Annotated in this window: 53 protein-coding genes (2 of these 53 only partly in view); 23 read left to right on the top strand and 30 right to left on the bottom strand. The window is 70.7% G+C overall.

The window, feature by feature from the left end; all coding sequences use genetic code 11:
• The 8 genes from ACSHXC_RS12235 to ACSHXC_RS12270 all read right to left on the bottom strand — a co-directional run.
• On the bottom strand, positions 1 to 322 hold the 5' portion of the coding sequence (locus ACSHXC_RS12235; RefSeq protein ID WP_438291614.1) for a hypothetical protein. The gene continues 1145 nt to the left of window position 1, outside the view; the window shows 322 of its 1467 coding nt (coding positions 1-322); the start codon lies at positions 320 to 322; its stop codon lies beyond the left edge, outside the window.
• Positions 323 to 556: 234 nt separating this feature from the next.
• Positions 557 to 1366, bottom strand: coding sequence for a colicin immunity domain-containing protein (locus ACSHXC_RS12240; protein ID WP_438291615.1), 810 nt, complete (start codon positions 1364 to 1366; stop codon positions 557 to 559).
• Between the two features lies 1 nt (position 1367).
• Positions 1368 to 5654, bottom strand: coding sequence for a DUF6531 domain-containing protein (locus tag ACSHXC_RS12245; protein WP_438291616.1), 4287 nt, complete (start codon positions 5652 to 5654; stop codon positions 1368 to 1370).
• Entirely contained in the window at positions 5651 to 6010 is a 360-nt protein-coding gene (locus ACSHXC_RS12250) for a hypothetical protein (protein WP_438291617.1), read from the bottom strand. Before ACSHXC_RS12250 ends, ACSHXC_RS12245 begins: the two co-directional genes overlap by 4 nt.
• A 195-nt stretch (positions 6011 to 6205) precedes the next feature.
• The gene (locus ACSHXC_RS12255; protein ID WP_438291618.1) at positions 6206 to 7516 is read right to left on the bottom strand and encodes a hypothetical protein; all 1311 of its coding nucleotides are present in this window, start codon (positions 7514 to 7516) and stop codon (positions 6206 to 6208) included.
• Positions 7506 to 8072, bottom strand: a complete 567-nt coding sequence (locus ACSHXC_RS12260; RefSeq protein WP_438291619.1) for a DUF6114 domain-containing protein — start codon at positions 8070 to 8072, stop codon at positions 7506 to 7508. The genes ACSHXC_RS12255 and ACSHXC_RS12260 overlap by 11 nt, the downstream gene beginning before the upstream one ends.
• Positions 8073 to 8185: 113 nt before the next feature.
• Positions 8186 to 8854 carry a DUF6230 family protein gene (locus tag ACSHXC_RS12265; protein WP_438291620.1) on the bottom strand — a complete coding sequence of 223 codons (669 nt, stop codon included), beginning with the start codon at positions 8852 to 8854 and terminating at the stop codon, positions 8186 to 8188.
• A 644-nt stretch (positions 8855 to 9498) separates the two neighbouring features.
• The gene (locus ACSHXC_RS12270) at positions 9499 to 10470 is read right to left on the bottom strand and encodes a tetratricopeptide repeat protein (RefSeq protein WP_438291621.1); all 972 of its coding nucleotides are present in this window, start codon (positions 10468 to 10470) and stop codon (positions 9499 to 9501) included.
• Positions 10471 to 10759: 289 nt separating this feature from the next.
• On the opposite strand from ACSHXC_RS12270, the gene ACSHXC_RS12275 reads away from it, so the two are divergent.
• Together ACSHXC_RS12275 and ACSHXC_RS12280 are read left to right on the top strand one after the other, a co-directional pair.
• Positions 10760 to 11395 carry a TetR/AcrR family transcriptional regulator gene (locus tag ACSHXC_RS12275; RefSeq protein WP_438291622.1) on the top strand — a complete coding sequence of 212 codons (636 nt, stop codon included), beginning with the start codon at positions 10760 to 10762 and terminating at the stop codon, positions 11393 to 11395.
• 121 nt (positions 11396 to 11516) lie between these two features.
• Entirely contained in the window at positions 11517 to 11678 is a 162-nt protein-coding gene (locus ACSHXC_RS12280) for a hypothetical protein (protein WP_438291623.1), read from the top strand.
• A 4-nt stretch (positions 11679 to 11682) separates the two neighbouring features.
• Here ACSHXC_RS12280 and ACSHXC_RS12285 read toward each other — a convergent pair whose 3' ends face one another.
• Positions 11683 to 12696 carry a GDP-mannose 4,6-dehydratase gene (locus ACSHXC_RS12285; protein WP_438291624.1) on the bottom strand — a complete coding sequence of 338 codons (1014 nt, stop codon included), beginning with the start codon at positions 12694 to 12696 and terminating at the stop codon, positions 11683 to 11685.
• Positions 12693 to 13838: a UDP-N-acetylglucosamine--N-acetylmuramyl-(pentapeptide) pyrophosphoryl-undecaprenol N-acetylglucosamine transferase gene (locus ACSHXC_RS12290; RefSeq protein ID WP_438291625.1), complete on the bottom strand. Its 1146-nt coding sequence runs from the start codon at positions 13836 to 13838 to the stop codon at positions 12693 to 12695. Before ACSHXC_RS12290 ends, ACSHXC_RS12285 begins: the two co-directional genes overlap by 4 nt.
• Positions 13839 to 13901: 63 nt before the next feature.
• Here ACSHXC_RS12290 and ACSHXC_RS12295 point away from each other — a divergent pair, with 63 nt between their 5' ends.
• Both ACSHXC_RS12295 and ACSHXC_RS12300 read left to right on the top strand, forming a co-directional pair.
• Positions 13902 to 14597, top strand: coding sequence for a response regulator transcription factor (locus tag ACSHXC_RS12295; protein ID WP_438291627.1), 696 nt, complete (start codon positions 13902 to 13904; stop codon positions 14595 to 14597).
• Positions 14594 to 15991, top strand: a complete 1398-nt coding sequence (locus ACSHXC_RS12300) for a sensor histidine kinase (protein ID WP_438291629.1) — start codon at positions 14594 to 14596, stop codon at positions 15989 to 15991. Before ACSHXC_RS12295 ends, ACSHXC_RS12300 begins: the two co-directional genes overlap by 4 nt.
• 438 nt (positions 15992 to 16429) lie before the next feature.
• Here the strand turns inward: ACSHXC_RS12300 and ACSHXC_RS12305 are convergent, their stop codons facing one another.
• The 3 genes from ACSHXC_RS12305 to ACSHXC_RS12315 form a co-directional block, all read right to left on the bottom strand.
• Positions 16430 to 18130: an acyl-CoA mutase large subunit family protein gene (locus ACSHXC_RS12305; RefSeq protein WP_438291630.1), complete on the bottom strand. Its 1701-nt coding sequence runs from the start codon at positions 18128 to 18130 to the stop codon at positions 16430 to 16432.
• A gap of 86 nt (positions 18131 to 18216) precedes the next feature.
• On the bottom strand, positions 18217 to 18555 hold the full coding sequence (locus ACSHXC_RS12310; RefSeq protein WP_399487974.1) for a DUF3817 domain-containing protein: 339 nt from the start codon (positions 18553 to 18555) through the stop codon (positions 18217 to 18219).
• A gap of 189 nt (positions 18556 to 18744) precedes the next feature.
• Positions 18745 to 19251, bottom strand: coding sequence for a MarR family winged helix-turn-helix transcriptional regulator (locus ACSHXC_RS12315; RefSeq protein ID WP_438291631.1), 507 nt, complete (start codon positions 19249 to 19251; stop codon positions 18745 to 18747).
• A gap of 179 nt (positions 19252 to 19430) precedes the next feature.
• Here ACSHXC_RS12315 and ACSHXC_RS12320 point away from each other — a divergent pair, with 179 nt between their 5' ends.
• Positions 19431 to 20456: a glycoside hydrolase family 6 protein gene (locus ACSHXC_RS12320; RefSeq protein WP_438291632.1), complete on the top strand. Its 1026-nt coding sequence runs from the start codon at positions 19431 to 19433 to the stop codon at positions 20454 to 20456.
• Between the two features lie 22 nt (positions 20457 to 20478).
• Here the strand turns inward: ACSHXC_RS12320 and ACSHXC_RS12325 are convergent, their stop codons facing one another.
• The 4 genes from ACSHXC_RS12325 to ACSHXC_RS12340 all read right to left on the bottom strand — a co-directional run bounded on the left by ACSHXC_RS12325 (position 20479) and on the right by ACSHXC_RS12340 (position 25037).
• Positions 20479 to 22434, bottom strand: a complete 1956-nt coding sequence (locus tag ACSHXC_RS12325) for a galactose oxidase-like domain-containing protein (RefSeq protein ID WP_438291633.1) — start codon at positions 22432 to 22434, stop codon at positions 20479 to 20481.
• A 3-nt stretch (positions 22435 to 22437) separates the two neighbouring features.
• The gene (locus ACSHXC_RS12330) at positions 22438 to 24204 is read right to left on the bottom strand and encodes a glycosyltransferase family 2 protein (protein WP_438296545.1); all 1767 of its coding nucleotides are present in this window, start codon (positions 24202 to 24204) and stop codon (positions 22438 to 22440) included.
• A gap of 198 nt (positions 24205 to 24402) precedes the next feature.
• On the bottom strand, positions 24403 to 24696 hold the full coding sequence (locus tag ACSHXC_RS12335) for an MTH1187 family thiamine-binding protein (protein ID WP_365440018.1): 294 nt from the start codon (positions 24694 to 24696) through the stop codon (positions 24403 to 24405).
• A complete protein-coding gene (locus tag ACSHXC_RS12340; RefSeq protein ID WP_344376689.1) occupies positions 24693 to 25037 on the bottom strand; it encodes a DUF3817 domain-containing protein in 345 nt (114 codons plus the stop codon). The genes ACSHXC_RS12335 and ACSHXC_RS12340 overlap by 4 nt, the downstream gene beginning before the upstream one ends.
• 144 nt (positions 25038 to 25181) lie before the next feature.
• Between ACSHXC_RS12340 and ACSHXC_RS12345 the strand changes: the two genes are divergently transcribed.
• The 4 genes from ACSHXC_RS12345 to ACSHXC_RS12360 all read left to right on the top strand — a co-directional run bounded on the left by ACSHXC_RS12345 (position 25182) and on the right by ACSHXC_RS12360 (position 27863).
• Positions 25182 to 25820, top strand: a complete 639-nt coding sequence (locus tag ACSHXC_RS12345; protein ID WP_438291634.1) for an AIM24 family protein — start codon at positions 25182 to 25184, stop codon at positions 25818 to 25820.
• Complete coding sequence (locus tag ACSHXC_RS12350) at positions 25820 to 26470, top strand: AIM24 family protein (protein WP_386004278.1); 651 nt, start codon at positions 25820 to 25822, stop codon at positions 26468 to 26470. Before ACSHXC_RS12345 ends, ACSHXC_RS12350 begins: the two co-directional genes overlap by 1 nt.
• Positions 26467 to 27243 carry an AIM24 family protein gene (locus tag ACSHXC_RS12355; RefSeq protein WP_438291635.1) on the top strand — a complete coding sequence of 259 codons (777 nt, stop codon included), beginning with the start codon at positions 26467 to 26469 and terminating at the stop codon, positions 27241 to 27243. The genes ACSHXC_RS12350 and ACSHXC_RS12355 overlap by 4 nt, the downstream gene beginning before the upstream one ends.
• Positions 27244 to 27386: 143 nt before the next feature.
• Positions 27387 to 27863, top strand: a complete 477-nt coding sequence (locus ACSHXC_RS12360; protein ID WP_438291636.1) for a MarR family winged helix-turn-helix transcriptional regulator — start codon at positions 27387 to 27389, stop codon at positions 27861 to 27863.
• Positions 27864 to 27893: 30 nt separating this feature from the next.
• Here the strand turns inward: ACSHXC_RS12360 and meaB are convergent, their stop codons facing one another.
• Both meaB and ACSHXC_RS12370 read right to left on the bottom strand, forming a co-directional pair.
• Positions 27894 to 28850, bottom strand: a complete 957-nt coding sequence (meaB, locus tag ACSHXC_RS12365) for a methylmalonyl Co-A mutase-associated GTPase MeaB (protein ID WP_114038203.1) — start codon at positions 28848 to 28850, stop codon at positions 27894 to 27896.
• 75 nt (positions 28851 to 28925) lie between these two features.
• Positions 28926 to 30125: an acetyl-CoA C-acetyltransferase gene (locus tag ACSHXC_RS12370; RefSeq protein WP_438291637.1), complete on the bottom strand. Its 1200-nt coding sequence runs from the start codon at positions 30123 to 30125 to the stop codon at positions 28926 to 28928.
• Positions 30126 to 30264: 139 nt separating this feature from the next.
• On the opposite strand from ACSHXC_RS12370, the gene mce reads away from it, so the two are divergent.
• The 7 genes from mce to ACSHXC_RS12405 all read left to right on the top strand — a co-directional run bounded on the left by mce (position 30265) and on the right by ACSHXC_RS12405 (position 40166).
• Positions 30265 to 30705, top strand: a complete 441-nt coding sequence (mce, locus tag ACSHXC_RS12375) for a methylmalonyl-CoA epimerase (RefSeq protein ID WP_189963726.1) — start codon at positions 30265 to 30267, stop codon at positions 30703 to 30705.
• 200 nt (positions 30706 to 30905) lie between these two features.
• Entirely contained in the window at positions 30906 to 35096 is a 4191-nt protein-coding gene (scy, locus tag ACSHXC_RS12380) for a polarized growth protein Scy (protein WP_438291638.1), read from the top strand.
• A 114-nt stretch (positions 35097 to 35210) separates the two neighbouring features.
• Complete coding sequence (locus ACSHXC_RS12385; RefSeq protein WP_114038199.1) at positions 35211 to 36149, top strand: cellulose-binding protein; 939 nt, start codon at positions 35211 to 35213, stop codon at positions 36147 to 36149.
• A 96-nt stretch (positions 36150 to 36245) separates the two neighbouring features.
• Entirely contained in the window at positions 36246 to 37217 is a 972-nt protein-coding gene (locus ACSHXC_RS12390; protein WP_438291639.1) for an ABC transporter ATP-binding protein, read from the top strand.
• 3 nt (positions 37218 to 37220) lie between these two features.
• Entirely contained in the window at positions 37221 to 38000 is a 780-nt protein-coding gene (locus tag ACSHXC_RS12395; RefSeq protein ID WP_438291640.1) for an ABC transporter permease, read from the top strand.
• 130 nt (positions 38001 to 38130) lie between these two features.
• Positions 38131 to 39312, top strand: a complete 1182-nt coding sequence (locus tag ACSHXC_RS12400) for an ABC transporter ATP-binding protein (RefSeq protein WP_438291641.1) — start codon at positions 38131 to 38133, stop codon at positions 39310 to 39312.
• Entirely contained in the window at positions 39309 to 40166 is an 858-nt protein-coding gene (locus tag ACSHXC_RS12405; RefSeq protein WP_438291642.1) for an ABC transporter permease, read from the top strand. The genes ACSHXC_RS12400 and ACSHXC_RS12405 overlap by 4 nt, the downstream gene beginning before the upstream one ends.
• 49 nt (positions 40167 to 40215) lie before the next feature.
• Here the strand turns inward: ACSHXC_RS12405 and ACSHXC_RS12410 are convergent, their stop codons facing one another.
• Positions 40216 to 40548, bottom strand: a complete 333-nt coding sequence (locus tag ACSHXC_RS12410) for an ATP/GTP-binding protein (RefSeq protein ID WP_189963712.1) — start codon at positions 40546 to 40548, stop codon at positions 40216 to 40218.
• A gap of 216 nt (positions 40549 to 40764) precedes the next feature.
• Between ACSHXC_RS12410 and ACSHXC_RS12415 the strand changes: the two genes are divergently transcribed.
• A complete protein-coding gene (locus ACSHXC_RS12415) occupies positions 40765 to 41802 on the top strand; it encodes an LLM class flavin-dependent oxidoreductase (RefSeq protein WP_438291643.1) in 1038 nt (345 codons plus the stop codon).
• 79 nt (positions 41803 to 41881) lie between these two features.
• Here the strand turns inward: ACSHXC_RS12415 and ACSHXC_RS12420 are convergent, their stop codons facing one another.
• Positions 41882 to 42274 carry an SCO5389 family protein gene (locus tag ACSHXC_RS12420; protein ID WP_053727014.1) on the bottom strand — a complete coding sequence of 131 codons (393 nt, stop codon included), beginning with the start codon at positions 42272 to 42274 and terminating at the stop codon, positions 41882 to 41884.
• Between the two features lie 227 nt (positions 42275 to 42501).
• Between ACSHXC_RS12420 and nucS the strand changes: the two genes are divergently transcribed.
• A complete protein-coding gene (gene nucS / locus ACSHXC_RS12425) occupies positions 42502 to 43173 on the top strand; it encodes an endonuclease NucS (protein WP_189963708.1) in 672 nt (223 codons plus the stop codon).
• A gap of 110 nt (positions 43174 to 43283) precedes the next feature.
• On the opposite strand, the gene ACSHXC_RS12430 is transcribed toward nucS, so the two are convergent.
• The 4 genes from ACSHXC_RS12430 to ACSHXC_RS12445 form a co-directional block, all read right to left on the bottom strand.
• Entirely contained in the window at positions 43284 to 45830 is a 2547-nt protein-coding gene (locus ACSHXC_RS12430) for an ATP-binding protein (protein ID WP_438291645.1), read from the bottom strand.
• A 250-nt stretch (positions 45831 to 46080) separates the two neighbouring features.
• Positions 46081 to 46404: an STAS domain-containing protein gene (locus tag ACSHXC_RS12435; RefSeq protein WP_114038189.1), complete on the bottom strand. Its 324-nt coding sequence runs from the start codon at positions 46402 to 46404 to the stop codon at positions 46081 to 46083.
• Positions 46405 to 46538: 134 nt separating this feature from the next.
• Positions 46539 to 47387: a 3-hydroxyacyl-CoA dehydrogenase family protein gene (locus ACSHXC_RS12440; protein ID WP_438291646.1), complete on the bottom strand. Its 849-nt coding sequence runs from the start codon at positions 47385 to 47387 to the stop codon at positions 46539 to 46541.
• A 135-nt stretch (positions 47388 to 47522) separates the two neighbouring features.
• Positions 47523 to 48164 (bottom strand): TetR/AcrR family transcriptional regulator, encoded by a 642-nt coding sequence (locus ACSHXC_RS12445; RefSeq protein ID WP_438291647.1) that lies wholly within the window; start codon positions 48162 to 48164, stop codon positions 47523 to 47525.
• An 82-nt stretch (positions 48165 to 48246) separates the two neighbouring features.
• On the opposite strand from ACSHXC_RS12445, the gene ACSHXC_RS12450 reads away from it, so the two are divergent.
• Genes ACSHXC_RS12450 through ACSHXC_RS12460 form a run of 3 tightly spaced genes read left to right on the top strand, consistent with a single transcriptional unit; the run spans position 48247 to position 50386 of the window.
• Positions 48247 to 49029 carry an ABC transporter ATP-binding protein gene (locus ACSHXC_RS12450; protein ID WP_438291648.1) on the top strand — a complete coding sequence of 261 codons (783 nt, stop codon included), beginning with the start codon at positions 48247 to 48249 and terminating at the stop codon, positions 49027 to 49029.
• Positions 49030 to 49038: 9 nt separating this feature from the next.
• Entirely contained in the window at positions 49039 to 49800 is a 762-nt protein-coding gene (locus tag ACSHXC_RS12455) for an ABC transporter permease (protein ID WP_438291649.1), read from the top strand.
• A 13-nt stretch (positions 49801 to 49813) separates the two neighbouring features.
• Positions 49814 to 50386 carry a cob(I)yrinic acid a,c-diamide adenosyltransferase gene (locus ACSHXC_RS12460; RefSeq protein WP_438291650.1) on the top strand — a complete coding sequence of 191 codons (573 nt, stop codon included), beginning with the start codon at positions 49814 to 49816 and terminating at the stop codon, positions 50384 to 50386.
• Between the two features lie 150 nt (positions 50387 to 50536).
• On the opposite strand, the gene ACSHXC_RS12465 is transcribed toward ACSHXC_RS12460, so the two are convergent.
• From ACSHXC_RS12465 to ACSHXC_RS12485, 5 genes are read right to left on the bottom strand one after another with little or no spacing between them, the layout of a single operon-like run.
• A complete protein-coding gene (locus ACSHXC_RS12465) occupies positions 50537 to 50710 on the bottom strand; it encodes a hypothetical protein (protein ID WP_438291651.1) in 174 nt (57 codons plus the stop codon).
• A 14-nt stretch (positions 50711 to 50724) separates the two neighbouring features.
• Complete coding sequence (locus tag ACSHXC_RS12470) at positions 50725 to 51141, bottom strand: hypothetical protein (protein ID WP_438291652.1); 417 nt, start codon at positions 51139 to 51141, stop codon at positions 50725 to 50727.
• A 58-nt stretch (positions 51142 to 51199) separates the two neighbouring features.
• Positions 51200 to 52663: a sensor histidine kinase gene (locus ACSHXC_RS12475; RefSeq protein WP_438291653.1), complete on the bottom strand. Its 1464-nt coding sequence runs from the start codon at positions 52661 to 52663 to the stop codon at positions 51200 to 51202.
• A complete protein-coding gene (locus tag ACSHXC_RS12480) occupies positions 52660 to 53355 on the bottom strand; it encodes a response regulator transcription factor (RefSeq protein ID WP_438291654.1) in 696 nt (231 codons plus the stop codon). Before ACSHXC_RS12480 ends, ACSHXC_RS12475 begins: the two co-directional genes overlap by 4 nt.
• 23 nt (positions 53356 to 53378) lie before the next feature.
• The gene (locus ACSHXC_RS12485) at positions 53379 to 54011 is read right to left on the bottom strand and encodes a hypothetical protein (protein ID WP_438291656.1); all 633 of its coding nucleotides are present in this window, start codon (positions 54009 to 54011) and stop codon (positions 53379 to 53381) included.
• A gap of 150 nt (positions 54012 to 54161) precedes the next feature.
• Between ACSHXC_RS12485 and ACSHXC_RS12490 the strand changes: the two genes are divergently transcribed.
• A complete protein-coding gene (locus ACSHXC_RS12490) occupies positions 54162 to 55355 on the top strand; it encodes a sensor histidine kinase (RefSeq protein ID WP_438291658.1) in 1194 nt (397 codons plus the stop codon).
• Positions 55352 to 55889, top strand: the 5' portion of a protein-coding gene (locus ACSHXC_RS12495; protein ID WP_438291660.1) for a response regulator. Its footprint extends 107 nt past the window's final position; the window shows 538 of its 645 coding nt (coding positions 1-538); it begins with the start codon at positions 55352 to 55354; its stop codon lies off the right edge, out of view. Before ACSHXC_RS12490 ends, ACSHXC_RS12495 begins: the two co-directional genes overlap by 4 nt.

The following is a 55889-nucleotide window of genomic DNA, read 5'->3' on the forward strand; positions in this document are numbered from 1 at the left end:
GTTCGGCGGCCTCGCCCCGGTCGACCCGCAGCCGGGCCATGGCCCGCATCCGCTCGCCGGGATCGACCCCACCCTCGACGAAGTACCGCTCAAGGACGTACGCGGCGGCCTCCGGCACGGGGAAGGCGGCGAGCGCCCGCCGCATGTGCCCGCCGGGGTCGCCGAGCTGGAGCCTGCGCGCGAGCACGGCATCGAGCGCGGTCCCGGACACCACCCCGAGCTGCCCACCCCGCGCCACGGCCCGCGCAAGCCGCCACCCCGACACGGCTACCCCCATGCCGCCCTGGATGATCTGGGGGCGGGGGCGGTTGGGAGTCGGCATGGGGGTCCGTTCTTCGGGGTGGCGCATCAGGGGTGCGCTGGACACGAGGCGTACGCAACCTACGGATCCGTAGGTTCTTCTCCGAGTGTCGACCACCTCCGCGCACTGTCACTCCGCCAAAGGTCCCTGCTTGAGGTGCCGTGAGGCCTTGAAGCGGCTCGCTACAGGGCGCCGAGCGTCTCGCTCCATTCCCTCCCGGGTGCCCCGCGCACCACACCGCTTCCGCAAGACCTCCTACGCCCCGTCCGCACGGCGAAGCGCCTCCATCACTACCGCTCTCAATTGCTCGACCGTGAGGTCGCTCTCGTCCCGCAGAGACGGGTCGATCGGAAAGTCCTCCAGCGCATAGAAAACCTCTTCCAACGCGCTGGAAAGGTCTTGGCCAATGCGCTCCTTGGCGTTGAGGCTCCGACGACGCGCCTCCAGCCACTCTCGGGCGAAGGCTTCTGCGGAAATGCCATCCGCAGAGAACGAGTTCATCAGAACCAGCTGATGGTCGACCCCGGAACCGGCCACTACGTGGGCCGCCCTGTTCCACGTCCGCTGGAACCCGGTGAAATCGGCTGCCACCTCGGCCACCGCAGGGTGCCTGACAGCTACGCGCCGCCCGTATCTGGAGAAAGCCGCCCGCGCCTGGTCGGCCCCCTCCGGCACCGCGCCTTCGATGAAGGCCCTCCGTCCGGCGGCCAGCGCATAACCGTCCCCAGTGAGGAGTATGGCGCCGGTGAGGTCGGGCAGGGAAAGGAGGACCGGCTCACCTGGCCAGCGGATGCCCCCCACCATGGCTTCAGCATCCGCCGGAAGGTGTTGTGGCTCAGCGCTCTCAGCCTCCGGCCCGGTCGGCGCGCTCAGCACGTATGCAAAGCCGGCCGTCCGCGCTCCCGCAGCCGTCCGCTGCGCGAGCGCCAGGTCCAGGTACCCCTCCCCCGGCAGCGGCACCTCACTCTTGCCGCCCTCGGCGAGCCAGGCACCACTGAACCGATGCGGCGTGGACAGCAGGGCGCCTGTCAGCTCGCCGCACGTGATTGGATTATTGGAAGTCACGCTATTTCAGCTTCCCGTTTTCGACGATGTTCGTGAACTGGTTGTCGTAAAGCTTCCATGCCGACCAGAACTCTCCGTTGGGCCGGAGCATCACCATCTTCTGAGTGGCCGGATCGATGAACCCGACAGCCGGTCCTTGATTGCGATACTGAAAGCGGTAGATCTTCGTTCCGGGTGCCTTCATATGTTCCCGCATGGCATCCTCGAAGGCACTCATGTTCGCCTTGTTCCGGGGACCGGGAGACTGCAGGAAGTCTCCGGCGTGCGCGTCGTACTTCTTACTCATGGACTTCTGGCTGGTGAAGTCTGCCTGCTCCTCCCACTTCGCCTTGGCCGCCGTACAGGGGGCGAGGCCGAGCAAATCGACCCAGGTACTCGGGTTCGCGACATAGGCCATGGGATTGGGAGCCGGCGACAGGCCGAGGGGGTCCGCTGAGATGTACCGGCCCGACTCAGGATCGTAGTACCGGAAAAAGTTGTAGTTCAGACCCGTTTCGTCGTCGGCATACTGGCCTGGGAATCGGATCGGGCAGTCCACGGATTCCACATCCGTGGGGGCGGGGAATGACGTGCCCCACAAAGTCGTGCGCCGGTGCCATCCGAGCCGACCGTCCAAGGAGACCAGTTCGGTCGGGCTACCCGCCACGTCAGCCACGACAGCGTGAAAACGCGTCGAGTAGTCCTCGTCAAGCGTGGAGAGGAAGGACGCTCCTGCCCCGCGGACTACCGGCTTGTGGTCGGTCTGGGTGAGAGGGCGGTGGGTGCCCGGCTCATAGTCCCAGGTGGTGTACCTGCCGTCCGGCGCCTTCTGCTCGGCGAGCCGGGTGTTGTCCCAGGTGAACTCTGTTCGCTCCGCGGTCGAGCCGTCCTCGGCGACCCGGTGTTTCGAAATGCGGCGGCCGAGCGGATCGTACGCGTACCGCCAGCGCGCTCCGTCGGGCGTGATGGCCTCCGTCAGCCGGTCCTCGGCGCTCCAGACATACGCCCAGGTCCGCTGCTGCCCGTTGAGGAGCCTGCGGGTCCTTCGGATGAGGCGGGCCTGGGAGTCGTGCTCGTACGTCGTGCGGCCGGCTCGGCGTATGAGGGCTCCGTCGAACTCACGGTCACCGGCGGATTCGTGGGCGGGCGCGGTTGCATGTGACAGGTTGCCCATCGCGTCGTAGGCATACGTCTCGATCCAGCCGTGGGCCCGGACGCCGGTGACCCGACCCATCGCGTCCAGGTCGAACTTCCTGGTGCCCGAGGCGAGTTCACGGATTTCGGCCAGATGACCATCCGCACGATATGCGTACGTACAGTACTGGAGGAGGCGACTGGCATCGGCGCCTCCCGACTTCAGGGTCTGAGCCGTGAGCCGGTCGGTTGCGTCCCAGGTCTGGCTGAGCACCACGTCGCTGCCGATACGGCGTTCGGTCTCGCGGCCCGATGCGTCGTACGTGAATGTCAACTCTCCATGTTCCGTGCACAGTTGCACATGGCGCCCGGCCGCATCGTAGGCCCACTCGGACACCAGGCCCGAGGGGGTGACCCGGCGGACGCGCCGCCCCAGCGGGTCGTATGCGAAGGTCGTCGTTCGGCCGTTGACCGTTTCGTCGAGTTCACGGCCCAGCGCATCGCGCCGAGTGACTACCTCGGTGTCTGCGTTGACCGCGCGGACGAGCTCGCCCGTCGCGTCGTACTCATACGTGGTCACCTCGCCTGTGTCCGACTGCTGCTCCGTGACGCGACCCATCGCGTCCCGGGTGAACCGCAGCGTCTCTCCCGCCCCGTTCGTGCGCGCAGCCAGACCGCCTGCCGCGTCGTGGGCGTAAGTCAGGGTCCGGCCGTTGAAGTCTGTTTCCGCGACCAGCCTGCCCGCGTCGTCGTAGGTGTACGACCATGTGAGACCTTGCGGATTGGTGACTTCGGTCAGCCGGAGCTCGGTGTCGTAGGCGAAGGCGTAGGCCGCGCCGTCGGGGTCGGTGCGGGTGGCCGGTACGTCGAAGGGGCCCACGGTGTGACGGGTCAGGTTGCCTGCCGTGTCAGCGTGGGTGAGGAGGTTGCCTTCGCCGTCCCACGTCCACGACTCCCGGCTGCCGTCGGCGTGCTCGTGCCACTCCGGTTTGCCCTCGACTGTCCAGCCCATGCGGACCACGTGGCCCATCGGGTCGGTCACCTGCACGACCCGGCCCCAGGCGTCACGGCGCACGGCCGTGGTGTGGCCCAGCCCGTCGGTTACCGCCAGTGGGAGTCCGGCCGCGTTCACTACGACCGTCCGGGTGTGGCCGAGGGCATCCGTCACAGCGACCAGATGCCCGGACTCGTCGTAGGTGCAACGCGTTTCGGCGCCGAGCGGGTCCGTCGTCGTGAGCAGGTTTCCCGCGGCGTCGTACGTGTGGCGCCAGGTAGCGCCGCTGGGGTCGGTGACCTCGACCGGCTGTCCGAGGGCGTTGTACGCCGCCCGTGCGACGGACCGGTCTGGCAGGGTGAGTTCCACGAGGGCGCCGGCTTCGTCATACGTGTACCGCGTGGTCCGTCCCAGTGGGTCCGTGATCGTCAGCGGCTTGTCGCCGCGATCGTCCCATTCGGTGCGGGTGGTGTGACCGAGCGGGTCGGTCTCCTCGACGACCATTCCCTCGGCGTTGTAGCGGTGGGTCGAGCGGCGGCCCAGGGAATCCGTGTAAGTCGTGGTGCGGGCGGTCTCGTCGTATGTCAGCGAACCCGAGAGGATGCCGTCGATGCCGTCGGTGCGCACGACTCGGCCGCGCTGGTCGTAGACGTACGAGAACCAAGTCCCGTTGCGGTCGGCCCACTTGGTGATCCTGCCCTGACCGTCGTACGCGTACTTCAGCGGCTCGCCCGAAGAGTTGATCACCTCGGTGAGGTTGCCCTCCTCGTCGTAGCCGTAGCTCATCACCACCGCTCCGGCATCTGACGGTGCGACGTGTGGCTCATAGCGGGACGGGGCTTCGTCCAGGAGTCGCAGGGCCGTGATGCGCCGGCCGCGGGTGTCCACGGCGAGGTAGTAGCCGCCGCTGTGCCTCAGACCGACGGGTATCCCCTGGTCGGAGCGCTCGACGTCGATGCGCGCGCCATTACGGTCTTGCCAGCTGTCCACCGGTAGCCGGAAGACCCCGAAGGTGTCGGAGGGCAGCGGCGTGCCGAAGCTGCGGACCACCCCGGTGTCGGGGTCGGTCACGGTCATGACGCCGTCGGGCTTGCCGTCCCACTCCAGGGGCCAGCGGGCGCCCTTGGCGGGCAGCACCGGCTCGCCCGCCTTCGGCACCGGGTACACGAGCCGCATGCCGTCGGCTGCGGCGAACACCACTCCCTCGGCGTCGATCTGAAGGCATTCGTCGAGGCTGGATATCCACGTCGGGCCGAAACATGTACCCGCTCGGTACGACGACAGGTGGGTGCGGGCGAAGACGAGGGGGAGTGCGCCGGGCAGGCTCAGGTCGGTCTGGGTCATCAGCATCGCGCCGGTGGCGACGTCGATGGGCTCGCCGACGCACGGGGTGCGGTCGGCCTGCCGGGCGGCGGGCCCCAGTTCGACCAGGTCCGGGCGGAGCGAAGGAGGCCGGAGCATGAAGGGGCTCGGGTTGGTGAAGGCGCCCTCGGCACCGGCCTTCAGGACGCCGCTGCCCGCGCCGAACGCACCACCGTAGATCATGCCGTCCTTGGCCGCCTGGTTGATCTCGTCCAGGCTCAGCCCCTTCTGCTGGCCCGTCGCGATCTTCAGGGGCTGAGCGACCGCGAGGTCGACCGTGACCGATTCGATTCCACCGAAGGCGGCTGCGACCAGGGTCCCCGCAGCGATCTCGGCGACGGTAGCAGAGACCGCGACACCGAGAGTGCCACCGAGCTCGATGATGGCATCGGCGGCCGCGACCGCAGCACCGGAGGCGAGCCCCGCGGTGAGAAACGCCAGCCCGATGCCGCCCGCGATGACGGCCGCATCGATCCCGATCTGAATCCAGAGCTTGTGGATGGCGTGATCGACGGCGTCGGCGAACTTGTCGAGGGCCTCCGCCATCTTCCGGGCCGACTTGGAGAGGTCGCTCAGCCAGCCCGCGTTGCCGTCCTTCGCATACCGGCCCCAGAAGATCTCGAACGCGTCTATCGCCTCACCCTTGTTGTTGTGGATGAGGGCGGACGCCGCGTTGTTCACCGGCGTCCGTACGTCGTCGACCGCGTCGGCGAAGGTACGCCAGGCATCGGCGGCGTGCCGCAAGGTGCCGGAATTGGCGTCCGGCCACCACATACCCAACTTGAGCAGGACCTTCTTTGCCTCGTCCTCGATGCTCATTCGGAATCGTCGCCGTCCGTGGCATCCACCGGCTTCTTGATCTTCGTGAACATCCCGGCGATCAACTGCTCGTTGTCCACATGCCCGTCGGACATGTCGACCATCGCCTCATGAATGCTGACCAGGCCCAGTACCAGTGTGCCCGCCGCCCGCTCGATGACCTTCTGCTGGGGCGCGTACGCGTCGTGGAACGCCTTGCCCTGGTCGTCGTCGCCCCACGGCGCGCCGAATCCGTCGAGGGCGTGAACGAGGTTGGTCAGCGCCGTGCTCAGGTTCGTGGCCTGCTCATGGAAGACCGGCGCGGTGAGTTTCACATCCGCGACCTTGATGTCCAGAACCTTGCCGTCGTCGCCCACCCAGCACTCCCCGCGTTTCCCGTTGCCCGCCCGAACTTTCCCGACCCTAGGAGCGACAGGTAAAGGAAACTCCAAACAGCATCCAAGCGGAAGTAATGGATCCGTCGCGTGCGCGGTGAAGCGCAGCCGTGGCCCGCACCCCCGAGGGGAATGCGAGCCACGGCTCAACTGCGGCTCCCGGATGGGTACTTGGGGTTACGTCGTGGGGTTGCCGTTCGTGACGTAGTTGTGGAGGCCGGGGACGGTCAGGGTGCCGCCGAACTGGCCTGCCTGGCGGACCGTCACGTTGGTGAAGAAGGCGTACGGGACGTTCAGCGGCGGCGGGGTGGCCGGGCTGAAGGTGACCGGGATGAGGCCGAAGAGGTTGCCCTTCAGCTCCTCCGTGTACATCGTCACCGTGCCGTTGCGGATCGTCGACTGCGAGCCGGAGCGGGCCACGACATGGGCGGTGGTGGGCTGGCCACCCACCTCCGGCCCGTACACCTGCTGGTCCAGGTTGTCGATGTCCACGGCCGAGGCCGTGAACTTGAGGACCTTCTTGGTCGTGTCGCCCGCCTTGACCTCGACGATTCCCTCGTAGTTCAACCCCTTCAGGGTGAGCTTCGAGCTCTTGAGGATCCAGGGCTGCGTGGGCAGCGTCGGGACGCCGCTGTCCTGCTTGGCCGCGGCGAGCGCCTTCGGGTCGGCGGTCGGGCACGGGAAGGGGGGCTTGGCACCGTCGGGGATGGCGGTGTCCTTCTTGGGGTCCAACCCCTTTGCCGCGTCCGGGAGTTCGGCCACCTTCTGGCCCGCCTCGTCGGCCGCCTTCTTGATCGCGTCCGCCGTCTTGTCGACCGGCTTGTCCTCGGTGGTGGCGGGCTTGGACGCCTTCGTCGACGGCTTGGGCGCGGCCGTGCTCGCCGAGGGCTTCGGCGCGGGGGCCGCCGTCGACGTGCTCGGGGTGGGCGCCGGGCTCGGCGTGTCGTGGATGCCGAACAGACCCTTGAGCGCGTCACCCAGCCCCAGCGGGTCCAGCGGGTTGGTCGTCTTGGCGGGCGGCGGGGTCTCGGCAGGCTTCGCCGGAGCGTCGGCCGTGGACGACTTGGCCGCGGGCTGGGCCGGCTTCAGGAGCTTGTCGACGGCGTCCCCGGCCGAACCGGAGGCCGTGGGCGCGGGCGTCTTGGACTTCGACGCCGGGTCGTCCGACTTCGCCGCCGACGGGCTCGGCGACGCCTTGTCCGACGCGCTGCCGGCCGGGCTCGGCGAGCCCGAGGGGCTGTCCGAGCGGGTCACACAGGGGCCGGGGGCGAACGGGATGTCCGTCTTGTCGTCGGCCATCGCGAGCTTGGGCGTGAGGCTCATGCCGACCAGGACGGCCGTGGGCATGGCGGCGAGCGCCATCGCCTTGCCCGCGGGCATCTGCCACTTGGTCAGGAGCGACTTCCTCGGGGCCGCGTGGCGCGGCCCTCTTCTTTCCCGCGGGTCGCCGCCTCCGGTCGAGTCCAGCTGCGTCTCGTCACCCCGCACTGTTCCTCCCGCCGTTGGCGTCAACTGTCGTATCGTGGGCGGCCGTTCCGGTCTGCTCCTCGCGCGATGCGGGAAGGACCCGGCCCTCGGGCCCGGACCCACCTGGTACGTCCCCGACGGCCCCGTCGGCCTTGTCGCGCCGCCTCGGCTTGGCCGGCACCCAGGCACAGGCCAGCGCGCCGCCGAACAGGGAGAGCAGGAACCCGATGACGAAGCCGCCGATGTTGGCGATGGGCAGGGAGATCAGCGCCAGCAGGATGGCCGCGATGCCCGCGAAGGTTCTCACCACACTGTGGAACCACATGGTCAGGCCCAGCGTGACCAGCAGCACACCGATGATCAGCGAACCGGCGCCCGCCGTGGTCGACATGGCGATGGTGACGTTCCCGAGCTCCATGTTGGCGTACGGGAAGTACATGATGGGCACGCCGCCCGCGATGGTGAGCAGGCCCGCCCAGAACGGCCGCCTGCCGCGCCAGGCCCGGAACCGAAGCCGCCAGTATCGGAAGTCGCGGGCATCGCTCGAATCGCGGGAACCTGTGGTCTCGGCGCTCATGGAAAACAGCTCCCTGGTACCGCTGTTGCTGTGAAAAGAAGAGAAGGTTCCCGGTGGCCGGGAGGGCGCCGTGGGCGCTCAGCGGCCACCGGGGGGCTCGGCTGGGGAACTCCCTAGTTGTTGGGGAATTCCTTCTGCCACGCCTCGCACTCGTGCTGTCCGCCGGACAGACGCAGACTCAGTCCGCTGAGCTTGAACGTGCCCGCGGTGGTCGCCCAGGCGCGCTGGGTCACGTCCTTGAGGACCGCCCTGTCGGCGCGCTGCGCGAATCCGTACGGGTTGCCGTTGGGCTTCCCGTCCTTCCCGTTCTGGATCTTCGTCGGGCCCTTGCCCTCGCCCGCCGCGACACCGATGTCGATGTTCGTGAACTCGGCGTTGGTGTCGAGCTCGTGCACATCCAGGTAGAGGTTTGTGGCCTCGACCTTGTCGCCACCGCCCGCCTTCAGCTTCATCGTCACGTCACCGAGGCCGAACGGCAGCGGTTGCACGACCGACTGGCACATCTTGCTGATCTCGGCACTGCTGAAGCCGGACACGACGACCGGGTGGTTCGCGTCCTTGCCGTCGAGCGACTTGCCGCTGGCGACCGACCCGTACTGCAGCAGGTTCTTGCCGTCCAGCGACTCCGTCGTCACCTTGAAGTCGACACCGGACACGCTGAACGACGCGGCGAGCGCACCCTGTGCCAGGCCGACGCCTATCGCGGCCGTCGCGGCCACGCTCGGCACCATGACCAGCGCGAACCGCTTCCATCTGGTCCCGCCACGTACTTGGGACTCCATGACTTTCCTCCTTCTCGGACGTACATCTCCGGGACGGACCCTCAAGGGCTGTCACGGGATGGGAGAAGTGCTACGTCCTCGGGAAGGGGAGCGCACGGGAGGTCGACCGCGTACGACTCGCGCACTTCGTCCGACACCGGCGATCACCCCCGAGCGACAACCACTGGCCACGCGTTCGCGCAACCTGCTGGACAGGCCCTGCCGGAGAGCAGAGACCCCCCTGTCCACGACCGGTGTCACTGCCACCGGCCGGCCCGGTGGGGACCCAAATGGGCGGCAGCGCCGAGTGGCTGTCGGGCTGGTGCGTTATTGGACCGAGCGTGGCCGATCGTGGTGCATTCGGAGCCGCGACACAAGAGGGATCGTTACTAGCCAGTAACGGCCCGATAACCGAAGCGCGACCGGTCGGCATCGGCCGGGCACGCAGGGTGCCGCCGAGTGACCGGACAGAAGGGGAAATCGCCGCTGAAATGCGGACGTAAGAAGCGGCTCAACTTACTGCAAGTAACAGCGGCCGCGTTTACCAAGTTTTGGTAAAGCGCGGCCGCCTCTTGTCTCTCTGTCGCCAAATCGTCCGTCGCGTACCGCGTTCGGCACTCATTCGGTGACAGGTCGGTGAACGCCCGGAGGCGTCCACCGGTGGATCAGAAGAGGACCCTCGCCAGCGCGGTTCGCGCCGCCGTGACGCGCGGGTCGTCCCCGCCGATCACCTCGAAGAGTTCGAGGAGCCGGACCCGGGCCGCGTCGCGGTCGTCACCGAACGTGCGCCGCACGGTCTCGACGAGCCGCCCGAAGGCGTCCTCGACATGACCGCCGACCAGATCGAGGTCGGCCGCCACGATCTGCGCCGCCACATCGGCGGGCTTCTCGGCGGCGTCCTTGCGGACCTGCTGGGGGTCGAGCGACTGGACCCGCTGGAGCAGTTCGGCCTGCGCGAGACCGAGCTTGGCCTCCGGGTGGCCCGGGTCGTCGCTCAGCACGTTCCGGTACGCCTGGACCGCGCCGGCCAGATCGCCCGAGTCGAGGGCCCGCACAGCGGCTTCGAGCAGTGCGTCGTACGGGCCCGCCGGGGCCTGCGCATCGGCCGCGGGGGCCGCCGCCGCGTTCGGGTCGACCTCGATGCCGGTCAGGCCGAAGCGCTCCTCGGCGACCTGCACCAGCTGGTCGAGGGTCTCGCGGATCTGCGCCTCGGGGGCCGCGCCCTGGAAGAGGGGCAGCGCCTGGCCGGCGACGACCGCGAAGACGGCCGGGATCCCCTGGATCCCGAACTGCTGCATCAGCATCTGGTTGGCGTCGACGTCGATCTTGGCAAGGAGGAAGCGGCCGTTGTACTCGACGGCGAGACGCTCCAACAGCGGGCCGAGCTGCTTGCAGGGCTCGCACCACTCGGCCCAGAAGTCGATGACGACCGGCACCTCGGAGGAGCGGGTCAGGACATCGCGTTCGAAGGAGGCCTCGTCGACATCGATGACGAGGGCGGACGGCGCGACCGCCGGGACCCCGCCCTGGCGGGCTGCCTCGGCTCGCGCCTGCTCCGCCTTGCTCTTGGCCTCACCGGCCGCCTTCACCGCGGCGAGGTCGACGACGCCGCTCATGGACATGTTCCTAGGCTGCATGCGTACATCCTCCCCCTTCCGCGACGGTGCGTGGTCATCCGGTGGCAGGATCCGGGGCCCATCCGTTGCCTCCCGCCGGATTGCGAGGCTCACGGACGGACCGCGGATCTTTCCTGATGGCACCTGGGTCCCCACCCCGGCGCCGTGTGACATGTGGTTGTCGCGGAAGGCCGCTCACGGCTTTCGCTACGAGCCGTAGCGTAACTGGTGCGGCCCCGGCGCGCGGGGTGATCTCGCGCACACCGCACGCCCCCTGGCGTGATTGCTACCGGCCGGTATGGTCGCCGTCATGCCTTCTTCATCCCGAGCCGCGAGACCGTCCTGTACGGGTCGTACAGGTCGGCCTCGCAGCGCCGAGGCCGATGCCGCGATCCTGCTGGCGACCCGGGAGGCACTGGTCGACCTCGGCTGGTCGAAGTTCACGATGGGGGACGTGGCGACGCGGGCCGGGGTGGCCAAGACGACGCTCTACCGCCGCTGGGCGGGCAAGAACGAGCTCGTCGTGGACGCGGTCGCGGTCCTCTTCGACGAGCTCGAACTCCCGGACCTGGGCAGCCTGGTGGCCGATGTGGAGGGCGTCGTCCTCCAGTTCGCGGCCCTCCTGGAGCGCCCCGAGACGAAGACCGCGCTGATGGCCGTGGTGGCCGAATCCACCCGGGACGACGCCCTCCGCGGGCGGATCCGCTCGGCCATCGTGGACCGCCAGAAGCGGCTGGTTCTGATCGGCCGCGAACGGGCCCAGGCCCGTGGCGAACTCCCCTACGAGGCCGACCCGGCCGTCTCCGCCCGCCACACCGACCTCATCTTCGACGTGGTGGCGGGCGCGGTCGTGCACCGGGCGCTGGTCAGCGCGGAACCGGTGGACGAGGAGTGGGCCCGCGACTTCACCCTGCTGATCTGCGCGGGACTGGCCGCGACGGCCTGAGCCGCGGGCAGGCGGGGCGGCCCGGCGTGGCCGGACCGTGATACCGCCGGATCCGCCAGGTGTGGCCGGACCGTGATCCCACCGGGCCCGCCCCGTGCCCCTCGCCTGCGAGGCTCGCGGGATGGGACGGACACCGGGATGGCCCGACGAGCGTGACGGCGTCTACCAGAAGCGCAAACCGGGGCATGAGGTGGCCTGTTGCCTGTTCTGCGTCCTGCTGTTCTTCTTCGGCCTGATGGCCTGGGTGCTGTGGGACCTCAGCCACACGCGGTGGATGGTCTGAGGGCTCAGACCTGGTAGCGCGTCGGCGCGAACAGCGAGAGGTTTTCCTCCACCCAGCCCGACGTCCGCTTCAGGCCTTCCTCCAGGCTCACTTCCGGCTCCCAGCCCGCCCACTCGCGGGCCCGCGTGTTGTCGGAGAGCAGTCGTTCCACCTCGCTGCCCGACGGACGAAGCCGTGCCGGGTCGACGACGACCGAGGCCTCGCGGCCCGATGCGGCGATGAGCGCCTCGGCGAGGTCGCCGATCGCTATCTCGCGGCCCGTGCCCAGGTTCACGACCTCGCCGAGCGCCCGGTCGCACTCGGCGACCGCGAGGAAGCCCCGCGCGGTGTCGGTGACGTACGTGAAGTCGCGGGTCGGGGTGAGCGAGCCGAGCTTGATCTCCCGTACGCCCGCGTGCAGTTGGGCCAGGATGGTGGGGATCACGGCGCGGGCGGACTGGCGCGGGCCGTAGGTGTTGAAGGGGCGCACCACGGTCACCGGGAGCTCGAAGGCGTGCCAGTGCGAGAGCGCCATCATGTCGGCGCCGATCTTGGACGCGGAGTACGGCGACTGCGGCTGGAGCGGGTGCTGCTCGCTGATCGGGGCGGTCAGGGCAGTGCCGTACACCTCGCTGGTGGAGGTGTGGACGAGGCGGCGCACGGAGTGGCGGCGGCAGGCCTCGGCGACGTTCTCGGTGCCGACGACGTTCGTCTGGACGTAGGCGCCCGGGGAGTCGTAGCTGTACGGGATGCCGATGAGGGCGGCGAGGTGGAAGACGGTGTCGCAGCCGGCGACGGCGTCCGAGACCCGGCCCGCGTCGCGGACGTCCCCGGAGACCATCTCCACCTGGGGGTGGCCGATGAGGTGGGCGAGGAAGCCCTTCTCGGCGTACGGCTTGTAGTGGACGAACGCCCTGACGTTCGCGCCGAGTCCGACGAGCAGGTCGACCAGCGTCGAGCCGATGAAGCCCTCGGCGCCGGTGACGAGGACGGTGCGGTTCTGCCACGTGTTGACGGTGCTCGTGTTCACAGTGCTCATGCTGCGTACTCCCTGGTGTACGAGGTGGGGTAGGAGGCGAGTTCGAGGACCCTGGCGGCCAGGAGGTCGGCGGCCCGGGCGTGGTTGCCGGGGTCGGCGGCGCCGCTCATCGCGGCGAGCCGGGCCGGGTCGGCCAGGAGCGGTTCGATGAGGCCGGCCAGGCGGAACGCGGTGGTCTCGGCATCCGGGACGAGCAGGCCGGCGCCCGCGTCGGAGAGGACCCGGGCGTTGTGGGTCTGGTGGTCGCCGGGCGCGTGCGGGTAGGGCACGAGGACGGCGGGCACCCCGGTCGCGGCGAGTTCGGCGACGGTCGCCGAGCCGGCTCGGCACACGACGAGGTCGGCGGCCGCGTACGCGAGGTCCATCCGGTCGAGGTAGGGCACCGCCCGCGCGCCCGGCAGGGAGGCCAACTGCCGCTCAGTGTCCTCCAGTTGAGCCGGTCCGGTCTTGATGAGGAGGTGGACGTCGGCCCGCTCCCGCCAGCGTTCGGCCAGGCCGATCGCCGCCGCGGTGAGCCGGGCCGCGCCGAGGCTGCCGCCGTTGACGAGGACGAGGCGCGCCCCGGGCGGCACGCCGAGGGCGCGCCGGGCCTCGGTGCGCATCGTCGTGCGGTCGAGGGAGGCGAGCGAGGCGGCGATGGGCATGCCGGTGGTGATGGCGTCCTGGCCGCCCGCGAGGTGGGCGCGGCTGCGGTCGAAGGCGACCGCGATGTGGGAGGTGAGCCGGGCCGCGAACTGGTTGGCGCGTCCCGGCACCGCGTTGGACTCGTGGATGAGGCTGGGCAGCCCGGCCATCTTCGCGCCGACGATGACCGGGGCGCTGGGGTAGCCGCCCATGCCGATCGCGACCTGGGCGCGCTGGGCCTTGAGGATGGCCCGGCACTGCGCGCCCGACTTCAGCAGCGCGGCGGGCAGCAGATACCGCTTGGCGCCGAGCGAGGGGTCGAAGGGGATCATGTCGACGGTGTGCAGGTGGTAGCCGGCGCCCGGTATGAGCTTGCCCTCCAGGCCCCGGGTCGTGCCGACGAAGGAGATCACCGCGTCGGGGACGGCCCGCCGCAGCGCCTCGGCGAGTGCGAGTCCGGGGTAGATGTGCCCGCCGGTCCCGCCCGCCCCGATCACTACTGACAATGGTGTGCGCATGGCACCGAGGTTCACGGGGCGGCCTAAGAGGGTTCTAAGAGCCGCGTTTGGCAGGCTTTGCCCATGAGCACCACGCGCGCGGTCAGAATTCTCGTCGTCGACGACGAGCCGGAGGTACGGGCAGCCGTCGAGGACGGCCTCGCGGTGGAGGGGTACGAGGTGAAGGGCGCCCAGGACGGGCTCGCGGCCCTCTCCGAGGTGGCCGCCTGGCGGCCGGACGCGATCGTCCTGGACGTGATGATGCCGGTCCTCGACGGCCTGGGGGTGTGCCGCCAGCTGCGCGCGATGGGCGACCGCACGCCGGTCCTGGTCCTGACCGCCCTCGACTCGGTGAGCGAGCGGGTGGACGGCCTGGAGGCGGGCGCGGACGACTACCTGGTCAAGCCCTTCGCCCTGGACGAACTCATCGCACGCGTACGGGCGTTGCTGCGACGCGCGGCGCCCGACCCCGCCGAACAGCAGGAGCTGCGGTACGCGGACCTGGTGGTGGACCCGGTCGCGCACACCGCCCGCCGGGGCGAGCGCCCGATCGACTTCACGCGTACCGAGTTCGCCCTGATGGAACTCCTGATGCGCAACCCGGGGCAGGTGCTGCCGAGGGAGCTCATCCACGAGCTGGTCTGGGGCCGCGACTTCGGCCCGGACTCCAACTCCCTTGCCGTGTACGTCGGTTATCTGCGCCGCAAGCTGGAGGCGGCGGGCGAGCCGCGCCTGGTCCACACGGTGCACGGCGTCGGCTACCGCCTGGACGCCTCGTGAGCTCCCGTCGGCGCCTGGGCGCCCGCTGGCGCCGCCACCGCCCGCTGCGCACCCGGCTCGCGGTGGCGGCCTCGGCCGCGGTGGCGCTGGTCGCGGTCGGGGTGTGCACGGCCGCGTTCTTCGTGATCCGGTACGAGCTCTACCACCAGCTCGACCTGAACCTGACGCAGTCGGCGACCCTCGTCATCCAGCAGCACCGGGGCGAGGCCCCCGGGGTGCTGGCCGGGGAGTGCCGCTTCCAGTCCGCTCCCGCGTGCGCGCAGGTCGTCCCCGCCGACCCGGCAAAGGACCCCGGCAAGGGCTATCTGCTGCCTGTGAGCCCGCCGGTGCGCCAGGTCGCGGTCGGGGCCCGCAACGGCTACTTCACCAACATCACGCTGCCCAGCGGCGAGCCCGCGCGGATGTTCACCCAGCGCATCGGCCTCCAGGACAAGTCCCTTCAGGTGGCCCTGCGTTCGGACGCGGTACGCAAGGGCGTGGGCCAGGCGGCGGGGCTGCTGAGCGGGGTGGGAGCCGCCGGGGTGCTGCTCGCCGCCGCGCTCGGCTACTGGGTGTCCCGCACGGGCCTGGCCCCCGTGGCCCGGCTCACCGCGACGGCCGAGCACATCGCGGCCACCCGCGACCCGAGCCACCGCATCGAGCTGCCGCCCGGCCCGCCGGACAAGGAGGACGAGGTGACCCGGCTCGCGGCGTCCTTCAACACGATGCTGGGCGAGCTGGAGCAGTCGGTGACGGCCCAGCGCCGCCTGGTCGCGGACGCGTCCCACGAGTTGCGTACGCCCCTGACCGCCCTCCGTACGAACGCCGAGCTCCTCGCCCGGGCCGACCGCCTGACCCCGGCCCAGCGCGACCGGGCCTCGGCCGCCCTCGGCCGCCAGATCCGCGAGGTGTCCGTCCTGGTCAACGACCTGATCGACCTGGCGAGGGACGAGGAGCCGACGCCGCTCCTGGAGGAGGTCCGGTTGGCCCCGCTGCTCGCGCACACGGTGGATACGGCCCGGACGCACTGGCCGGCGACGCCCTTCGAACTGGACCTGTCCGACGCGTCGGCGACGCTGCCGGGCGTGCCGGCCCGGCTTGCCCGCCTGATCTCCAACCTCCTGGACAACGCGGCGAAGTTCAGCCCGGCCGGGGCGCCGGTGGAAGTGGTGCTGCTGGCGGGCGAGTTGACGGTACGGGACCACGGGCCGGGTATCGCGCCGGCCGACCTCCCTCATGTCTTCGACCGGTTCTACCGGGCGGAGCAGGCGCGGGCGTTGCCGGGGTCGGGGCTCGGCCTGGCGATGGCCCGCCAGATCGCGCGGGCACATGGCGCCGACCTGACAGCCCATCAGGCCCCGGGCGGCGGAGCCCTGTTCCGCCTGACGCTCCCGAGCGAGGGTGGGCCAGGCTGAGCCCTGGGGCTCCGCCCCAGACCCCGGGGAGCCCCCACCCCACCCCTTCCCGAAACCCTCCGGGGGTTGAAAAGGGGGGGAAGCCGGTTTCCTGGGGCTCCGCCCCAGACCCCGTTCGCGCCTAAAGGGCGCTCGTCCTCAAACTCCCCCAAGGCCTCAAGGGCCAGGGGGACCCCCATGACAGGCTGGGGTGGCCTGACGTCCGCGCTCGTCGATCGACCGGGCATGCCCGCATGGAACCCCCGCCAGCGGCAACCCTGCTAGGGGCGCGGGGAACTGCGCGACCAGCCACGCACGGTCCGCAGCCGAAGCACCGCACATCACCCGCTCCAGCCGACCCCACCCCACCCCCGGCGGGTTTCGGGAAGGGGTGGGGTGGGGTGGGGTGGGGGCAACGGGGTCTGGGGCGGAGCCCCAGCGCACCGGGCCCGGGCGGGCTCAGAAGCCCGGGGGCTCCGTGTACGTGCCCCACTCCTCGCGGAGCACCCCGCAGATCTCCCCCAGCGTCGCCTCCGCCCGCACCGCGTCCAGCATCGGCACGATCATGTTGGAGCCGTCCCGGGCCGCGGCCAGCATCGCGTCCAGGGCGGCGCGCACCGCCCCGTCGTCGCGGCGCGACTTGCGGTCGGCCAGGACCCGTACCTGCTCGCGCTCCACCTCATGGCTGACCCTCAGGATCTCCAGGTCACCGGTGACCGAACCGTGGTGGCAGTTGACGCCCACCACCCGCTTGTCGCCCTTCTCCAGGGACTGCTGGTAGCGGAACGCGGACTCCGCGATCTCCCCGGTGAACCAGCCGTCCTCGATGCCGCGCAGGATGCCGGAGGTGATCGGGCCGATCGGGTGCTGGCCGTCGGGGTGCGCCCGCAGCCCCCGCTCCCTTATCTGCTCGAAGATCTTCTCCGCGTCCGCCTCGATGCGGTCGGTAAGCTGCTCCACGTACCAGGAGCCGCCCAGTGGGTCGGCGACGTTCGCGACGCCGGTCTCCTCCATCAGCACCTGCTGCGTGCGCAGCGCGATCTCGGCGGCCTGCTCGCTGGGCAGCGCGAGGGTCTCGTCCAGCGCGTTGGTGTGCAGCGAGTTGGTGCCGCCGAGCACCGCCGCGAGGGCCTCCACGGCGGTGCGTACGACGTTGTTGTATGGCTGCTGCGCGGTCAGCGAGACCCCGGCGGTCTGGGTGTGGAAGCGCAGCCACTGCGCCTTGTCCGACCGGGCGCCGTACACCTCCTTCATCCAGCGGGCCCAGATGCGCCGCGCCGCACGGAACTTGGCGATCTCCTCGAAGAAGTCCACGTGTGCGTCGAAGAAGAAGGACAGGCCCGGGGCGAAGACGTCCACGTCCAGGCCTCGGCTCAGCCCGAGTTCTACGTAGCCGAAGCCGTCGGCCAGGGTGTACGCCAGCTCCTGCGCGGCCGTCGCCCCCGCCTCGCGGATGTGGTAGCCGGAGACCGAGAGCGGCTTGTACGCGGGGATGCCCTGCGCGCAGTGCTCCATCAGGTCGCCGATGAGACGCAGATGGGGCTCGGGCTGGAAGAGCCACTCCTTCTGCGCGATGTACTCCTTGAAGATGTCGGTCTGGAGCGTGCCGTTGAGGACGCCCGGGTCGACGCCCTGCCGCTCGGCGGCCACGAGGTACATGCAGAAGACGGGGACTGCTGGCCCGCTGATCGTCATGGATGTCGTGACGTCGCCCAGCGGGATGTCCTTGAACAGGACCTCCATGTCGGCGGCCGAGTCGATGGCGACGCCGCAGTGGCCGACCTCGCCGAGCGAACGGGGGTCGTCGGAGTCGCGGCCCATGAGGGTGGGCATGTCGAAGGCGACGCTCAGCCCGCCGCCGCCGGCGGCCAGGATCATCTTGTAGCGCTCATTGGTCTGCTCGGCGTTGCCGAACCCGGCGAACTGCCGGATCGTCCACGTACGCCCCCGGTATCCGGTCGGGTACAGGCCGCGGGTGAAGGGGTACTCCCCGGGCCAGCCGATCCGCTCGAACCCGTCGTAGGTATCGCCGGGCCGGGGCCCGTACGCCGGGTCCACGGGGTCCCCGGAGAGCGTGGTGAAGTCCGCGTCGCGCTTGCGGGCCTTGTCGTAACGAGCCTGCCAGCGACGGCGGCCTTCTTCGATGGCGTCAGCGTCCATGACACAAATTTACTTGGACGTCCTAGTAAATGTCGATGGCCGACCGCCGCGCAGTTGCTCACGCGGCGGTGGGCCGGGCTCTGCCGTCAGGCGCGGGCGCCCGCGGGGACGCCGTCCGCGACCTTGGCCTCCAGCTCCTTGGAGACCTTGCGCTCGACGAAGAAGGCGGCGGTGGGGATCGTGCCGGCGATCAGCACCCACAGCTGCTTGCCCACCGGCCACTTCGCCTTGGAACCCAGGTCGAAGGCGAAGACGAGGTAGATCACGTACAGCCAGCCGTGGGCGATGCCGACGACCTTCGTGAAGTCCGCGGCGCCGTTCATGTCGAGGATGTACTTGGCGATCACGCCGAGGGTCAGCAGGACCAGTAGCACGCCGGTGACGTACGCCATCACTCGGTAGCGGGTCAGCACGCTCTTTTTCATGCGGTCGAGCGTAACCGGACATGCGGGGCGATCTTCCCCCGGGTCACGCCTGCGGCGAGCTCTCGCCCACCCCGCCCCTTCCCGAAACCCGCCGGGGGGGAGCATGGTCGGCTGCGGGCCGTCGGTGGCCGATCGCGCAGTTCCCCGCGCCCCTGACAGGGTGCGGTGCAGGTACCCCCAGAGGCTGGGCTACTCCTCGAAGTCGTTCGCTGCCACCCGGAGGGGCCGCAGCATCGCGAAGATCTCGGCGCACTCCTCCGCGTCGTAGACGCCGAGCCCGAACTCCATCGCCATCAGGTCGCGCGTGGCCTGCTCCACCACCTCGCGGCCCTTGCCCGTGATCGAGGCGAGCGTTCCCCGGCCGTCGTTCGGGTTGGGGCGCTTGTCCACGAGGCCCGACTTCACGAGGCGGTCCACCGTGTTGGTGACCGAGGTGGGATGGACCATCAGGCGCTCACCGATTTTCGACATCGGCAGCTCCCCCTCCTTGGAGAAGGTCAGCAGCACCAGCGCCTCGTACCGCGCGAAGGTCAGCCCGTAGGGCTTCACCACCGCGTCGACCTCCGCGAGCAGGATCTGGTGCGCCCGCATGATCGAGGTGATCGCCCCCATCGAGGGCACGGGTCCCCAGCGCTGCTGCCAGAGTTCGTCGGCTCGGGCGATGGGATCGAAGGGAAGGCTGAGCGGCTTGGGCACCCGTCGACCTTACCCACTGGTCACATGCCGGTCAGCCCCGTCTCGAAGTTCGGTACCGGACCGCCCGGCATGGCGCCCACCCACGCAGAGTGACCGTTATGTCACCATTGCCCGGTTCCGTGTAGACCGAGCCCGTGCAGACCGTCCCGCCCAGACCCTTGCCACCCCCAGGGGGCCTGATGTCCCGGTACCGAACCCTCCCGTACAGAACCCTTCTCGCCGCCGCCCTGCTCACCGTCGTCGCCGGCTGCTCTTCCCGCGCCGCCGACGAGGCCCCCGCGGCCCAGGCCCGCGCCCAGGCCGAGGCCGCCCCCGCGCCGGCGCCGGGCTCTCCCTTCTGGGTGGACCCGGAGAGCGACGCGGCCCGGCAGGTGAGGATCTGGCAGGGGCAGGGGCGTACCTCCGACGCCCAGGCGCTCCGGCGGATCGCGGAGCGGCCGGTGGCCACCTGGCCGTCGGGGGACAACCCGCAGCCCGGCATCCGCAAGGCCGTCGAGGGCGCCGCCAAGGAGAAGCGGACCGCGCTGTTCGTGGCGTACAACATTCCGCACCGCGACTGCGGCAAGTACTCGGCGGGCGGGGCGAACGGGGTCGACGGCTATCGCGCCTGGTACGGGATGTTCGCCGAGGCCATCGGCGACGCCCCGGCGGTCGTCGTCCTGGAGCCGGACGCGGTCGCCCACATGGTCGACGGGTGTACGACGCCCGACCATCACGCCGAGCGGTATCAGCTTCTCAACGAGGCCATTGGGCATCTGAAGAGGCTGCCCAACACCAAGGTCTATCTCGATGCCGGGAATCCCGCGTGGATCCCGGATCCGTACACCCTCGTCGACCCGCTGCGGCGAGCCGGCATCGAGAAGGCCGACGGGTTCGCGCTGAACGTCTCCAACTTCCAGAAGGACGCGACGGTACGGGCGTACGGGGTGAAGGTGTCCCAGGCCCTCGGCGGCAAGCACTTCGTCATGGACACCAGCCGCAACGGCGAGGGGCCCCTGCTCGGCGACCGCGACCAAGCCTGGTGCAATCCCCCGGGCCGGTCGCTGGGAACCCCGCCGTCGGTCAGTACCGGGGATCCGCTCGTCGACGCGTTCCTGTGGATCAAGCGGCCGGGCGACTCGGACGGGCCCTGCCGCGGCGGCCCGTCCGCCGGGACCTGGTGGCCGGAGTACGCCCTCGGGCTCGCCAAGCGCGCCCGGTTCTGACGGACAATCAGGTAAAGGGTTCTCAGTCCACCCGGAGCCACTTCGCCTCGGACGGGGTGCCCTCCTGGTCGGTCACGAAGACCATGTACCAGCCCGGCGGGACCAGCGCCCGGTCCTTCGGGACGGTGATCGTGACCGAGTTCCTGTCCTTGGTCAGGCCCAGTTCGATCGAGCGCTGCTCCACGTCCGTGGTGTGCGTGACCGCGCTCGGCCGCATCAGCCGGGCCTTGACGACGCGTTCGGGGTGGTCCGTCTTGAAGGTCGCCCGGCCGTCGCCCGCCGCGGCCTCGGGGCCGTCGCCGAGGGCCGGGCGCTTGTCCTTGTCGCGGTAGAGGTAGGGCGGGGTGTAGACCTCCATGCGCTGCTCGAACTTGCCGAGCTTGGTGTTGTCCTTGTCGCCGAAGAGCGAGTCGGAGCCGAAGGTGGCGACCCGGCCGTCGGGCAGCAGCAGCGCCTCGGAGTGGTAGTTGCGGCCGACGGTGGGGTCGGCCGCCTCGCGGAAGGCGTTCGCCCCGGGGTCGTAGAACTGGGCCTTCAGGATGTTGGAGCCGCCCCGGCCCCGGTAGTCGGAGGAGCCGCCGCTGGTGAAGACGGAGTCGTCCGGCATGATCACGCTGTTCAGGTACCGGGTGCCCTGCGGGAGTTCGGGTCCCGTCCTGAAGACAGGACTGTTCTGCTTGAGGTCCACCACGGCGGTGCGCGGCGTCGCCTTCTTGGACTCGCCGACCCCGCCGCCGCCGAGCAGCATGAAGCGCTGGTCCTGCGCGGGGGGCAGCAGAAGTGAACTGGCCGTCTCCAGCTGGTCGGTGGCCTTCAGACCGCCGATCCTGGTGAAGGTGTTCTTCTCGACGTCCCACAGGCCCGGCTCGCGGCCCTTGTCGGCGGGCCCGTACCCGGCGTTGGCGCCCGAGTAGAAGAGCTTGCCGCTCTTGGTCAGGAACAGCGAGGGGTACGTGGGGAAGTAGCGGAAGGGCCCCTTGGACCACTGCTTGGTCTTCGGGTCGTAGATCTCGTTGTCGCCCGCGAGGATGGCGCCCACGTCGTCGAGCCCGGAGACGGCGAGCACGCGGCCGTCCTGGAGCGTGGTGAGCGTCGGGTACCAGCGGGCCTCCTTCATCGGGGTGACCGGGATGTACTTCTCGGCCCTGGGGTCGAATTCGTACGCCGCTCTGATCCCCTGGAAGTCCTGCTTGTCCAGGGTGATCTTCTCGGCGAGTCCGTACACGTTGTCGGCGTCCTTGCCGCTCAGGCCCTCGATCTCGTACTGCGCCCGGTCGGTGGCGACCGACTGGGGGCCCTCGGCCACGGCCTCGACGAAGACCCGCGCCTCGCCGGCGGTGGTCTTGGTCTTCCAGGGCTTCATCTGCCCGGTGTCGTAGTACGCGACCTCGTACTCGCGTTTGGCACGCGGCACCGTGACGTCGAACTTGGATATGTACTCGACTCCCGACGGGGAGCGGAACTTGCTGCCCTTCTTGACGGTGACGGTCTTGTCCGGGCTCTCGTTCTTGACCCGCATGCCGCCGCCGGCCCGCTTGACCTCGCCGTCCAGGAGCTCGTAGCGGGCGGTTCCGCCGGCCACCAGGAGCTTGCCGTCCGGGAGTTGGGCGTGGCCGCCGCAGAAGAAGTCCACGGGGGTGGGGATCTTCTTGAAGGAGTTGTCCTTCGGGTTCCACAGCACGGTGTCGAAGGTGCCCGCGTCGAAGTGGTCCTGCTTGTTGCCCGAGCCCGCGATGATCAGCACCTTGCCGGTGTGCAGCAACGCCGCGTGGATGGCGTTGGTGCGGTACTCCTTGGGGATGTCGACGCCGTGCCAGGCGCCGTACCGCGCCATGTAATCGGGCTGGGCGATCTCCCATGCGTGGTACTGCTCGGTGGCGAAGGAGACCGCGGCGGGGGCGTTGAGACCGGCGAGGAGCACCACGGCGCCGCCGCCGAGCAGGGTCTTCTTCGTCCGCTTCGAGGGCCGGTAGGCCATGGCTCAGTTCCCTCCGCTCGTCGTGGCGACGGCGGGTTCCGCCTCGCCCGTGGCCTTCTTCTGCCGGGTGGCGACCTCGGCCGCGCTGCGGGCCGCCGAGCGCTCGCGCCGCGTCGTCCAGGCCCAGATCGCCGCCGGGGCCAGCGCGATGCACAGGGCGAGCAGGGCCCAGGTGCGCATGGCGGCGTGAGTGTGGCGGTAATGCACGGAGGCGATCAGCGAGCAGGTGAGGACGGCCGCCCAGAACAGGTGGATGCGGAAGGTCCACAGCCGGTCGGGGCTGGCCTGGCCGCCCTTGGGGGTGACGACGAACTGGCCGCGGGTGCGCAGGACGGCCGAGCCGAGCGACTTGAGGTAGATGGGCGCCGAGAGCGCGGACATGCCCATCCCGGCGAGCCCGCCCGAGCCCTCGGGTTCGTGCGGCGAGACGTTGTGCCGCCGGTTCCAGAGGTAGAGCCCGATCTGGAGGGCCGCCGCGTCGCTGTAGAGCATCAGCCAGACCGAGGCGGAGACCTGGGTGCCGGACGCCCCGAACCAGAGGAACAGCACGCAACTGACAATCCCCAGAAGCCAGTTGACGGCCGTCATCGGGTAGTAGACGAGCATCAGGGTGTACGAGAGCAGCCGGCCGGGCGGCATACTGAGGGGCGCCTTCCAGTACTGCTTGAACAGCGTCTCGTAGGTGCCGCGCGACCAGCGCATCTGCTGGGTGAAGAAGTCGGTCCAGGAGGCCGGGCCCTCGCCGACGGCCAGTACGTCCGGGGTGTACACGGAGCGCCAGTGGCGGCCGGTCCTCGGGTTCTTGTGCCGGTGCAGTTCGAAGCCGGTGGCCATGTCCTCGGTGATCGAGTCGTACAGGCCGCCGATCTGCCGCAGGGCCGCGATGCGTACGACGTTGTTGGTGCCGACGAACATGGGCGCCCGGTAGCGGTTGCCGGCCCGCTGGATCAGCGCGTGGAAGAGGAACTGCTGGGATTCGGCTGCCTTGGTGACCGGTGAGGTGTAGTTCCCGTACACCTGCGGTCCGACGACGAAGGCGACGTCGGGGTCGCGGAAGTAACCCATCATCCGCTCCAGGAAGTTGGGGAGCGGGGCGTGGTCGGTGTCGACGGAGGCGAAGAAGTCGTAGCCGCCGCCGTGCATCGCGATCCAGGCGTTGTAGTTGCCGTGCTTGGTGCGGGCCTTGTGGGCGCCCTTCTTGCGGTTCCACTCGGGGACGCCCTTGCGGGAGAAGTGGCGCACCCCCAGTTCGGCGCACAGAGCCCTGGCCTGTTCGTCGTCGCCCTCGTCCAGGAGCCAGATGTCGAGCGGGCCGGTGTGCGTGAGCCGGACGGCCGCCTCCAGGGTGCCCCGCACCATGGATATGGGTTCCTTGCCGGGCACGTACGTGGTGAGGAAGGCGACCCGGGTGCCGTATTCGGCGGTGACCGGGACGGGGTCGCGGGCGACCATCGTGGCGTGGGCGACGGAGGCGACGTTGGTGACCATGAACAGCTCGATCAGGCCGATCGAGACCAGCATCGCGATGTCGAGGTTCACGAGCCAGCGGTCGCCGCCCTCGCGTTCGACCCAGTGGGTGGGCCAGACGAGGTAGACGAGCAGCAGGCCGGTGAGTATCGGCGCCAGGGTCATCAGCAGGACGGCGCGTATGCGGTGCGGCTCCCGGGAGAGCAGGCTGCGGTACTGCACCCGGTAGGGCTTGGCGCCCGGCTCCGTGAGCGGTCCGGCCAGTCGGCTGTGGGTGTCGTAGTCGTAGCCCTCCGGACGCACGGTGCCCTCCAGCTGATCGTCGAGCAGGGTCTCGAACTGGGTTGATATCCCCACAAAAGTGGAGAATGCCCGGCGTGTCGACTGGAGTACTCCGAGTGAGCGTTTCTGGATTGAACGCCTTTCGCGCGCGGTAGGTGCGACCCGGGACGCGAAAGAGCCCCCGGCCGTGGCGGCCGGGGGCTCTTCGCTGAAGTTCGGTCACGCGGACAGGTGGCGCTCCACCGTCTCGACCTTGGACGTCAGGCCGTCCGTGACGCCGGGGCGGATGTCCGCCTTGAGCACGAGCGAGACCCGGTTCGAGCGGGCCTCGACGGCGGCGACGGCACGCTTGACGACGTCCATCACCTCGTCCCACTCGCCTTCGATGGACGTGAACATCGCGTCCGTACGGTTGGGCAGGCCGGACTCGCGGACCACGCGCACCGCGTCGGCCACGTACTCCCCCACGTCCTCGCCGACGCCGAGCGGGCTGACCGAGAAGGCGACGATCATGCGTTGACCACGCCTTCCTTGCGGGCCCGGGTCGCGATCACCGCGTCGTCCAGCTCGCGGCGGATCTTGCGCTCGGCGAAGAAGCCGCCGAAGGGCAGCACGGCGAGCACGAAGTAGAGCGCGCCGGTCTTCGCGGACCACTTGGTGCGGTTCCAGGCGTCCAGCCAGAAGAGCACGTACAGCGTGAACAGGATGCCGTGGACCATGCCCATGACCATGACCCCGTCGAACGAGGTGGTGCGCTTGAGCACGGAGCACACCAGCAGGATCGGGAACGAGATGGCCTCGGGGAGCGAGATCAGTCGGAGGCGGTGCAGGGCGGAGGCTGTCTTGATGTCCACGTGTGGGGCACCTTCGCTGGGAGGGAGCGGGCGGCAGTGATCGTTTGGCGGTGATCTTTGTGAACGCATGCACAAACGATCCCCATTCTGACATCGCACCCATGCCCCTGTCGGGGCGGGTCCCCGGCCCGCTAACGTCGGCCCGTGGCAACGTTCCGACTCCAGGGCAGCAAAGTGCTCGCCGTCGACATGACCGGCGACGCCGTCAAAGCGAAGAACGGCTCGATGGTCGCCTACGACGGCCAGATGGCGTTCAAGAAGATGTCCGGCGGCGGTGAGGGTCTGCGCGGCATGGTGACCCGCCGCCTCACCGGCGAACAGATGACCGTGATGGAGGTGAAGGGGCACGGCACGTGCTACTTCGCCGACCGCGCGAGCGAGATCAACCTCGTGAGCCTGACCGGCGACAAGCTCTTCGTCGAGGCGAGCAACCTGCTCGCCACCGACGCCGGACTGCGTACCGGCACCACGTTCACCGGCCTGCGCGGCGCGAGCCAGGGCAACGGCCTGTTCACCACGACGATCGAGGGCCACGGCCAGGCCGCGATCATGTCGGACGGACCGGCCGTGGTGCTCAGGGTCAGCGCCCAGTACCCCCTGTCCGTCGACCCGGGGGCGTACATCGCGCACCAGGGCAACCTCCAGCAGCGCTTCCAGTCCGGGGTGACCTTCCGCACCTTCCTCGGCGAGGGCTCGGGCGAGGCCTTCCAGATCCGGTTCGAGGGCGAAGGCCTGGTGTACGTGCAGCCCAGCGAGCGCAACACGATCGGCGGGGATATCTGATGCCCTTCCGCGAGATCAACTCGAAGATGGTCGAGGCGACGGTGAGCCCCGGCCAGAAGATGTTCAGCCAGCGCGGCGCGATGCTCGCCTACAAGGGCGAGGTGTCCTTCACGCCCAACATCCAGGGCGGCCAGGGCGGCATCATGTCGATGATCGGCCGCCGGGTGGCCAACGAGGCGACGCCCTTGATGACGGTCGAGGGCAGCGGCACGGTGATGTTCGGCCACGGCGGCCACCACATCCAGGTCATCAACCTCCAGGGCGACACCCTGTACGTGGAGGCCGACCGCCTGCTCGCCTTCGACGGGTCGCTCCAGCAGGGCACGATGTTCATGGGCTCGCAGGGCGGGGTCATGGGCATGGTGCGCGGCCAGGTGACCGGGCAGGGCCTGTTCACCACCACGCTCAAGGGACACGGGGCGGTCGCGGTGATGGCGCACGGCGGCGTGATCGAGCTTCCGATCACCCCGCAGCGCCCGGTGCACGTCGACCCGCAGGCCTATGTGGCCCACCACGGCGACGTACGCAACAAGCTCTCGACCGCGCTGGGCTGGCGCGACATGGTGGGCCGGGGCTCCGGCGAGGCCTTCCAGCTCGAACTGTCCGGCAACGGCTCGGTGTACGTGCAGGCCTCGGAGGAGAAGCTGTGACCGCCCCGGTGATCTTCGATCCCTACTCGCTGCCGACCGACGACAACGTCAACAAGTACACCTTCTGCGTGGAGCTCAAGTCGAGCCAGTGGTTCCTGCAGAAGGGCAAGATGATCGCCTACTACGGGCAGATCGAGTTCAACGGCATCGGCCACGGCCGGCTCGACCGGCTGCTGCGCACGAGCTTCCACTCGCCGCTGCACGCCAGCGACTGGGTGGTGGCGAACGGCAGCGGCAAGATGCTGCTCGCGGACCGCGCCTTCGACGTGAACAGCTACGACCTGGACGACGGCAACCTGACGATCCGGTCCGGCAACCTCCTCGCGTACCAGCCCTCGCTCGCGCTCAAGCAGTCGATCGTGCCGGGGTTCCTGACGCTGATCGGCACGGGCAAGTTCGTGGCCGCGTCCAACGGCCCGGTCGTCTTCATGGAGCCGCCGATCCGGGTGGACCCGCAGGCGCTGGTCGGCTGGGCGGACTGCCCTTCGCCCTGCCACCACTACGACCACGGCTACATGACGGGCGTCCTGGGCGGAATCCGGTCACTCACGGGGCTCGGCGGAACGTCCGGCGAAGAGCACCAGTTCGAGTTCGTGGGAGCCGGTACGGTGCTGCTCCAGTCCACCGAGGTGCTGATGGCGGAGCAGGCGACCGGGCAGGTGGACGCCGAGCCGGGCGTGCCGGGCGGCGGTCAGGGCGGCCACGGCCAGGGTGCCGGGACACCGCGTCTTCCCGGCCAGCTGGGGGACCTCCAGCGTCGCTTCGGCCTGTGAGCGGTAGTCTGCGGAGTGTGACGTCGAACGCCTGAGCCCCTCGGGGCTCGGCGGGGCCGCGCGAGTGGCGCGATCGCATCACGTGCCGGGCGTCACACTCCCAGACTTGGTTCAGAATTCAACTTCTTAGGTAGAATCCACATATGGAGACCGAGACGGCCACGAACTGGCTGAGCGACGACGAGCAGTGCGCCTGGCGCACCTATCTGGACGTCAACAGGATGCTGACGTACCAGATGGAGAAGGATCTGCAGCCGTTCGGCCTGACCAACAACGACTACGAGATCCTGGTGAACCTCTCGGAGTCGGCCGACAGGCGGATGCGGATGAGCGACCTCGCGGCCGCCACCCTCCAGTCCAAGAGCCGTCTCTCGCACCAGATCACCCGCATGGAGAACGCGGGCCTGGTCCGGCGCGAGAACTGCGAGTCGGACCGGCGCGGGCTCTTCGCCGTCCTCACCGAGCACGGCACGGAGACCATGGAGAAGGTCGCCCCCCACCATGTGGCCTCCGTGCGGCGCCACTTCATCGATCTGCTGTCGAGCGAGGCGCTCGCCGATCTACGCGAGTCACTCGCCCCGGTCGCGGGGCACCTGCGGGGTCACCGCGGCAAGGTCTGACGCACAGTCAGACCTTGGTTCCGGCCGGACCTAGGCGCCGGTCAGCCCGGCCACCAGCTCGTCGGCGGCCGCGTACGGGTCGAGTTCGCCGTCCACGATGCGCTGCGCCAGCGTGTCCAGGCGGCGGTCGCCGTGCAGGGAGCCGATGCGCTCGCGCAGGGCGGTGACCGCGATGGTCTCGACCTCGCGGGCCGCACGGGCCCGGCGCCGCTCGGCGAGGACGCCGTGCTCGGCCATCCACGCGTGGTGCTTCTCCAGCGCCTCCACGACCTCGTCGATGCCCTCGCCGCGCGCCGCCACCGTCTTGACGATGGGCGGGCGCCAGTCCCCCGGGCCGCGTGATTCGCCGAGGCCCAGCATGTGGTTGAGCTCGCGGGCCGTCGCGTCCGCGCCGTCCCGGTCCGCCTTGTTGACGACGTACAGGTCGCCGATCTCCAGGATGCCGGCCTTGGCCGCCTGGATGCCGTCGCCCATGCCGGGCGCGAGCAGCACCACCGAGGTGTCGGCCTGCGAGGCGATCTCGACCTCGGACTGACCGACGCCCACCGTCTCGACCAGGATCACCTCGCAGCCCGCCGCGTCCAGGACCCGGATCGCCTGGGGCGCGGCCCAGGCCAGACCGCCCAGGTGGCCCCGGGTCGCCATCGAGCGGATGTAGACGCCCGGGTCGGAGGCGTGCTCGGACATCCGCACCCGGTCGCCGAGCAGGGCCCCGCCCGAGAAGGGCGAGGACGGGTCGACGGCGAGCACTCCGACCCGTTTGCCGGCCCTGCGGTACGCGGTGACGAGCGCCGAGGTGGAAGTCGACTTGCCGACACCGGGCGAGCCCGTGAGCCCCACGACGTACGCGTTGCCCGCGAGCGGGGCCAGCGCCGCCATGACCTCGCGCAGCTGCGGGGACGCCCCCTCGACCAGCGAGATCAGCCGGGCGACGGCCCTGGGCCGGCCTTCCCGGGCCTGGGCCACCAGTTCGGGGACGTCCACCATTGCCGCTCCGTTCAGTCGCGTACGCACCGCAGGGATCAGGGAGTTGCTCGCGGGTGTTACTTGCCCGGGCTGTGTCTACTTAGGAACGTGGACGATCAGCGCGTCGCCCTGACCGCCGCCGCCGCACAGGGCCGCCGCGCCCACGCCGCCGCCGCGGCGCTTCAGTTCGAGGGCGAGGTGCAGCACGACGCGGGCGCCGGACATGCCGATCGGGTGGCCAAGCGCGATGGCGCCACCGTTGACATTCACCTTTTCCGGGGAAACTCCGAGGTCCTTCATTGACTGCACGGCGACCGCCGCGAAGGCCTCGTTGATCTCGATCAGGTCGAGGTCCTCGACCGTGATCCCCTCCTTGCCGACCGCGTGCCTGATCGCGTTCGAGGGCTGCGACTGGAGCGAGTTGTCGGGGCCCGCCACGTTGCCGTGGGCGCCGATCTCGGCGATCCACTCCAGGCCCAGCTCCTCGGCCTTGGCCTTGGACATGACGACGACCGCGGCCGCGCCGTCCGAGATCTGCGAGGAGGTGCCGGCCGTGATCGTGCCGTCCTTGGCGAAGGCGGGGCGCAGCTTGCCGAGGGACTCGACGGTGGTGTCGGCGCGCACGCCCTCGTCCTTGGCGAACAGGACCGGGTCGCCCTTGCGCTGCGGGATCTCGACCGGGGTGATCTCGGCCTCGAAGATGCCGTTCTTCTGGGCGGCCGCGGCGCGCTGGTGCGAGGCCGCCGCGATCGCGTCCTGCTCGGGGCGGGCGATGCCCAGGCGGGTGTTGTGCTTCTCCGTGGACTCGCCCATGGGGATGTTCTCGAAGGAGTCGGTCAGACCGTCGTACGCCATCGCGTCGAGCATCTCGATCGCGCCGTACTTGTAGCCCTCGCGGGACTTGGGCAGCAGGTGCGGGGCGTTGGTCATCGACTCCTGGCCGCCGGCGACCACGATGTCGAACTCACCGGCGCGGATCAGCTGGTCGGCCAGCGCGATCGCGTCCAGGCCCGACAGGCACACCTTGTTGATAGTGAGCGCGGGGACGTTCATCGGGATGCCGGCCTTGACGGCCGCCTGGCGCGCGGGGATCTGGCCGGCCCCGGCCTGGAGCACCTGGCCCATGATCACGTACTGCACCTGGTCGCCGCCGATGCCGGCCCGGTCCAGGGCCGCCTTGATGGCGAACCCGCCGAGGTCGGCGCCGGAGAAGGACTTGAGGGAGCCGAGCAGTCGGCCCATGGGCGTACGGGCGCCCGCGACGATCACTGAGGTGGTACCGGTCGTTCCAGACATGAGGCACGGCCCCTAGGGAGGTGAGGTGTGAACGAGGGTTTACCTTGAATGTACTGAGCGGTACTGCCTGCGTCACCGGGCAGCCGGTGTGATCGCGCGCACGTTGCGTAACCACCCCTGCGAGCGCTGCACTGGACCCATGCTGACGCGAATCGACCACATCGGGATCGCCTGTTTCGACCTCGACAAGACCGTCGAGTTCTACCGTGCGACGTACGGATTCGAGGTGTTCCACACCGAGGTCAACGAGGAACAGGGCGTGCGCGAGGCCATGCTCAAGATCAACGAGACCTCCGACGGCGGGGCCTCCTACCTCCAGCTCCTGGAGCCGACCCGCGAGGACTCCGCGGTCGGCAAGTGGCTGGCCAAGAATGGCGAGGGCGTCCACCACATCGCCTTCGGCACCGGGGACGTCACCGCCGACTCCGAGGCCATCCGCGACAAGGGTGTACGCGTCCTCTACGACCAGCCGCGCATCGGTTCGATGGGCTCGTCGATCACCTTCCTGCACCCCAAGGACTGCCACGGCGTGCTCACCGAACTCGTCACTTCCGCACCGGAAGGCACCACCGCCCACTGAGCCCGCACGGTGGAGGCCGGACCTCCGGATACTCGGCCCGGTACAGTGGGCGGTTCCGGGCCGGGGTCGGGTCGGGGCCTGGGACCCACGCCCCTGTTTTGATCTGACACCATTCACCGGGGGCCCGTCCGCTGTTACTCACGGTCGGACGGCGCTCGTACGGGCAGTGTTCGCGACCAGGGGACGGATGGGACCGCGCAGTGCGGGGCTACGAACGCCAGGAGAGCCAGAGCCACCGGCCTGACGACCACCTCTCGCGGTTCGAGGCCGAGATGGAGCGGCTGAAGACCGAGCGGGAGAAGGCCGTTCAGCACGCCGAGGATCTCGGCTACCAGGTCGAAGTGCTGCGCGCCAAGCTCCACGAGGCGCGCCGCAATCTCGCGACCCGTCCCGCCTACGACGCCGCGAACGTCGGCTACCAGGCCGAACAGCTGCTCCGCAACGCCCAGATGCAGGCCGAGCAGCTGCGCACCGACGCCGAGCGCGAGCTGCGCGACGCCCGTGCCCAGACCCAGCGGATCCTCCAGGAGCACGCCGAGCACCAGGCGCGGCTCCAGGCCGAGCTGCACGCCGAGGCCGTCAACCGCCGCCAGCGCCTGGACCAGGAGCTGGCCGAGCGCCGTGCCACCGTCGAGTCGCACGTCAACGAGAACGTGGCGTGGGCCGAACAGCTGCGCGCCCGCACCGAGTCGCAGGCCCGCCGCCTGCTCGACGAGTCCCGCGCGGAGGCCGAGCAGTCGCTCGCCGCGGCCCGCGCCGAGGCCACCCGCATCGCCGAGGAGGCCCGCCAACGGCTCGGCTCCGAGGCCGAGTCGGCCCGCGCCGAGGCCGAGGCGACGCTGCTGCGCGCCCGCAAGGACGCCGAGCGGCTCCTGAACGCGGCCTCCACGCAGGCCCAGGAGGCCACCTCCCACGCCGAGCAGCTGCGCACGACCACCACCGCCGAGTCCGACCAGGCGCGCCAGCAGGCCGCCGAGCTGAGCCGGGCCGCCGAGCAGCGGATGCAGGAGGCCGAGGCCGCGCTGCGCGAGGCTCGCGCCGAGGCCGAACGGGCCGTCACCGAGGCCAAGGAGGCCGCGGCCAAGCAGCTCGCGAGCGCCGAGTCCGCCAACGAGCAGCGCACCAGGACCGCGAAGACCGAGATCGCCCGGCTCGTCGCGGAGGCCACCAAGGAGTCCGAGACCCTCAAGGCCGAGGCCGAGCAGGCACTTGAGGACGCGAAGGCGGAGGCCGAGCGGCTGCGCACGGAGGCCGCCGAGTCGGCGCGCACCAGCGCCGCCGAGGACACCGCGGCCCAGCTCGCCAAGGCCGCGCGTACGGCCGAGGAGGTGCTCACCAAGGCGTCCGAGGACGCCCGGGAGACCACCCGCAAGGCGTCCGAGGAGGCCGAGCGGATCCGCCACGAGGCGGAGGCCGAGGCGGAGCGGCTGCGCGGCGAGGCGGCCGAGCAGGCCGACGAGCTCAAGGGCGCGGCCAAGGACGACACCAAGGAGTACCGGGCCAAGACGGTCGAGCTCCAGGAGGAGGCCCGCCGGCTGCGCGGCGAGGCCGAGCAGCTGCGCGCCGAGGCGGTCGCCGAGGGCGAGCGGATCCGGGGCGAGGCGCGCCGCGAGGCCGTCCAGCAGATCGAGGAGGCGGCCAAGACCGCCGAGGAGCTCCTCGCCAAGGCGAAGGCCGACGCCGACGAGCTGCGCACGACCGCGGGCAACGAGTCCGAGCGCGTACGCAATGAGGCCGTCGAGCGGGCCAACACGCTGCGCAAGCAGGCCGAGGAGACCCTTGAGCGCACCCGCGCCGAGGCCGAGCGGATGCGCGCTGAGGCCGAGGAGCAGGCCGAGCAGACCACAACGGGCGCCGAGCAGGCGGCAGTTGAGCTCCGCGCGGAGACCGAGCGGGCCATAGCGGCCCGTCAGGCCGAGGCCGCCGAGGAACTGACGCGCCTGCACACCGAGGCCGAGCAGCGCCACGCCTCCGCCGAGCAGGCCCTCACCGACGCCCGCGCCGAGGGCGAGCGGATCCGGCGCGAGGCCGCCGAGGAGACCGAGCGGATCCGCACCGAGGCCGCCGAGCGCATCCGTACGCTCCAGGCGCAGGCCGAGCAGGAGGCCGAGCGGCTGCGCACCGAGGCCGCTTCCGATGCGTCGACCGCCCGTTCCGAGGCGGAGAACGCGGCGTCCCGGCTGCGCGCCGAGGCGTCCGCGGAGGCCGAGCGGCTCAAGTCCGAGGCGCAGGAGACCGCCGACCGGATGCGCGCGGAGGCCGCGGCCGCCGCCGAGCGCGTCGGCGCCGAGGCCGCCGAGGCGCTGGCCGCCGCCCAGGAGGAGTCCGCCCGGCGCCGCCGCGAGGCGGAAGAAACCCTCAACTCGGCGCGCGCGGAAGCCGATTCGGAGCGTGCCCAGGCCCGCGAGCAGAGCGAGGACCTGCTCGCCTCCGCCCGCAAGCGGGTCGAGGAGGCACAGGCCGAGGCGCAGCGGCTCGGCGAGGAGGCCGACCGGCGCGCCACCGAGCTGGTGTCGGCGGCCGAGCAGACCGCCAAGGACGTACGGGATTCGGTGTCCGGGCTCCGCGAGGAGGCCGAGCAGGAGATCGCCGGTCTGCGCAGCGCGGCCGAGCACGCGGCGGAGCGCACCACGACCGAGGCGCAGGAGGAGGCGGACCGGGTCCGCGCCGACGCGCACGCCGAGCGGGAGCGCGCGAGCGAGGACGCGGGCCGGGTCCGGGCCCGTGCCCAGGAGGAGTCCGAGGCAGCCAAGGCGCTGGCCGAGCGGACCGTCACGGACGCCATGACCGAGGCGGAGAAGGCCCGTTCGGACGCCTCCGAGTACGCGCAGCGCATGCGCACCGAGGCCTCCGACGCGCTCGCCTCCTCCGAGCAGGACGCGGCCCGCACCCGGGCCGAGGCCCGCGAGGACGCCAACCGCATCCGCTCCGACGCCGCGAGCCAGGCCGACCGCCTGGTCACCGAGGCGACGGCGGAGGCCGAGCGGCTCGCCGCCGAGTCGACCGCCGAGGCCGAGCGCCTCACCACCGAGGCCCAGCAGGTACGGGTCGAGGGCCAGGCCGAGGCCGACGCGCTGCGCGCCGAGGCCCGCGAGGAAGCCGACCGGGTCACCTCCGCGGCCCTCGCCGAGGCCGAGCAGGTCACGACGGCCGCGCGCGAGGAGGCCGAGCGGGTCACCAGCAAGGCCGAGGCGGACGCCGAGCGCACCACCAACGAGGCCAACGCGTATGCCGAGTTGGTCACCACCGAGGCGCGCGCGGACGCGGGCTCCACGCTGGGCGCGGCCAGTGCCGAGGCCGAGCAGACCATAAACGAAGCCCGCGCCGAGGCCGACCGGGTCCTCGACGAGGCGCGCCGGGCCGCCGACAAGCGGCGTACGGACGCGGCCGCCCAGGCCGACCAGCTCATCGCGGAGGCGACCGGCGAGGCCGAGCGGCTGCGCGCCGAGGCCGCCGACACGGTGGGCTCCGCCCAGCAGGCGGCCGAGCGGATCCGGGCCGAGGCCGAGAAGAACAAGGCCCGTACCGAGGAGGCCGCGGAGAAGACGCGTACCGAGGCCCGCGAGGAGGCGGACCGGCTGCTCGACGAGGCCCGCACGGCCGCGGCCAAGCGGCGCGCGGACGCGGCCGAGCAGGCCGACCAGCTCATCAACAAGGCTCAGGAGGAGGCGCTGCGCGCCGCCACCGAGGCCGAGGAGCAGGCCGACACGATGGTCGGCGCGGCCCGCAAGGAGGCCGAGCGGATCGTCGCGGAGTCGACGGTGGAGGGCAACTCCCTGGTGGAGAAGGCCCGTACGGACGCCGACGAGCTGCTCGCCGGTGCGCGCGCGGACGCCACCGCCATAAGGGAGCGCACCGAAGAGGTGCGCTCGCGCACCGAGGCGGAGATCGAGGAGCTGCACGAGCGGGCCCGCCGCGAGAGCGCCGAGCAGATGAAGTCCGCCGGCGAGCGCGTCGACAAGCTGGTGAAGGCCGCCACCGAGCAGGCAGCCGAGGCCGAGGCCAAGTCCAGGGAGCTGGTCTCCGACGCCAACTCCGAGGCGGGCAAGGTGCGTATCGCCGCCGTGAAGAAGGCGGAGGCGCTGCTCAAGGAGGCCGAGACCAAGAAGGCCGAGCTGGTCCGCGAGGCCACCGCGCTGCGCGACGAGGCGGCAGCCGAGGCGCGCCGCACGGTCGAGGAGGGCAAGCGCGAACTCGACGTCCTGGTACGGCGGCGCGCCGACATCAATGCCGAGATCTCCCGCGTCCAGGATGTACTTGAGGCTCTGGAGTCGTTCGAGGCGCCGGGCGGGGGCGGCAAGTCCGCCTCGGGCGGCGGTTCCTCCGCAGGTGTGAAGGCGGGTGCCGCGGCCGGAGCAACTCGTTCGAGTGGCAAGTCCTCCGAGGGGTAGCCACTCAAAAGGCTGGACATTCTCCAGATCAAACGGGCATCCGCTCGATGACACGCCGCTTGGGCCCCTAGGATTCCCCCTATCACCTCACCGGTCTCATTCGACAGGAACCCCATGAGCGACACTTCCTCCCCCTTCGGCTTCGAGCTCGTGCGGCGTGGTTACGACCGCGGTCAGGTGGATGACCGCATTACCAAGCTCGTCGCCGACCGTGACAGTGCTCTGGCACGGATCACTTCTCTGGAAAAGCGCATCGAGGAGCTCCACCTCGAAACGCAGAACGCCCAGGCCCAGGTGAACGACGCGGAGCCGTCGTACGCGGGTCTGGGTGCGCGTGTCGAAAAGATCCTGCGGCTCGCCGAGGAAGAGGCGAAGGACCTGCGCGAGGAGGCCCGCCGGGCCGCCGAACAGCACCGTGAGCTCGCCGAGTCGGCCGCCCAGCAGGTGCGCAACGACGCGGAGTCGTTCGCCTCCGAGCGCAAGGCGAAGGCCGAGGACGAGGGCGTACGGATCGTCGAGAAGGCGAAGGGTGACGCCTCTCAGCTCCGTTCCGAGGCGCAGAAGGACGCGCAGTCCAAGCGCGAGGAGGCGGACGCGCTCTTCGAGGAGACCCGCGCCAAGGCCGCTCAGGCCGCCGCGGACTTCGAGACGAACCTGGCCAAGCGCCGCGAGCAGTCCGAGCGCGACCTGGCGTCGCGTCAGGCCAAGGCCGAGAAGCGCCTCGCGGAGATCGAGCACCGCGCGGAGCAGCTCCGCCTGGAGGCCGAGAAGCTGCGTACGGACGCGGAGCGCAGGGCGCGCCAGACGGTGGAGACCGCCCAGCGCCAGGCCGAGGACATCGTGGCGGACGCCAACGCCAAGGCGGACCGGATCCGTTCGGAATCCGAGCGCGAGCTGGCGGCGCTCACCAACCGCCGCGACTCGATCAACGCGCAGCTGACCAACGTCCGCGAGATGCTGGCGACGCTCACCGGTGCGGCTGTGGCCGCCGCCGGCTCCCCGGTCGACGACGAGCCCGTCTCGCGCGGCGTCCCGGCGCAGCAGTCCCGCTAGTCCCCGCAGCCCTTCCCCCGTGGGCTGCGGTCGAAGTCCGTGAAGCCCCCTGTCACTCCGGTGGCAGGGGGCTTTGCGCACCCTTAGCGTGGTCGCATGATCGAGCTAGAGGGCCTCACCAAGCGCTATGGCAGCAAGGTCGCCGTCGATCACCTGTCCTTCCAGGTCAGACCCGGTGTGGTGACCGGATTCCTGGGACCCAACGGGGCCGGCAAGTCGACGACCATGCGCATGCTGCTCGATCTGGACAACCCGACCAGTGGGACCGTACGCATCGACGGCAAGCACTACCGGGAGCTGCCCGAGCCGCTGAAGTACATCGGGGCGCTGCTGGATGCCAAGGCGATGCACGGCGGCCGCACCGCGTACAACAACCTGCTGTGTCTCGCCGAGTCCAACCGGATTCCGGCCGCGCGGGTCTCCGAGGTGCTCGACACGGTCGGGCTCTCCGCGGTGGCGAAGAAGAAGGCGAAGGGCTTCTCGCTGGGTATGGGGCAGCGCCTGGGAATCGCCTCGGCGCTGCTCGGGGATCCCGAGATCCTGATGTTCGACGAACCCGTCAATGGTCTGGACCCCGAGGGAATTCACTGGATCCGCAATCTCATGAAACAGCTCGCGGGCGAAGGGCGAACGATCTTCGTTTCGTCTCACCTGATGAGCGAAATGGCACTCACCGCGGATCACTTGATCGTTATCGGGCAGGGCCGACTGCTCGCCGATACATCGATGGCCGATTTCATCCGGCAGAACTCCCGGAGTTTCGTCAGACTGCGTTCACCGCAGTGGGAACGCCTCCTCGACGTGCTGAACCAGAACGGCGTCCCCTTCCTCCAGACCGGCGACGGCGCCATCGAAATCGACAACGGCAGGATCGAGGCACTCGGCGAACTGGCCGCCCGGCACCAGCTCGTCCTGCATGAACTGTCGGGCCAGCAGGCCTCCCTCGAAGAGGCGTTCATGCAGATGACGGCGGGTTCGGTGGAGTACCACGCACACGGCGCCACCACCCCCGGCGGGCCGCCCCGGCCGCCGAACTGGGGCCCGCAGAATCAGGGCCGGGGGGTCTGAGCCATGGCATCGGTGCCCGCGGTCCTCAAGTCCGAGTGGACCAAGATCCGTACGGTCTCGTCGACGACCTGGACGCTGGCCTGCGCCCTGATCGTCACGGTCGCCATCGGCGCCGCGCTGTGCGCGCTGATGAAGTCGCAGTTCGACGACCTGGGGCCGGCCGAGAAGCTGACCTTCGACCCGACGTTCATCAGCTTCTCCGGGATGATCCTCGGCCAGCTGGCGATGGTCGTCTTCGGCGTCCTGGTGGTCGGCACCGAGTACAGCTCGGGCATGATCCGCTCCTCGCTGGCGGCCGTGCCGCGGCGGGGTACGTTCCTGTTCGCCAAGCTGACCGTGGCGACGCTGCTCGCACTGGTCGTGGGCATGGCGACCAGCTTCCTGTCGTTCTTCCTCGGCCAGGCGCTGCTCGGACCGCACCGGACGACGATCGGCGAGCCCCATGTGCTGCGGGCGGTCGTCGGCGCGGGGCTCTACATGGCGCTGATCGCGCTGTTCTCGATGGGCGTCGCCACGATGCTGCGCAGCTCGATGCTGTCGCTGGGCATCCTGATGCCGTTCTTCTTCCTGATCTCGCAGATCCTCTCGGCCGTGCCGGGTGCCAAGAACGTGGCCCGCTACTTCCCCGACCGGGCCGGCTCGAAGATCATGCAGGTGGTCCCGGACGCGATGAACAGCGATCCGGCGCCGTACGGGCCCTGGGGCGGCCTGGGCATCATGGTGCTGTGGGTGATCGCGGCGGTGGCGGGCGGCTGTCTCGTCCTGCAGAAACGGGACGCCTGACCGGCCTGCGCGGACGGAACGACTTCGCCGGAACCGTCAAGGCCTGGATAAGCTCCTCACTCATACGGGGGCATGCCGGCCGCAGGCCGGACACCGCCCCGACGACCCAAACCGTCGATGGGGCTGGAGAATGATCGAGGCAGTCGGCCTGACGAAGCGCTACGGCGCCAAGACGGCCGTGCACAACCTTTCCTTTCAGGTACGACCCGGCGCGGTCACCGGATTCCTGGGGCCCAACGGCTCCGGCAAGTCCACGACCATGCGCATGATCCTCGGCCTGGACCAGCCGACCGCCGGCCACGTGACCATCGGCGGCCACCCCTTCCGCAACCTCCCGAACGCCCCGCGCCAGGTCGGCGCGCTGCTCGACGCGAAGGCCGTGCACGGGGGCCGCAGCGCCCGCAACCACCTGCTCTCGCTCGCCCAGCTCTCCGGCATCCCGGCCCGCCGGGTCGACGAGGTGCTCGGCGTGGTCGGCCTCCAGGAGGTCGCGGGGCGCCGCTCCAAGGGGTTCTCGCTCGGCATGGGCCAGCGGCTCGGCATAGCGGCGGCCCTGCTCGGCGACCCACAGGTGCTGCTCTTCGACGAGCCGGTCAACGGCCTCGACCCCGAGGGCATCCTGTGGGTGCGCAACCTGATGAAGCAGCTCGCCGCCGAGGGCCGCACCGTGTTCGTGTCCTCGCACCTGATGAGCGAGATGGCGCTGACCGCCGACCACCTCATCGTGATCGGCCGCGGCCAGCTGCTCGCGGACATGCGGATCACCGACTTCATCTCGCACAACTCCGCCGACTTCGCCCGGGTGCGCATCCCCGGCACCGACCCCGCCCAGCGCGAGAAGCTGACCTCCGCGCTGACCGAGGCGGGCGGCCAGGTGCTGCCCGAGCCGGACGGCGCGCTCCGCGTGACCGGCCTCGCGCTGCCCCGCATCAGCGACGTCGCCCATGAGGCGGACGTACGCCTGTGGGAGCTGTCCCCGCACCAGGCCTCGCTGGAAGAGGCGTACATGCGGATGACGCAGGGCGCGGTCGACTACCGCTCCACGGCCGACCAGAAGGCGGGCCTGCAGCCCGTCATGCCGCCCGGATACGCGCCGCCGCCGGTCATCCCCGAGGTGCCGCAGCAGGGCTGGTACGCCCCGCCGCCGCCCGGCCAGAACCCGTACGCGGCAGCGCCCCAGCAGGCCCCGGTGCAGCAGCCGCCGGTCCAGCAGGCGCCCGCACAGCAGGCCCCCCAGCCGCCCGCCGCTCCCCCGGTTCCGCAGGCCCCGGCCGCGCCTGCCGCCCCGACCAAGCCCGAGGACGCCCGATGACCACCCCCTACCAGCAGCAGCCGCACCCTCAGCAGGCGCCGGGCGGGCCGCTCGGCACGTACACCTCGCCGATCGCCGTCCGGCGGGCCACCTTCGGTGACGCGCTCGCCTCCGAGTGGACCAAGATCCGGTCGGTGCGTTCCACCATGTGGACACTGGGCGTGCTGATCGTGCTCCTCCTCGGCCTCGGGCTACTCATCGGCTTCCTCGTTCGGGCCAGCGGCCATGACATGAGCACGAGCAACACCCCTGTCCTGGTGCTCGGCGCCTACGGCGTGCTGCTCGGCTCGCTCTGCGTGATCACACTCGGCGTGCTGACCATCACCTCCGAGTACGGCACCGGCATGATCCGTACGACCTTCACGGCCTGCCCGAGCCGCGGCCGCATCCTGGCCGCGAAGGCGGTCGTCTTCTTCCTGCTCGCCTTCGTCATCGTGACGGCCTGCGCCACGCTCGTCGCTGTCGTCCAGACCGCGATGGTGCCGTACGCACCGACGCCGACCGGCGGGGAGTGGCTGCGCGCCACTGTCGGCATCGGCCTCTACGTCGCGATGCTCGGTTTGCTGTCGCTCGCGGTGGGCGCGCTGATCCGGCACTCCGCCGGCTCGATCACGATCATGATCGGCGTGGTACTGCTTCCCCTGGTCATGGCACTGTTCATGTACACCGAGTCGCTGAGCGACGTGCGGGCCTTCCTCATGGACTACTCGATCCCGAGCCAGCTGATCGCCTTCTACGGAGCCTCGATCTCGAACTCCGCGCCGACCGGCTGGGACTCGCTGTGGATCATCACGGGGATCACCGCCCTCGCGCTCGGCGGCGCGTTCCTGTCGCTCAACTCCCGCGACGTATAAGGGCACACAAAGGGCGTACAAGGGCGTTCGCCCCTCGGCCGAGGGCCGTTCAGTACCTCGGCGCGTTCCTGGACCGCTGCACCCGCGTGGTGCGGCGGTCCTTCGCGTTCCAGCAGGCCTTGTGCCAGTGCCTGCGCTCGTCGACGCCCGCGTACTCGGGCCAGGCGACCAGGTGCGGCGCGCCCGACGGGATCTCCTGGTCGCAGCCGGGGCAGCGGTACCGCTTGCCCGCGGCACTGGCCCCCGCCACATGCCGGACCGACCACTCCTCCCCCTGCCAGGACTCGGTGCCCTGCAGCCCGAAACGGTCGCCCCCCTCCGTCCGGTTCTCGGACTCGGTCGGCTTCTCGCCGCCCTTGGGGCGGTTGCGGCGCGGGGACACGTAGACACCTCACGGGGCGGGTCGGACGTTTCTCTCCAGCCTAGGCCCCCGCACGACGGGTACCCGCACGGGTAGGGCGTGCCAGAGTCACCCGTCAGAGGGACTCTTAGCCGACAATCGCAAGAAGTTGGCGTCAGACCGTGCCTTTGGCACTTGTCAGACGTTCTTGCCAGTAAGAGGGGGAGAGCTGCGTCGGCCGCAAGGAGGCAGAAGGCCATGCGTGTGGGAACTTTTGTACTGGCAGCCCAGTTCCCGGGCCAGGGGCAGGGAGAAACGCTCCATCGTGCGGTCAGGTCCGCCGAGGTGGCCGAGGAATCCGGCCTTGACTCGGTGTGGCTGGCCGAACATCACTTCGTACCGTACGGCGTGTGCCCGTCGGCTGTGACGCTGGCGGCGTTATTGCTCGGGCGTACGAAACGGATCAGGGTCGGCACCGCGGTCACCGTGCTGCCGACCGCACACCCGGTGGCGCTCGGCGAACAGGCCGCGCTGCTGCACCTCACCTCCGGCGGGCGGTTCACGCTCGGCGTGGGGCGCGGCGGGCCATGGGTCGACCTGGAGGTGTTCGGCTCGGGCCTCAGGGCGTACGAGGAGGGCTTTCCGGAGTCGCTCGATCTGCTCCTGCGCTGGCTGCGCGAGCCCCGCGTGGCCGGCCTGGGGGAACGATTCACCTTCCGGGAGGTCCCGGTCGTGCCGAGGCCCGACGAGATCCTGGACGGCGGTCCCGACGACGCCTGTCCCGAGGTGGTCGTGGCCTGCACGTCACCGAGGAGCGTGAAGCTGGCCGCGGACCGCGGGCTGCCGATGCTGCTCGGGATGCACTGCGGCGACGAGGAGAAGGCCGAGATGGTCGCGCTGTGGCGCCGGGAGGCGCGTGCGGCGGGCCACACGGCGGAGAAGGTGGCGACGGCGGGCCATGTGTCGGCCGGCGTCGCCCAGATCGCCGACCGCCGGGCCGAGGCCGCGGAGACGCTCCTCAAGTCGATGCCGGGCTGGCTGAAGCAGGGGCTTGACGCCCATGTGACGGTCGACGGCCGTCATCGCGCGATGCGCGACCCGGTGGCGTACACCGAACTCCTCTGCGGGCTGCACCCGGTCGGCACCGCGCGCCTGGCCGCGGACCGCCTGGCGGCCACCTCCGAACGCACGGGCATCACCCGCTTCGCCCTCCTGGTGGAGGGCTCGGGCGATCTGGCGGCGACGGAGGAGAACGTACGGCGCCTCGGCGCGGAGGTGCTGCCGATGCTGAGCTAGCGAATGCCGGGCGGTGGCTCAAACAGCCACCGCCCCGCGTCAGTTGCACCTCCCGCGACGCGGAGCGGCAGCCAAGACGTCAGCAGTCCCGAAGCTCCGGAGACTGGTTGAGCAGCTGACCCCTGATCGAGGTGAAGCGGGCGAGCCGCTCATCGGATGAGGGGTCCAGAGGGAACACCGCGACACGGTGGCAGTTCTGGAACGCCAGACGGACACCGAAGTGCCGCTGGAGCGCACCGCGAATGGCGTCACTCGCAAGGGCACGCAGCAGCTGGCCGCGCGCCTGCTCGTCCGGCGGTGGCGTCTGGTTGTCGGCGAACTCTCCGCCGTCGACCTTCAGCTGTGCCACCAGAGAGCTGATCATCTCCCACGCGTAGGGCAGGGAGGTCCGGACGCAGTCGACGAAGGCGGCTTCGTCGACCTCGCCTCGCTCGGCCTGTTCGAGTAGGGCCGGTGAGACGTCGAGCGACATGGTTTCTCCTCTCGCGACCCCGGGGAGCGGGGCCTTACGGGCAGGGAAAGGGAGCATGACGGCCGTATCTCCCGACACGCAGCGTGCGCGGCCGACAACCTCCCGCTTCCACGGTAGGCGCGATGTCCGGCCCGTGGCAGGTACTTGGCACATAACCGGCCAACAACGAACAGTGCACTCCTGGGCGAATCGCGTTCGGCGGGGGGAGTCGAGTAGCGTTGCCCACCATGCGTCTCGTCATCGCCCGCTGCTCCGTCGACTATGCGGGCCGCCTCACCGCCCACCTGCCCTCCGCCCCCCGTCTCATCCTCGTGAAGGCGGACGGCAGCGTCTCCATCCACGCTGACGACCGGGCCTACAAGCCCCTCAACTGGATGTCTCCGCCGTGCACCCTCAAGGAGGGCTCGGGGGACGACGAGGGCGTCTGGACCGTCATCAACAAGGCGGGCGAGAAGCTCATCATCACGATGGAGGAGGTCATCCACGACTCCTCCCACGAACTCGGCGTGGACCCTGGCCTGATCAAGGACGGCGTGGAAGCGCACCTCCAGGAGCTGCTCGCCGATCGGATCGAGACGCTCGGCGAGGGATACACCCTGATCCGCCGCGAATACCCCACGGCCATCGGCCCGGTGGACATCCTGTGTCGGGACGGTGACGGCAAGACCGTCGCGATCGAGATCAAGCGGCGCGGCGAGATCGACGGCGTGGAGCAGCTGACCCGCTATCTGGAGCTGCTCAACCGCGACCCGCACCTCGCTCCGGTCCAGGGCGTCTTCGCGGCCCAGGAGATCAAGCCCCAGGCCCGCGTCCTCGCCACCGACCGCGGCATCGGCTGCGTCGTGCTGGACTACGACGCCCTGCGCGGCATCGAGGACGACAAGCTCCGGCTGTTCTGAGCGTACGTACGAGAAGGGGCCCGCAGAGTGCTGCGGGCCCCTTCTCGTGCTGTACGGGGTCTTACGCGGGCCCCGGTGGCGACCGAGGGTGTCGAGGTCGCCGGGGCGCTCTAGGCGGGGCCGGTTGACGTCGTCGGCGGCTTGGACGCGGCCGGCGCGCTCGACGTCGGGGGTTTGGGGGCCGGGCTCGAAGGCGGCGGCGGCTTGGTCGAGGGTGGCGGCGGGCTGCTGCCCCCGCTGCTCGCCGGCGACGACGGAGGGGTCGGCGTCGAGGAGCTGGGCGACGGGGTGGTGGACTTGCTCGGCGACGGGCTGGGCGCCGTCGAGTGCGACGGCTTGCCCGAGCCCGAGGGCTTGCTCGGCGTGGGCGGCTTGGACGGCGTCGAAGGCCCGGTCGACGGCTTGCCCGGGGTGCTCGGACTGCCGCTGGTGCCCGGGACCGGCTGCCCGGAGGCGCCCGGCTTGCTGCTGGCGCCGGGCTTGCTCGGGCTCGCGGGACCACCGCCCTTGTTGTCACCCGGCTTGGCGCTGTCGGCCGGGTTGTTGGGGTCGGCGTTCAGGCCGCCGCTGCCGTCGTCCTCATTGGCCGACTGCTGCTGCTTGACGTGGTCGCCCTGGCCGTCGCCGTCGCTGTTGGAGGTCGCGCCCAGGGTGACGACCGTGCCGAGCACCGCGGCGAGCAGCGCGCCGGCGCCGGCCGCGATGAGGTTGCGCCGGGCACCGCCGAACAGCGTGCGCCGCGCCTTGGGCATGGCGGCGCCGACCGGGGTGTCCCGCCGGGTGATCAACGTGACGCCGGGGACCGGGAGTTGGGCGGTCACCGCGGCCGGGGGAACGCCCACGGGCGGCGCCTTGGGCTCCTCGTGGCGGGCCGGTGGCGCCACTTCCCCGGCGGGGGTGCGCCCGCCCGGGAGCAGGCCGCCGGAGCGGTCCTCGACCAGCGCGAGCGCCCGGCGGCCGGCGACGGTGCCGCGCTTGTCGGCGAGCGCGCCGCGCAGGCCGATGGAGGCCTCCAGCTCGGCGCGGGCCCGGTCCAGGCCGCCGTTGCAGAGCGCGAGGACGCCCAACTCGTGGTGGAAGTAGGCCTCCTCGGCCACCTCGCCGGTGAGCCGGGCGGCCTCGGACCCGACGCGCAGGGTGCGCTCCCAGGCGCCCCAGTGCAGCCCGGCGGCGAAGGCGGGCGCGGCGGTGCGGGCCAGCTTGACCGCGGTGGCGGGGTGTTCGCCCTGGTCGCCGGGTACGAGCGCGCTCAACGAGGCGAGCACCGCGTCCGCCTCGACGGCGGCCCGTTCGGGGGTGACCGAGGGGTGCCCGGTCCACCAGGTGTAGTGCTGGGCGGCGGCGTGGGCCCGCTCGGCGGAGTCGGTGGCGTACCCGGTGTTCTCCAGCTGGGTGAGCACTCCGGCGGCGAGCCGGTAGCGGGGGCCGACCGGGGACAGGAGTCCGCTGTCGAGGAGTTCGCCGAGGGCGGCGTCCGCGTGGGTGTCGCCGACCAGGGCGGGCAGGTGCGCCTGGTGCGGCACCTCGCCACCGAGTGCGACCGCGAATCGCAGGGTGGCCCGGGCGGCCTCGCTCAGCCGGGAGGCGAGCAGGGCCGCGGGGGCCGCGCCCTCGCCGAGCGTGGGCAGCGGAATCTCGCGGCCCTCGCCCGAGAACACCGAGACCTCGCCGGGCTCTTCCATCGGAAAGCCGTACGGATCGAGGGAGTTGGGGTCGCCGCGCAGATGGTCGCGCTGGCGCAGCAGGGCGCCGGCCTGGACGAAGCGCAGCGGCAGGCCCTCGGACTCGAACCAGAGGTCGCCCGCCCAGTTGGCCTCCTCGTCGGTCAGCGCCCGGTCGACGGCCTGCTCCAGGAGTTCGAGCGAGGCGCTGCGGCCGAGGCCGGACAGGAAGACCTCTTCGACGTGCGAGTCGGACTGCGGCGCGGGCACGTCGGGGGTCGCGGCGAGGACATAGGCGCACTCGGGCGTGGCCATGAGCAGTTCTTCGAGGGTGGCCCCGCCGAATTCGAGGTCGTCGAGCACGACGACGGCACCGATCTCGTGCACCCGCTCCAGGAGCGCGGCCCGGTCGGGCCGGTGCAGGGGGGCGTGGAACACCGTGGTGTACAGCTCGTAAAGGAGCTCGGTGGGGGTGCGGCGGTGGCCCGAGAGGCGTACGACGCCGTCGGGGGCGAGCTCGGCGCAGTCGGCGGCGACGGCGTCGAGCAGGGCGCTGCGCCCGGAGCCCGCGGGCCCGGTGAGCCGCACGGAGCGGCCGCGGCCGAGGAGGCGTACGAGCCTGGCGCGTTCCTCCTGCCGTTCGAGGAGGGCGGGGGTGGGTGTCATCAGGCCCGGCGGCAGCGGCGGCCGGGCGGCTCTCTCGCCCTCGGCCCGCTCGGCGGCGCTGCGCCGTACCGCACGGCCGGGTATCGCGCCCGGCGGGCAGTTCTCGATCTCGCTGCCGTCGACCGGATTGACCGTGAGCAGGAAGTCGCCGGAGACGAGCTGGACGGTGCGGGCGAGTCCTGCCGCGCGCGGTCCGAACTCGGGTGTGACGGGCTCCCTGTCGCGCGGCGGGCGCTGCGGTCCGGCGCCCGGTTCCGCGTGTGCGCCCGCAACGCCGGCCGTGTCGTCGGCATGGTTGAACTCTTCCGGTCCCCGGTTCATCGGGTCCATGGTGAAAGCCCCCCAGATGCGTGGTGCGTAAGGATTGCCCCTCCCGGCCCTTACGCACTTCGCTCTTCGCTGTCGCTTCTGGTCCGGTGCCCGCCGTGTGGGTTCGTCGATCGGCGGGAAGCCGAACCCTAGACCTGCGGACAGTATCTATGAACAGGCGGGGTGCCGCCCCGCCCAAGACGTCACAGTCTCGTGAGGATTGCGCGCGGAGTCCGTTTCCCGCGCTCCTGTTACGACAACTCCCCAGTTTCTACACGCGGGGCAGGGCCTCGGCGGCGATGCCGCCCTCGATCGCGAGGATGCGGTGCAGCCGGGTGGCGACCAGGAGCCGCTGCATCTGGGGCGGTACACCGCGCAGCACCAGGCGCCGGCCGCACCGCCCGGCCCGGCGGTGCGCTCCCATGATCACGCCGAGTCCGGTGGCGTCCCACGAGTCCAGTTCGGTGAGGTCGAGCACGAGGTCTCCGGCCCCGTCGTCGACCGCCGAGTGCAGGGCCGTACGGGCGTCCGCCGCGCTGCGGACGTCGAGGCGGCCCCCGACGACCAGCTCGACGTGGTCGCCCCTGATGTGCATATGCGCTCCCGAGAGTGCTCTGGCTTTCCAACCGACTCAACAACTGACTGCCCCACGGCCGCAGAAGTTGCCGCCCGTGAGCGAACCGATACCTAATTCACCCCTTGGAGTGAGGGCTTCGGGCTGTCGGCGGTTCAGTGCTTGTAGAAGCCCTGCCCGCTCTTGCGACCGATGTCACCCGCGTCCACCATCCGGCGCATCAGCTCCGGCGGGGCGAACTTCTCGTCCTGGGACTCCGTGTAGATGTTGCTGGTGGCGTGCAGCAGGATGTCGACGCCCGTGAGATCGGCGGTGGCGAGCGGGCCCATCGCGTGGCCGAAGCCCAGCTTGCAGGCGAGGTCGATGTCCTCTGCGGTGGCCACGCCCGATTCGTACAGCTTGGCCGCCTCGACGACGAGCGCCGAGATGAGGCGGGTGGTCACGAAGCCGGCCACGTCGCGGTTGACCACGATGCAGGTCTTGCCGACCGACTCGGCGAACTCCCGCGCGGTGGCGAGGGTTTCGTCGCTGGTCTTGTAGCCGCGCACCAGCTCGCACAGCTGCATCATCGGGACCGGCGAGAAGAAGTGGACGCCGACGACCCGCTCGGGGTGCTCGGTGGCCGCCGCGATCTTGGTGATCGGGATGGCGGAGGTGTTGGAGGCGAGCACGGACTCCGGGCGCACGATCTTGTCGAGCGTGCGGAAGATCTCGTGCTTGACCTCCAGCTTCTCGAAGACGGCCTCGACGACGACGTCGGCGTCGGCGGCCGCGTCCAGGTCGGTGGTCGTGGTGATGCGGGCGAGGGCCGCCTCGGCGTCCTCGGCGGCCAGCCTGCCCTTGCTCACGAACTTGTCGTACGAGGCCTTGATGCCGTCGGTGCCCCGGGTGAGGGCTTCGTCGGTGACGTCGCGCAGGACGACGTCCCAGCCCGCCTGGGCCGAGACCTGCGCGATACCGGACCCCATGAGTCCGGCTCCGATGACGGCGAGCTTCCTGGCCACGACACTTCCCTCCAACAGGTTTCCACCCAAGCCTTCTTGGCGGAGGCTATCGGCCGGGCGGCCTTCTGGGAGTGCTAAGAGATGCGCGTCACGTCTCAGATGACGGACATCACACCGGACGGCGTGAGGTGGGTCTCAGCGGGCGCCCCGTACGGCGTAGTTGAGCACCTTGTCCCCCAGGAGTCCCTCCATCTCGTCGATCAGGACGAGCACCTCGCGGGAGACCGCCTTGGGGTCGCGGCCGGCCATCATCTCGCGGCTGATGGCGGCCATCGCCGTCGTGTGGACCCAGTTGATCTGCCCCGCGACCAGTGAGGGCAGCGCCTCCTCGGGCGGCGCGCCGACCTCCTCGCGCAGGGTCGCGTCCAGGTTGTCCAGGACCTCCTGGCCCACCGCCCACAGCCGGGCCTTGAGCGCGGGCGAGTCGTGGATGACGGCCATGAACCGGCTGTAGCCCTCCATCAGACCGACCCGGGGCGAGACCGACTCGACCTCGGCGCGCAGCTCGCGCAGCACCGCCTCGGCGGCCGACTCCCCCTCGTCGCGGCCGCGCACCCAGCGCGAGAGCCGGTCGACGATGCCCCTGCTGCGGTCGAGGAACAGGTCCTCCTTGGCGGGGAAGTAGTTGTAGACGGTGTTCACGGACACGTCGGCCACCTCGGCGATCTCGGCGATCGTGACCGCCTCGAAGCCGCGCTCCATGAAGAGCCCGGTGGCCAGGTCCGAGATCCGCTGCCTGGTCTCGCGCTTCTTCCGCTCCCTGAGCCCTTCTGCCATGCCCCCAGCCTAGGCGATCCTCTGCACTCTCTTAAATTTTGGAGCCATTGCAAAATTTAAGTGCCTCTGTTTTTCTTGACTCATGGCAATCATCAGCACGGCCGGGCTCGCCCGGACCTTCCAGAGCAAGGCAGGACCGGTCGAGGCGGTGCGCGGCATCGACCTGACGGTGCGGGCCGGCGAGATCCTCGGCTTCCTCGGCCCCAACGGCGCGGGCAAGACCACCACGCTGCGGATGCTCACCACGCTGCTCCCGCCGACCGGGGGAGCCGCGACCGTGGCCGGCCACGACCTGTTGCGCGACCCCGGCGCGGTGCGGCGCGCCTGCGGATACGTGGCCCAGTCCGGCGGCGTCGACCCGAACATCTCCGTACGCGAGGAACTGGTCACCCAGGGCCGCCTCTACCGGCTGAGCAAGGCCAAAGCCGCCCTGCGGGCAAGGGAGTTGGCGGCCGCCCTCGGCCTCGACGGGCTCCTGGAGCGCAAGACCGCGGCGCTCTCCGGCGGCCAGCGGCGCCGCCTCGACATCGCGATGGGGCTGATGCACCGGCCCGCCGTGCTCTTCCTCGACGAGCCGACCACCGGCCTCGACCCGGGCAGCCGGGCCGACCTGTGGGACCTGGTCCGCAGGATCCGCGCCGACCACGGCACCACCGTCTTCCTCACCACCCACTACCTCGACGAAGCCGACGCGCTCGCCGACCGCCTGGTGATCGTCGACAAGGGCGTGATCGTGGCCGAGGGCACGCCGACCGACCTCAAGACCCGGTACGCGGGCGGCCCCGACGCCTCGCTCCAGGACGCCTTCCTCGCCATCACCGGGCGCAGCGCCGCGCCGCAGGAATCCACCCCCGTAGCCGTCTAGGACTCCCCCATGACCGCCTCACCGCTGCTCTCCGACACCGCGCTGATCTTCGGCAGGTACGCCCGCCAGACCCTGCGCTCGAAGTTCCAGATCCTCTTCGGCGTGCTGATGCCGCTGCTCTACCTGCTCTTCTTCGGCCCGCTCCTGACCCATATGCCGCTCGGCTCGAACGGCAGCTCCTGGCAGGTGCTGGTACCCGGCCTGCTGCTCCAACTCGGCCTTTTCGGCGCCTCGTTCGCGGGGTTCGCGCTCATCATCGAGAACAGCTGGGGCGTCGTGGAGCGCATGCGCGTCACCCCCGTCTCGCGCCTGGCCCTGCTGCTCGGCCGGGTTCTGCGGGACTCCGTACTGTTCGTCTTCCAGGCCGTACTGCTGGTCCTCGCCGCCCTGGTGATGGGCCTGCGCGCGCCACTCGCCGGGATCCTCATCGGCTTCGCCTTCGTGGCCCTGCTCACACTGTCGCTGGCCTCCCTCTCGTACGCGCTGGCCATGAAGGTGCGCACCCCGCAGGGGTTCGGCCCGGCGATCAACTCCATCGCCATGCCGTCGATGCTGCTCTCCGGCCTGATGCTGCCCATGACGCTCGCGCCCGCCTGGCTGAACGTGCTGTCCCACTTCATGCCGTTCCGCTACCTGGTGGACGCGGTGCGCTCCGCGTATCTCGGCTCGTACGCCACCACGACCATGCTGTACGGGGCCCTGGTGGCAGTCGGTTTCGCGGTGCTGGCCGTGACGGTGGGCACACGCGTCTTCCGGACGGCCGGAGCGTAACTACTCTGGCCGCATGGTCAATCTGACGCGCATCTACACCCGCACCGGCGACCAGGGCACGACCGCCCTCGGCGACATGAGCCGGACCGCCAAGACCGATCTGCGGATCTCGGCGTACGCCGACACCAATGAGGCCAATGCCGTCATCGGCACGGCCATCGCGCTCGGGCAGCTTCCCGAGGAGGTCGTGAAGGTGCTGGTCCGGGTGCAGAACGACCTGTTCGACGTGGGCGCGGACCTCGCCACGCCGGTCGTCGAGAACCCGGAGTACCCGCCGCTGCGGGTGGAGCAGTCCTACGTGGACAAGCTGGAGGCGGACTGCGACCGCTTCCTGGAGGAGCTGGAGAAGCTGCGCAGCTTCATCCTGCCCGGCGGCACGCCCGGCGCGGCGCTGCTGCACCAGGCGTGCACGGTGGTGCGACGAGCCGAGCGCTCGACGTGGGCGGCGCTGGAGGTCCACGGCGCCGTCATGAACACCCTCACGGCGACCTACCTGAACCGCCTCTCCGACCTCCTGTTCATCCTGGCCCGTACGGCGAACAAGGAGGTGGGGGATGTGCTGTGGGTCCCCGGGGGTGAGAGGTAGTTCGGCGGGGTTGTGCGGTGCGGGGGTGGCTCCCCGGGGCCTTTTGCGCAGTTCCCCGCGCCCCTTAACCCGTTTTCGGCTGCGGGCCGTCGTGGTTGCTCGCGCAGTTCCCCGCGCCCCTAGCAGGGTTGGTGCCGGCCGGCTCTGGGGCTATCGGTCCGCCTGCGTGTCCGCGTCCGCCGCCGCGGCGGCCGATTCCGCGTCGCTGACCTTCTTTTCCATCTGCTGCTCGGTGCCCGAGGAAGACCCGGACTGAGGGTGGGTGTGGGCGCAGCCCGTGGCGAGCGCGGCCGTCAGGGCCGCGGCCGCCACGGCGAGAGGCACGCCGCGAGCCCGCATCACTTGGTCCCGTTGTTGTTGGCCGCACACCAGGAGGCCACGTCCTTGAGGTCCTTCTGGCGCTGCTGAAGGGTCGTCACCAGTCCCTTGCGGTAGGTGAGTTTGTGGTCGAGGTAGGTGGCGATCGCGGTGTGGCCCTCCTTCTTCGCGTTGTCCTCCCGCTGCTGCATCCGGGCCACCGAACCCAGCGTGTCCGCTCCCCCGCCGAGCCGGTTCAGGGCGCGTTCGATGCGCTTCTCGGCCTTGGGCCCGCGCTTGCAGATGGTCTTGGCGCCGTCGCCGGTGGGTGCCTTCGCGGTGGCGGTCGGCGAGGGCGTCGAGTCCGCGAAGGCGCTGGGCGCGGTGACGGTCAGTACGGCCGTCGCGGCGAGGGCTGCCGCCGCGACCCGGTGGCGGTTGAAGATGGCGTTGCGCATGGCTTGCCTCCGTGACGTACGGATTCGTGATGTACGGATTTCCGGTACGCCCCGGAGGCTAGGAACGCTCTTTGTGAGAACTCTGTGATCGCTCGGCCGTGACGCTCAACCAGTCCCGCCGGGCCGGAAGTTCGCCCTCCCTGGCCGGGCCCCCGGCGGGCAGCCGCACCGTGCACCGGGTGCCCGTCCCGCCCGGCCCCTCGCCGAGTTCCACGGTGCCGCCGTGCAGCGCCGCCTGCTGGGCGACCAGGGTCAGACCGAGCCCCGAGCCGGTGCTCGCGGGCCCCCGGTGGAAGCGGCGGAACACCTCCCGGCGGTCGGCGGGGGCGATGCCCGGACCCCGGTCGTCGACGGTGACCAGCACCTGGCCGCCCCCCAGGCCGACGGCGACCGCGATCTCGGCCCGGCCCTCCGCGTCCCTTCCATGGGCCAGCGCGTTGCCGAGAAGGTTGTCGATCAGGATCCGGATGCCCGGCTCCCAGCCGTGCACCGGCGCGGCCCCCGCGCTCAGCGTGATGATCGCGTCCGGGGCGCGCCGACGGGCCTCGGCGACGGCGGCGTCGGCGACCTCCGCCATGTCGAGCACCCGGAACGCGTCGGCCTCGACCAGGTCGCCGCGCCCCAGCTCGCGCAGCGCCACCAGCGTGCCGAGCAGCCGCGCGTGCTCGCGGCGCAGGTCCTCGACGACCTCGGCGCGCTCGGCGTCGGGGAGCCCGGGGTGGGCCAGGACGTCGAGGTTGGTGCCCATGCTCATCAGCGGGTTGCGCATCTCGTGCGAGGCGGCGGCGGAGAAGGAGCGGGCTGTGTCGAGGGCCTGCGCGGTGCGGGTCGCCTGCTCGTCGTAGCGGGCGAGGACCGTCTGGAGGGTGGCGGCCAGGTCGTCGACCTCGGCGACGTGGGTCGGCCGGTGTTCCAGACGTACCGAGGTCGTCCGGGGGTCGAGCCCGGCCGCCGCCTTGCGCAGCCTGCCCAGCGGGCGGGTCGCGCCGCTCGCGATGGCCCAGGCCAACAGCGCGGACAGCGGGGCCGCGAGCAGCGCGGTGGTGACGACGCGGTTGCGGACCAGGGCGAGCTGGGCGCGGCTCGCGGTGTCCGGCGCGAACACCCACAGGGTGCCGGAGACCTGCGCCCCCTTGACCGGCAGCGCGTACGCCCGCCAGCTGCGGCCCCCGCCGCGGATGGTGACCGGCCCGTTTCCGGGAGCGGGCAGCGCCACCGAGGCGTCGGGCTGGGGGCCGCCGCTGAACGTGCCGTCGGGTCCGATGAGCCGTACGCCGACGTCGAGCGCCGCGTTGAACAGGCGGCGCTGACGGTTCTCCTCGGCGGTCGGCCGGCCGTTGGCGGCGGCCCTCAGCAGGGTACGGGCGTCCTGGGCGACCGCGGTGGCCCGGGCCCGCAGGTGGCTGTCCTCCTCGCGGTGCAGATCGCGGGCGACCAGGGTGAACAGCAGCCAGCCGCAGGCCAGGACCAGGAGTGGCACGGTGACGCCGACGGCGAGGGCGATCCGGGTGGAGAGCTTCACGGCTGCTCCCGCAGGACGAAGCCGACGCCGCGCACGGTGTGGACGAGCCGGGGCGCGCCGTCCGCCTCCAGCTTGCGGCGCAGATAGCTGACGAAGGTGTCGACGGCGTCGGTGCGCACGTCGAAGTCGTACCCCCAGACGCGTTCGAGCAGTTGGTCCCGGCTGAGGACGAGGCCGGCGTTGCGGGCCAGGACTTCGAGGAGTGTGTACTCGCGCCGGGTGAGGTCGAGCGGGCGTCCGTCGCGCTCGGCGGTGCGGGCCGCCGGGTCGATGACGAGGCCGCAGGCCCGGACCACGTCGTGCGGGTCGGGCGGTCGGCGGCGCAGCAGGGCGTGCAGGCGCAGCACCAGCTCCTGAAGGGCGAACGGTTTGACCAGGTAGTCGTCGCCGCCCGCCTGGAGCCCGGCGATCCGGTCGGCGGTCTCGTCCAGCGCCGACAGCATCAGGACGGGCAGGTCGTGCCCGGAATCCCGCAGCGTCCGGCACACCTCGATGCCGCTCATGCCAGGCATGGACACGTCCAGGACGAGCACATCGGGCGGGCTCTGCCCGATCGCGGCGAGCGCGGCGCGGCCCCCGTCGGCGGTGCGGACCCGGAAGCCGTTCAGCCTGAGCCCCCGGTCGAGCGAGCGGCGCACCGCATCGTCGTCGTCGACGACCAGGACGTCCCCGGGACGGCTCGGCCCGCTCATCCGCGCTCCCTCACTTCAACCGGCTACCGCCGGGTCAGCGTACGGTCCTCGCCTGTGTGCGCCCCGGGCCTCTCGGACGGGGGCCTCATGAGCCGGTCGAACACCGAGGGCTTCGCCTTCGCCTCCTCCACCTTCTTCGGGAACAGCGTGTAGCTCAGCGCGATGATCACGTTGATGCCGATCACCCACAGCATCTTCTGCTGCCACATCCGCAGCGAGTCGGTGCTGCCGTCCCCTCCGACGTACCAGATCGCGGCCTGGAGCAGGGCGATCGCGATCAGGGACGCGACGGTGAAGCGGCCCGCCATCTTCCACTCGTACGCGGTCCTGGCGCTGCCCCCCTTGGGTGCCTTGGCGGGCTTCGGGCCGCCCGCGAAGCGGTAGGCGACCCAGGCGTCGGCGCGGGTCACCATGTAGTGGCCCATCCCGGCCGAGAAGCCGATGTAGACGGCGGCGAGGCCGTGCTTCCAGTCCGGCTGCCCGCCGTTCTTCAGGTCGACGGCGGTCACCACGAGCAGCACCACCTCCAGGAGCGGCTCGCACAGCAGCACCGCCACGCTCGTCCTCCGCATCCTGGCGAGGTAGCGCAGGGCGAGACCCGCGGCCAGCAGGACCCAGAAGCCGACTTCGCAGGCGATGATCAGCGTGACGATCACGGTGGTCTCCTCTCGTACTCCTCAAGGCTCGCCCGCTCCCGGCGCCCCTTCGTCGTCGCCAGTGACGAAACGGGACTGCATCCTTCGATGTAGCGGCGGATCGCCTGGGGTGAGGAGGCCCGGCGCCCGGCGGCCGTGTTGGATGGGACCGTGAAGCCGCTCTCCCGACCAGACCGCGACGACGCCCTGATCGCCGGGGCCGGACTGCTCGGCGGGCTCGTCCTGTGGGCCGTCGGCCTGCACACCCAGGGGGGCCGTCCGCTGGGCGGCGCCTGGGTGCTGGTGCCGCTGGTCCTGATGGCCGGCCTGGAGCTGCTCCGCCGGACCGCCCCGCAGACAGCGCTGGTCATCGGCACCTGCGCGCTGGTGGCCGACCAGTTCACGTCGGGCAGCCTGGCGACGGTCGTGATGTTCACCGACCTCATGTACGCGGCCGTCCTGTACGGCACCCCGGCCGCCGCGCGCCGCATCCCGGTCACCACCGGGCTGATCACCGTGGGCGTGACGATCGGGTTCTACGCCTGGTTCCACAAGCCGGAGGCGCTGCTCATCGGCGTGGTCACCGGCCTGATCTCGTTCACGCCCGCGACCACCGGGGCCCTCGTGCGCAACCACCGCGAGGCCGCCGAGAGCGCCCGGCTGCGGGCCGAACAGACCGCGCTGCTCGCGGAGCTGGACCGCAGCCAGGCCGTGGTCGCCGAGCGCGCGCGGATGGCCCGCGAGCTGCACGACATGGTGGCCAACCACCTCTCGGCGATCGCCATCCACTCCACGGCCGCGCTCTCCCTCGACGACCCGGCCACCACCCGGCAGGCACTTTCGGTGATCCGCGAGAACAGCGTCGACGGGCTCGCCGAGATGCGTCGGCTCATCGGGCTCCTTCGCGACACCACCGGCCGCGACGAGCCCACCGCGGCGCCCACCCTGGCCGGGCTCGACGCGCTGCTCGCCCAGGCGCGCACCAACGGCGCCGACAGCGGGCTCGGCTTCACGCTCGACGACCGGCGTGCCGACGACGGCCCGCTGCCCGCGCCGGTGGAGCTCGCGGCGTACCGGATCGTCCAGGAGTCCCTCACCAACGCGCTCAAGCACGCGGCGCCGGGCACCGTCGAGGTCGTCCTCACGCGCCTGGACGGCCTGCTCACGGTACGCGTCACCAGCCCGTACGGCGACCGTCCCGGCCCGCGCGCTCCGGGTTCCGGGGCCGGGCTCATCGGGATGCACGAGCGGACCGAACTGCTCGACGGGACCTTCGCCGCAGGTCCCGAAACGGCGACCGACGGCTCCAAGATCTGGCAGGTGCGGGCCCAACTGCCCGCAGAGGAAGGGAAGTTGAGCACATGACGATCCGGGTCCTGGTCGCGGAGGACCAGTCGGCGGTACGGGCCGGGCTCGTGCTGATCCTCTCCAGCGCCCCGGACATCGAGGTGGTCGGCGAGGCGGCGGACGGCGAGCGGGCGGTGGCGCTCGCCCGTGAACTCCGCCCCGACCTGGTCCTGATGGACGTCCAGATGCCGAAGCTGGACGGAGTCTCGGCGACCGGCATCGTGACCGGCGAACAGCTCGCCGACGTCCTGGTCCTGACCACCTTCGACCTCGACGAGTACGTCTTCGGCGCGCTGCGCGCGGGCGCTTCGGGCTTCCTGCTCAAGAACACGGACGCGAAGGACCTGATCGAGGCGGTGCGTACGGTGGCGCGCGGCGAGGGCCTGATCGCACCGGCCGTGACCCGCCGCCTCATCGCGGAGTTCGCAGCGGCCCCGCGCCAGGTCGCCCCACAGCGCCCCGCCGCGCTCGACACCCTGACCCGCCGCGAGGGCGAGGTCCTCTCGTGCCTGGGCCGGGGCCTGTCCAACGCGGAGATCGCGGTACGCCTGG

The sequence above is a fragment of the Streptomyces sp. HUAS TT7 genome (assembly GCF_051550175.1).
Taxonomy (GTDB): Bacteria; Actinomycetota; Actinomycetes; order Streptomycetales; family Streptomycetaceae; genus Streptomyces.

Excerpts from the sequence above, each read along its gene's own strand:
- ACSHXC_RS12245 (WP_438291616.1), bottom strand. The coding sequence starts at position 5,654 with ATGAGCATCGAGGACGAGGCAAAGAAGGTCCTGCTCAAGTTGGGTATG.
- ACSHXC_RS12260 (WP_438291619.1), bottom strand. The coding sequence starts at position 8,072 with ATGAGCGCCGAGACCACAGGTTCCCGCGATTCGAGCGATGCCCGCGAC.
- ACSHXC_RS12265 (WP_438291620.1), bottom strand. The coding sequence starts at position 8,854 with ATGGAGTCCCAAGTACGTGGCGGGACCAGATGGAAGCGGTTCGCGCTG.
- ACSHXC_RS12270 (WP_438291621.1), bottom strand. The coding sequence starts at position 10,470 with ATGCAGCCTAGGAACATGTCCATGAGCGGCGTCGTCGACCTCGCCGCG.
- ACSHXC_RS12275 (WP_438291622.1), top strand. The coding sequence starts at position 10,760 with ATGCCTTCTTCATCCCGAGCCGCGAGACCGTCCTGTACGGGTCGTACA.
- ACSHXC_RS12280 (WP_438291623.1), top strand. The coding sequence starts at position 11,517 with ATGGGACGGACACCGGGATGGCCCGACGAGCGTGACGGCGTCTACCAG.
- ACSHXC_RS12285 (WP_438291624.1), bottom strand. The coding sequence starts at position 12,696 with ATGAGCACTGTGAACACGAGCACCGTCAACACGTGGCAGAACCGCACC.
- ACSHXC_RS12290 (WP_438291625.1), bottom strand. The coding sequence starts at position 13,838 with ATGCGCACACCATTGTCAGTAGTGATCGGGGCGGGCGGGACCGGCGGG.
- ACSHXC_RS12295 (WP_438291627.1), top strand. The coding sequence starts at position 13,902 with ATGAGCACCACGCGCGCGGTCAGAATTCTCGTCGTCGACGACGAGCCG.
- ACSHXC_RS12305 (WP_438291630.1), bottom strand. The coding sequence starts at position 18,130 with ATGGACGCTGACGCCATCGAAGAAGGCCGCCGTCGCTGGCAGGCTCGT.
- ACSHXC_RS12310 (WP_399487974.1), bottom strand. The coding sequence starts at position 18,555 with ATGAAAAAGAGCGTGCTGACCCGCTACCGAGTGATGGCGTACGTCACC.
- ACSHXC_RS12320 (WP_438291632.1), top strand. The coding sequence starts at position 19,431 with ATGTCCCGGTACCGAACCCTCCCGTACAGAACCCTTCTCGCCGCCGCC.
- ACSHXC_RS12325 (WP_438291633.1), bottom strand. The coding sequence starts at position 22,434 with ATGGCCTACCGGCCCTCGAAGCGGACGAAGAAGACCCTGCTCGGCGGC.
- ACSHXC_RS12335 (WP_365440018.1), bottom strand. The coding sequence starts at position 24,696 with ATGATCGTCGCCTTCTCGGTCAGCCCGCTCGGCGTCGGCGAGGACGTG.
- ACSHXC_RS12350 (WP_386004278.1), top strand. The coding sequence starts at position 25,820 with ATGCCCTTCCGCGAGATCAACTCGAAGATGGTCGAGGCGACGGTGAGC.
- ACSHXC_RS12360 (WP_438291636.1), top strand. The coding sequence starts at position 27,387 with ATGGAGACCGAGACGGCCACGAACTGGCTGAGCGACGACGAGCAGTGC.
- meaB (WP_114038203.1), bottom strand. The coding sequence starts at position 28,850 with ATGGTGGACGTCCCCGAACTGGTGGCCCAGGCCCGGGAAGGCCGGCCC.
- ACSHXC_RS12370 (WP_438291637.1), bottom strand. The coding sequence starts at position 30,125 with ATGTCTGGAACGACCGGTACCACCTCAGTGATCGTCGCGGGCGCCCGT.
- mce (WP_189963726.1), top strand. The coding sequence starts at position 30,265 with ATGCTGACGCGAATCGACCACATCGGGATCGCCTGTTTCGACCTCGAC.
- ACSHXC_RS12385 (WP_114038199.1), top strand. The coding sequence starts at position 35,211 with ATGAGCGACACTTCCTCCCCCTTCGGCTTCGAGCTCGTGCGGCGTGGT.
- ACSHXC_RS12390 (WP_438291639.1), top strand. The coding sequence starts at position 36,246 with ATGATCGAGCTAGAGGGCCTCACCAAGCGCTATGGCAGCAAGGTCGCC.
- ACSHXC_RS12395 (WP_438291640.1), top strand. The coding sequence starts at position 37,221 with ATGGCATCGGTGCCCGCGGTCCTCAAGTCCGAGTGGACCAAGATCCGT.
- ACSHXC_RS12400 (WP_438291641.1), top strand. The coding sequence starts at position 38,131 with ATGATCGAGGCAGTCGGCCTGACGAAGCGCTACGGCGCCAAGACGGCC.
- ACSHXC_RS12405 (WP_438291642.1), top strand. The coding sequence starts at position 39,309 with ATGACCACCCCCTACCAGCAGCAGCCGCACCCTCAGCAGGCGCCGGGC.
- ACSHXC_RS12415 (WP_438291643.1), top strand. The coding sequence starts at position 40,765 with ATGCGTGTGGGAACTTTTGTACTGGCAGCCCAGTTCCCGGGCCAGGGG.
- ACSHXC_RS12420 (WP_053727014.1), bottom strand. The coding sequence starts at position 42,274 with ATGTCGCTCGACGTCTCACCGGCCCTACTCGAACAGGCCGAGCGAGGC.
- nucS (WP_189963708.1), top strand. The coding sequence starts at position 42,502 with ATGCGTCTCGTCATCGCCCGCTGCTCCGTCGACTATGCGGGCCGCCTC.
- ACSHXC_RS12430 (WP_438291645.1), bottom strand. The coding sequence starts at position 45,830 with ATGGACCCGATGAACCGGGGACCGGAAGAGTTCAACCATGCCGACGAC.
- ACSHXC_RS12435 (WP_114038189.1), bottom strand. The coding sequence starts at position 46,404 with ATGCACATCAGGGGCGACCACGTCGAGCTGGTCGTCGGGGGCCGCCTC.
- ACSHXC_RS12445 (WP_438291647.1), bottom strand. The coding sequence starts at position 48,164 with ATGGCAGAAGGGCTCAGGGAGCGGAAGAAGCGCGAGACCAGGCAGCGG.
- ACSHXC_RS12450 (WP_438291648.1), top strand. The coding sequence starts at position 48,247 with ATGGCAATCATCAGCACGGCCGGGCTCGCCCGGACCTTCCAGAGCAAG.
- ACSHXC_RS12455 (WP_438291649.1), top strand. The coding sequence starts at position 49,039 with ATGACCGCCTCACCGCTGCTCTCCGACACCGCGCTGATCTTCGGCAGG.
- ACSHXC_RS12460 (WP_438291650.1), top strand. The coding sequence starts at position 49,814 with ATGGTCAATCTGACGCGCATCTACACCCGCACCGGCGACCAGGGCACG.
- ACSHXC_RS12470 (WP_438291652.1), bottom strand. The coding sequence starts at position 51,141 with ATGCGCAACGCCATCTTCAACCGCCACCGGGTCGCGGCGGCAGCCCTC.
- ACSHXC_RS12480 (WP_438291654.1), bottom strand. The coding sequence starts at position 53,355 with ATGAGCGGGCCGAGCCGTCCCGGGGACGTCCTGGTCGTCGACGACGAC.